Origin of the sequence: Gracilimonas sediminicola, from assembly GCF_024320785.1 — a bacterium.
GTDB lineage: Bacteria > Bacteroidota > Rhodothermia > Balneolales > Balneolaceae > Gracilimonas > Gracilimonas sediminicola.
Window position 1 is genome coordinate 1 of the sequence record NZ_JANDBC010000001.1, and the last position, 53,216, is coordinate 53,216.

Here is a 53,216-nt window from a genome sequence, read left to right on the forward strand (position 1 = left end):
TGATACAGCAAAGGGAAGCTATAAATGCTACTCCCAGTCCCGCGCCCAGCCAGTTTGTGTCAGAGTTATTGTTTTGTTGCTTGTTCATGCTGCTAATACCTCCATAATGGCATTGTTTTCAATCTGGTTAAAAAGTGGTTTCAAAAGCTCGTCATAAGGTTCTTGCAAAGAATAGAAGATGAGTTTTCCCTCCCTTCTTGAACCTAAAAGTCCGGCGTCTTTCAATTTTCGTAGGTGTTGCGATACCGCTGGTACGGTCATATCCAAAATATCGCTCAAATCACATGGGCATAAATCTTCCTCCGTACTTAACAAGAACAGAATTTTCAGGCGCACATCATTCCCGGCCAGTTTCAGTATGTCTGATAGTTTTAAGATAGATGACTCTACCGCACTGATTGAGTCAATACAGCGATTGATCTGGTTCAGATCGGCTACATCACGAATACAGGATTGTTTATTCATAGCAGATTATTTATTTAAGAAACTGCTTAAATATAGATTCAATTTAAAATTTAAGCAAATGATTAAATGAAAATCATAGCAGACGGTTCTATAACAACGGTTTCAACGCGGACTTGGCCGCATTTTGCCCTTTCAAAGCTCAATTAGATAAAGAAGTTCTGAGTTTTAATTACATTACCTGCCAATAAGGCCAAGCCGGTTAAACCGCAGACCGTTATGTTCTAAACTTAAATACAGACTTTTATCATGCTAGAATTTATTAGTGGCCTGCTTATTGACTTTAGTTTAATTGGTGGTATAATTTTATTTGGACTAAGCTTTTCCAAGAAGTACAGAAAGCATAAAGCCAAGATGCTTGTTGCTAGTTTGATATTAATTGCTGTCGGTTTCATCTTCCTAGATTATTCTGCTTTGTCAGAGGCTTATCAAAGCGGTCTTGAATCCGGAAGAAGTATTTTGACAACCCTGTTTAAAACATAACAAAGCGTTTTAAATCGGACGCGGACGGGGTGCGATCAAACTTGTTTGTCAGGTATTAATTTCGCTACTTCAAAGAAATATTAATCCCCGCGCCGTTTAAACGCTGGGTCGTTATAGCCCTTTTCAAATAAATAAGTTGCCCTCTCGTTAAAGTTGTGTTACATTGTAAAACACTAAACGTAATTCTACTTTCATGGATACAACTCTCACTATTCGAATTGACAAAGAACTAGATCAACTTCTTGAAGAATCATCGAAAAAGTCCGGTCGTTCAAAAAGTGAATTAGTCCGACAAGCTTTAAAACGGCAATTATCCATTGAGACTTTTCAGGAATTGCGTAAACAACTTTTACCCTATGGAGAAGCCCAAGGGTGGCTTACCGATGAAGATGTTTTTCGTGAAGTTTCGTGAAAATTTTTACTGACACCAACGTATTAGTAAGTGCTTTCACCGCAAGGGGATTATGTGCAGACCTTCTTGAAGTTATTCTTGCAGATCATCAGTTAATAACTGGGGAAATTGTTTTAACTGAATTGGAACGGGTACTAACTAAGAAACTCAATGTTCCACAGAACAAAGTTTCCAAAACACTTTTATTTCTTCGAAAATATCAAATAGAGCCGATTCCTGATAAACCTTCTGATGTAAAAGTAAGAGATGAAGATGATCGATGTGTGTTGGAGTCAGCATTGAGGGCAAAAGCCGACATATTAGTAACCGGAGATAAAGATTTATTGGTCATAGCAAACAATGTACCACAACTAAAGATTATTTCGCCGCGAGGGTTTTGGGAATTACTAAAAGAGTAAATCGGGCTATAACAACGGTTTCAACGCGGACTTGGCCGCTGTTTGCTGGTTCAATATTTTTTGGCTTAAAGAAATTCCGAGTTTTAATTACATTACCATTCAATAAGGCCAAGCCGGTTAAACCGCAGACCGTTATACTGCTTGTCAATTAAGAACTTTTATTCACTTTTTGGTATATTATAGACATGAAATCAAAGAAAAATATCGAGTCTATTTCTCGTGGAGCTATGAAATCACAGCGGGCATCTTTTCGTATTGAAGGGATTAATATATCCAAAAAGAAAGCTGAGCAAATCCGCCGAGAAGTAGTTCAGGAATTTCAGCAAAAGGTTACTTCTCCAACATCCTGAAAAGCTCGATCATCGGCTGGTAATTCTTTTCTGCTGCCGATTGCACAGCTTTTATGTATTCCGACATCTTCTTCTCTGTAATCTTTCCGAAACTGAATTTTTCGAAATCAAACTTTGCCGCAATTAAATCTACGAAGAGTCGAGCTGTACGTCCATTCCCTTCTCTGAATGGATGAATAAATAGTAATTCTGCGTGAATTGGGGCAACATATTGTATGAGCTCTTCATATCCTTCTACATGCTTTGGAAGATCACCAAGAAACTCAGTTTCAAATTCCTGAATAATGTCTGGCAGAAATTTAGCCGTTGGAAAAGTAAATCCACCTTTGGACATATTCACTTGTCTGAGTTCTCCTGCAAATTCGTATAAATGATGTAGAGCAGTCTTGTGAATTTCCGAGATCAAATTCCATTCGAAGGAATCCACTTTATCTAATTCGGATTCAAATTTAATTTCAGCTCTAAGAAATCCCCGATACTCTTCTTCTGCGATCTTATCAGGATCGGTTAGTCCAAGTTTGTTGGGCAGGATTTCATCTTCTGATTTTGGCGTTTGATATTTCATGTCTAAAAGATAAGCCGAAACGAAGTAAAGCGCATTATATCAAGACGTTTTAAAGCGGACGCGGACCTGCCTCAGCCGGCAGGCAGGTGGGATGCAATGAAACTTGATTGCCAGGAATTAATTTTGCGACTTCAACGAAATTATAATCCCTGCGCCGATAAATTGGGTCGTTATACCCACTATAATAATGCATCTCGCTTCCAGTTCTCTTTAGTAATAATTACATTCAGCTAAACTAATTCAATTTATTATGATTACCGATTTCAAAGAGATAGAGAATTCCGCCTTAAATCTTGACCGGAAGAATAAAGCCCGTCTGGCTGATAAATTATTGCAGAGTATCCAAGGTAAAATTGATCCAGAAATCGAACAGGCTTGGGTTGATGAAGTTCAAAAGAGAAAGGAATCGCTTAAATCTGGAGACGCCTCTCTTCATTCGGCTACTGATGTTTTAAAAGAAGCGAGAAAACGTATTGAAAAGTGACTATTAAATTTCATTCAGAAGCCAGAAAAGAATTCTTTGAAACTTCGGAATATTATGAAGAACAGGTAGTTGGCCTTGGAGATGACTTTATTGATGAGGTAGAAAAAGCTTTAGATGTTATTGAACAATAATCTTCATCTGGTACTAATATCACTAAAACAGAACTAAGATTTTTAGTTCCCCGCTTTCCATATGGACTCATTTACTCTGAGGAAAACGAACTTATTACCATATTTGCCGTCATGAATTTAAAGCGAAAGCCAGGGTACTGGAAATCTCGAACCTAAAACCGTGGGCATAACATTACGCTTTATATCGGACGCCCCAAATAATCGGAACAAGCAGGATTGGGTGCGATGGAACTTGATTGCCAAAAATTAATTTTGCTACTTCAACGAAATTATAATCCCTGCGCCGATATCGCGGGTCATTACTCCCTAATTTGAGTGCCATGCCGCGACCAATCCATGACCAAAATTCCCGGAAAATTCGAAACGGTTTAGATTTTCATGGGATCAGTCTAAGTGACCTATACTTTAGGCTCGTATGCGCTGAAGCAAGAGATGAAAAATCGTTCTCCTTCAGCCCGGGCCTCAAGCTTCATTCAACCCCACTACCCCGGATACACTACTTCATGAAGAGAAAAGTATGTGCCGCGATCATGATTTGTCTAATCGTACTTTTATGGATTGGTGCTGCCGTCAGTCCTGTAGCCGCACAGGGAGCCGAAATGGGAACACCCACCCGGCTCGCCCTCTTTCTCGACTGTGACTTCTGCGATGAGACCTTCATTCGTCAGGAGATGCCTTACCTGGATCATGTCCGTGACCGTGAAGTCGCTGATGTTCACGTTCTTGTTACCCGGGAGGACACGGGATCGGGCGGAGAAGCACTGACCATTGATGTCATCGGCCTGGGCATCTTCGATGGGCTGGATTTTTCTACCGTCTTCAATACACCTGCCAACGCCACTGAGGCCGAAGAGCGGAACGGATTCCTCCGAACCCTCGAAGCCGCGCTGGTGCCGTACCTGATACAGACTCCCATACGAGACCGACTACGTGTGAACATTGCGCCGTCCGAGGTGTACGCCGCCGGGCAGACCAAGACTATGGAAGACCCCTGGAATCATTGGACGATCGAGATCTATGCTGACGGTAGTGCCGACTTCGAATCCCAGCAGCGATCCTTCGACACCCGGTACGGGATGTACGTCAGCCGTGTGACCGAGGAGTGGAAGCTTCAGCTCCGGCCCTTCTTTAACTACAACTACGACCGATTTGAGCGTGAGCAAGAAACGATTACGAGTTCGGCCCGACGTGACGGATTCACCAGTTATGCCATACGAAGCATCTCGCCGCACTGGTCTGCCGGTGCCTATGGAGACGTTCTAACCTCGACCTATTCTAATGTAGACTGGCGCTATCGCTTCATGGGCGCAGTGGAATGGAGCCTCTACCCGTACCGCGAGGCAAATCGGCGACAACTGACGGTTGCTTATCGTCTGGGCAGCTCACACATCTCATACCGAGACACAACCATCTACAACGAAATTGAAGAAGTGCTTCCACAGCATCTACTCAACGCAGGGTATGAAGTCGTACAGCCATGGGGAGGAATCGAAATAGGCGTCAATGCCTCACAGTACCTGCACGACCTCTCGCGTCACAGTCTTCAGTTTGATGCGGAGTTCGAAATTCGAATCACCAGAGGGCTTTCCGTAGAGATTGGCGGCTTCCTCGAGCTCATCCACGATCAGATTAACCTTCCAAAGGGTAACGCAGACCTCGAAGATGTGCTTCTGAGGCGCAGACAGCTCGAAACCAACTACGAGGCGGGCCTCAGCTTCGGGTTCCGTTACCGTTTCGGCTCGCTTCTCAACAATGTCGTCAATCCGCGCTTCGGAGGCATCGGCAACCGGGACCGGTTCTGATCCGCAGACTGCAACGAAGTCGTAGGTTTCAATTATCGTTCTTTCTCTAAATATCAGAACTATTCTTTAAATATAGCTCTCATCCAGGAACCAGTAGTTCCAAAGCTCAATTCAAGCCGACCCGCTCAAAAATCACATCCACGTTACGGGTGTGGTGATTCAGGTCAAAAGCCTCATCGATTTCTTCCTGGGATAGAGCTTCTGTTATCGTTTCATCGGCTTCAACGATAGGCTTAAAGAGCGTTTGTTCTTCCCAGGATTTCATAGCCAGCGGCTGAACGGTATCGTAGGCTTTTTCCCGTGGCATGCCTTTATCTATTAACTTGTGCAGCAGGCGCTGAGAGAATACCAGTCCTTGTGTCTTCCAGATGTTGGATTCCATATTGTCTTCAAAAACCACCAGGTTTTCAATGACACCGGCAAACCGGTTCAGCATATAATCAAGTAAGGTGGTGGCGTCAGGAAGAATAATACGCTCGGCGGAAGAGTGTGAGATATCCCGCTCGTGCCAAAGGGGAATATTCTCATAAGCGGTAACCATATATCCCCGAAGTACGCGTGCGCATCCCGAGATATTTTCGGAGCTCACCGGATTTCGCTTATGCGGCATAGAGGATGATCCCTTCTGCCCTTTCCGGAAAGCTTCCTCGGCTTCTCTAAGTTCACTGCGCTGCAGGTGTCTAACTTCCACAGCCATCTTCTCCATCGTTGAGCCAATCAAAGCCAAGGTGGACAGGTAGTATGCGTGACGATCGCGCTGCAGGGTTTGGGTGGAAATAGGCGCCGGCTGAAGTCCTAATTTCTCGCAGGTATATTCCTCAACTTCCGGCGGAATGTTGGCAAAAGTTCCTACGGAACCGGATAACTTTCCAAACTCCACATCGGCTGCGGCCTTTTTAAATCGCTCCAGGTTTCGCTCCATCTCGGCATACCATAAAGCGCACTTGAGCCCAAAAGTAGTTGGTTCGGCGTGGATACCGTGGGTACGCCCCATCATTACTGTGTACTTGTGCTTTTTCGCTTTTTCAGCCAGTACATTTACAATACGCTCCAACCCTTCCAGCAGAATAACGTTGGCTTTCTTAAGGCGTACTCCCCAGGCGGTATCAACTACGTCGGTGGAGGTCAGCCCGTAGTGCACCCATTTCTTTTCATCCCCAAGGGTTTCGGAAACGGCTCGGGTAAAGGCAACCACATCATGGCGGGTTTTGGCTTCGATTTCTTTGATGCGGTCGACATCAAAAGAAGCATTTTCGTACAGCTTATCCACGTCTTCCATGGGTATTTTACCCAACCTGGCCCATGCCCAACAGGCCGCTAGTTCAACCTCCAGCCAGGCTTGAAATTGTTGTTCATCCGTCCATAAGTCAGACATTTCCTTGCGGGAATAGCGAGCGATCATGCGATAGTTTGTTTGAATTGAAAATTACCAGTCAAAGATAATGCTTTTCTTTTTCAGGTTTAAAAAAGGATTCCGGTAAAAACTCTAATACTTATTCTTACTGAACCGGAATTTTGAGGATCGTCCCCTGTTGGATAGTTTCATCCAGTTTCACCTGATTGATGATCGCCACATCCAGCGGTTGGATATCCATGGGCAGGTCGGCCGGTAAGAATTCTGCAAAAGGGGCTGTTCGGGCAGCAGGTTTTAAATCAATTCTGACGGGATCGATTCCCAAGATGGAGGCATCATTCAATTCTCTGAAGCCGGCCGGTATAGAAGCAAATTCGCCTTCATAAATGGGAAAGTCTGAAGCTGATGTGTAACTCAGAAAGTTGTAAATATTCCCCTGAAACTCAATAGCTGTAATCTGAATCCGCAGTTCGGTACTGTCTTGGGCAAGTGCGGTTGCAAAAGCCTGATAGCCGTCCAGGCCATTTTCGGTGTATTGATACTGATCGACCGTAGTAATGCCTTCTCTGTTTAGAAATGAGTTCACATAACTCTCCGCTGAATTGCTTTCCGAATCGATGGTAAACTGAGTGATGGCTGTTTGCTCCTCATTCACCATTATAACTGCAGCCGGTTGGTTATAAACTTGCAATCCCGCCGGAACCGGAAATTGAAACTTCAGGTCGGGATGGTAGAAGGTTCCTTTTCTCTCAAAACCATGACGGGGATTATTCCCAAACACCATACCCTCGATCATATTCAAAAACTCTTCATCATCCAGGATGGTTTGCTCATAGCCGCGTTCTTCCCATTTTTGGGCTAACTCGGGGATGGTTTTCTCCCGCTCACCGGGATCGGGGTGACTGGAAAGCAAGGTAGGAACACCGCCTCCCTGACTTTCTGAAATCCGTTCCAGAGAGTTAAAAAACTCAGCTCCTTCAGCTGCTTTGTAATTCTTCATCGCTGAATATTCCACACCCAGAGCATCTGATTCGCGTTCATCATCTCTACCATATTTCAAAAACATAAGCTGGGCCGTCTGGCTGCTCAATTGAAGAATACTCCCGCCGTCATAACCGAGCGATTCCCCTAAAACAGCACCCCCCATGATGGCTATTTGTCCGATTTGCTGCTCAACGGCCCGCTGAGATGCATGTCGGGCAGCAACATGGCCAATCTCATGCCCTAAAACAACGGCAAGTTGAGCTTCATTATTGAGATGCGCCAGAAGTCCCCGCGTTACATAAATGTATCCTCCCGGCAGAGCAAACGCATTTACCACAGGGCTGTCTAGTACCCGAAAGGTAAACTCGGTTTCCCGAAATTTCTTTGGAGTGTCTTCCCTTCTCAGGTGACTAACTTCCAGCAACGACTGTCCAAGGTCAGATACATAATTCGATAGCTCTTCATTTTGATAGAGGCCGTATTGGGCCACAATTTCCTTATCTGCATTGGCACCAAGTTTTTCTTCCTCTTCCCAACTGTAACCGAAGGCGCGTTTGTTACCCGAAACGGGGTTTTGCTCAAGGGTCACACATCCGCTTCCAAGTACCGCGAAGGATAACAGCAGGGTGATTATAAAAGATCTTGTTTTCATGAATTTCATAATGATTTAACTCTTTATTTCAATAGATCTAAGTGAAAGTAAGTGCACAATGTTTCCCGGAAGCTGATCAGGAAACGATATTAACTTCCGGTGCCAGAAAAACACCAAAGCGATCTTTAACTGAAACCTGAATTTTCTGTGCCAGATTCCATATCTCTTCTCCGGTGGCATTCCCGTAATTTACAATAACCAATGCCTGCATCTTATGAACGCCGGCATCACCAAAACGTTTCCCCTTCCATCCGCACTGATCGATCAGCCAAGCAGCCGGTACTTTTACCTTTTCCCCCGCAGGGTATGAAGGTATATCCGGGTATGCTGATTGCAGCTCCTCAAATTGCTTCTTGGTAATCACCGGGTTTTTAAAAAAGCTGCCGGTATTCCCAATCTCTGCCGGATCGGGCAGCTTGCTTTGGCGGATCTCAATAACCGCCTCGCTAATGTCTTTGATGGATGGATTCTTGATGCCCTTCTCTTCCAGCTTTTCGGAAAGTGCACGGTAGGAGGTATTTACCTTCGGTGATTTTTGAAGCCTCAGTTTTACACCCGTTATAACAAAGAGTCCTTTCAACTCATTTTTAAATACGCTGTCGCGATAGCCAAACCGACACTCTTTTTTGCTGAAAGATTTCAGCTCCCCGGTTTTTATTTCAACTGCTTCCAGGGATTCAAAAACTTCCTCCAGCTCAACTCCATATGCTCCTATGTTCTGTATAGGAGCCGCACCAACGGAGCCGGGAATAAGGGACAGATTCTCGATTCCGCCCCATCCTTTTTCCACGCAATGCACCACCAGTTCGTGCCAGTTTTCCCCGGCTCCCACATTCAGGATTACCTCTCCCTCATCCTCCCGATCAATGGAAACCCCTTTAATGTCCACATGGATGACCAGTCCTTTAAAATCGCTGATGAATAACACATTGCTTCCACCACCTATCATGAACCTGGGAGTATCCTGAAAACGGGAATCAGCCAACAGGCTTTGTAATTCCCCTACGGATTGAACGGAGCAGAAATAACGGGCCTTTGCCGCTATGCCCATGGTATTGTAATCGGAAAGGTTAAAATTTTCCTGAATGGAAAATGACTGGCTCATAATTACGATTCAGCAGGTGTTTGAACTTCTTTAGGGCTTTCTACTTTCACTCTCACCTTTTTGATCCGGTTATTTTTAACAGAGTGAACCGTGAGCTCAAGGTTTTTGTAGGTGAGGCGTTCTCCCACCACCGGCAGGCTTTCGGTGAGATGGTAAATCAAACCTCCCAGCGTTTCAAATTCGTCCTCATCGGTAGTAACCTCCGACTCCAGGATGTCTTCCATATCATCCAGGTCAATCTTGGCATCAAAAATATAGATACCGCTTTTGAAACGGGTGTACAAGGTTTCTTCGTCACCGGAGTCGTCGGTTATATCACCTACAATCTCCTCCAGAATATCGTCCATGGTAACGATCCCTTCGGTTCCGCCATACTCATCTACCACGATGGCAATGTGTGTTTTTTCCTGCTGAAAATCCCGGAGCAGATCGTCCAGTTTCTTGGTGGCTGGAATGAAAAGAGCTTTTCTTGAAACGGTTTTCCAGTTCAGGGACGGTTCTTTTTCATCGGCATTCAAATAGGGAAGCACATCTTTAGCGTAAAGCACTCCTACAATGTTATCCAGATCATTCTCAAACAATGGCATTCGGGAAAGTCCGTTTTCACGGATCTTGGTGAGCACATCCTGCAGCGACTCATCCAAAGCCACGGCTATAATATTTACCCTGGAGGTCATTATCTCCCGCACGGTGATATTCCCAAACCCAATCACGTTCTCAATAATCTCCCGCTCGTCTTCTTTGATTGACCCTTCCTGCTCGCTCACCTCTGCCATAGTTCGAATGTCTTCGGAAGTCATTTTACTGGCCGGCTTGGGAAGGTAACGCTCGAGGCTGATGGTACTGTCTGCAATCAATTTGGCGAAAGGCTTAAGCAGAATAAACAAGCTGTAAATAAAAGCACTGTTTCCCCGCGAAACTTTAATCGGGTTATTGATAGCAATTATTTTTGGGGTGATTTCACTCAGAATCAAAATCATGAAGGTCAGTACAATCACCTCAACAGTATATACAATCACTTCTGAAAGTCCGTATGCCGCTACGATATCCCCGGTGATAACAGCCGCTAAAACAGATGCCACAATATTGGCAAAGGTATTTCCGATGAGGATGGTAGCCAGCAGGCGCCGGGGTTTTTCCAACATCTTTATGATGCGGTCGTCGGCCGAGCCTAAAGTCTCATCTTGCTTCAGATCTTGCATCCGGTTTGACAGTGAAAATAGGGCTACTTCGGAACCGGAGAATACAGCCGAAAATGCCAATCCCAGGAATAAAAAGAGGAGCTCAATTCCTAACACCACAGGATCTAAAGCTTGCGCTGTGGTAGCGGCACTTTCACTAAGCGTGATAAGAGAATCTTGAACCAAACTGAAAGGATCTTCGATAGTATCCAATTACTGTTTATTTATGATTGATTTAATGTAAGGATGCCTTCGCTATCCCCAAAAATAAAAGATTTTAAGCTAACCTGAGCGATAAATAAAAAAACGACACGAGAATTCCTCATGTCGTTTTTAAAATTCAACAAACTGTGTTGATTTAGAATGGAAGATCGTCGTCCATATCATCAAAGTTGCTGTCCAATTCCACATTGCTGCTCATCGGCTTGCCGCCACCCTGATTTTGGTTCTGATTCTGATTTTGGTTTGGCCGCTGCTGAGGCTGGTTGCCTCCGGGCTGATTTCCACCACCGGAGTTTCCGCGACTGTCTAACATCACCATTTGCAGAGCTTTGATTTCGGTAGTGTATCGCTTTTGCCCGTCTTTGTCTTCCCACTGGCGGGTTTGGATCGGACCTTCAATATAAACCTTGGAGCCTTTGCTCAAATACTGCTGACAGATTTCAGCTGTTCTTCCCCATGCAACCACACGGTGCCATTCTGTGCGTTCCTGATATTCCCCGTTGCTGTCTTTAAAGCGCTCGCTGGTGGCAATACTTAATGTAGCCACGGCTGTATTCGACTGTGTGTACCGTACCTCAGGGTCTTGACCAAGATTTCCAATTAACATTGCTTTATTAAGTGAACTCATAACGTATCCTGTTCTTTTTTGCTGTTTTGTTTGCAATGTAAGAGTTAGTTCAGAAGAATTCCTTACAAAAAAATTTAAAAAACCTTCTCAATCATTAAGTATTCTCTTAATGATTAAAATTTATTTCAGTCTCAAAAATATCCCGATATCATTGTTAACCATTCAATTGCAGAAATCGGGAACCTTCTTCGAATTTGCCTCTATAAAAAAAGTGGCAACGATTTTGTAACACTTAACACTTCCCCATTCTCTTATAGGTACAAAAGAGACGAAAATCCGGAGCATATGATTAGTGAAGAGATCAACGAGGGCTTGAGAGAGTCCCCGATCAAAACAAAGAATAATAGCAATCAACAAGCGGCAGGTCTGGAAGCTTATACCGGAACCTGGAGTAAAACTCAGGCTGCTCATTTGGTTCGGCGCACGCATCTTGGGTTGAAGATTAACAACCTCAATTATGCACGTAGTTTTAGCAACGCGACAGATGCTGCAGAAGCCATCGTTGATAACGCTATTTCCACTCCCCTGCCAGACGACCCACAATGGTTCAGTAACAGCAATTCCGGGGATGTTCAGGATGTGTATGATATTCAGTTCCGCTGGATGGATGCCATGTATAACGGCGGACTCCGCGAACGCATGAAACTGTTCTGGAGCAACCATTTTGCCGTTTCTTACAGCAACATGAATGCCCTGCCCGATAAAGCCAGCGACAGTTACGCCAGCCATATGTATAAGTACTGGAAGCTGCTTCATGAATACAGCTTTGGCAACTTTAAGGAGTTTGTGACACGGATGAGCAAGAACTCCGCTATGGTGTATTATCTCAATAACTATAACAACCGTGAAGGCCAGCCTAACGAAGATTTTGCCCGCGAGCTTATGGAGCTCTTTACCCTCGGGCCCAAGGACAAGGATGGTAACGATAATTATTCTGAAAATGATGTGGCCGAAGTAGCCCGGGCGGTTACCGGGTGGCGGGTAAATGATGCCACTTTGAGCGGGTATTTTGATGAAAGCCGTTTCGACAGTTCCAGTAAAACCATTTTCGGGGTAGCCAGTAATTTTGATTTGGACACTGTTATCGACCTGATTTTCTCCCAGAAAGAGCAGGAAGTCGCCTACTTTATCTCGAAGAAGCTGTACGTGTTCTTTGTTTCCGCCCAACCCAATGAAACGGTTATTTCTGACCTTGCCGATTATTGCATCGCCCAGAATTTTGATATCGGTGAAGTGCTGAAGAAATTGCTGAGCAGCGCTCACTTTTATGAAGAGCGGTTTTATGGCTGCCGGATTAAGAGTCCTACAGAGGTTTTTATCAGTTACCTGAGGGAGCTGGAAATCACCCCTACTTCTCAGCTGAAAGAATACATACGGCTGCGGATGCAGGAGTTGAATGAGGAGCTTCTTCGTCCCGAAACCGTTTTTGGATGGGCCGGTTATAACCCTCCCTACTCTGACGGAACACCGGGCCATTATTCCTGGCTCAACACCAACCTGATGCCATCGCGCTGGGATAACCTCACCGATATTATTTACGGATACGACAACGCCGGAAACCGGTACAATCCCATCCGTCTGGCTGAGAAAATATCAGACCCGTCAAATCCTTTTACGCTGGCTGAAGACCTGGCCGAACATTTATTGGCGCCACCGCTTGATACCGTCGGCGTTCGAAAAATCGATGAAGATTTTGCCGGAAATCCGGCCCTTCACCCCAGTACCAATGTGGCGGGCTTTGACTCGTTCCCCGAATACAAAATAAACCTGACTAAAATACTATTGGGCACCATTCCCTGGTACGAATTCACTGCAAACAGCGACCAGGATGGAAACCTTTACTACGAAGAGACCTTTGCCGAGGCCATCCGGCAATACATTTCCTATTTGCAGCAACTACCGGCCTATCAGCTCATTTAATTTCAAATAATCGTCAAGAAGCATGTGTAAGAACGATCATCATAATCCGAAGTTATCCCACGACCGTAAAGGAGCCAGCCTTGAAGACAAGGAAGCTCACAAACATGATCATGAGAGCTGGAGCCGGCGAAGTTTCCTGAGTACGCTTGGCTTTGGCGCCATTGGTTCGTCTATGATGTTGGGAGGAATGCCGGTTAGTACCTTTGCCCGCTCCAAGTTTTTTAATCGCTTATCCCGAGCTGATAACGACCGCGTACTTGTGCTGATACAACTAAGCGGAGGAAATGACGGACTGAACACCATCATCCCGGTCGAAAATGATATTTATTACCAGAAACGTCCTACAATCGGCATTCGCAAGCAGGATTCTATTCTGCTGAGTGATGATATCGGAATGCACCCTGCCATGAGCAACCTTCAGCCGTTTTGGGGTGATGGCAATATGGCCGTAATCAATAATGTGGGTTATTCGAACACCAACCGCTCCCACGCCCGTGCAACCGATATCTGGACCACCGGAAGTGGTGGTGGCGACGTGGAGAATACCGGCTGGGCCGGACGATTCCTGGTGGAAGACAACCCCGATTTTATCATGAATCCTCCCGAATTCCCGCTGGGCGTCCGTATCGGTGGTTCGGCTACCCTTTTCCAGAGTGAATTTGGAAACCTGGGCGTTACCTTTGGCGGTGCCAGCCAGTTTACCCAATTCCTTGAGCAGGGCGGTTTTTATGATGAAAACAACGTGCCTTCAAATGATTTTGGTGATTCACTTTCCTTTGCCCGTAAAATTGCCAACTCCTCCTTCAAGTATCTCGAATCTATTCAGGAAGCGGCTGATAATGCCTCCAATATGGGTGAGTATCCGAATTCATCCCTTGCCCAGAGTCTTGCGGTGGTTGCGCGTTTAATCCGTGGCGGGTTAAATACCAAGTTGTTCCTGGTTTCCAAAGGCGGTTTTGATACGCATAATAATCAGGGCGGAACCGACGGCGGACACGCGAATTTACTGGCTGATATTGCCAACTCCGTGAACGCTTTTTATGCGGATCTTGGTAGTGATAACCTGCAAAACAAAGCTTTGACCATGACCTTTTCCGAGTTCGGCCGAACGCTGGATGAAAATTCATCCAATGGAACCGATCATGGCTCTTCAGCCCCGGTAATGGTGTTTGGACCTGTTAATGGCGGCCTTTACGGCAATCACGCCGATTTAACCAATTTGGATAACTCGGGCGACCCGGTATTCAGTACCGACTACCGTTCGGTGTACACTTCCATTCTGGACGACTGGTTTGGCCTGGCCGATGAGGAAACGGGTGCGGTAATTGACGGCTCTTTTAACAAGCTGGATTTTGTGGACTCTACGGCTACCGTTCCTACCGGAATTAAAAACGGAGGAAACGGCCCGACATCGTTTAAGCTGGAACAGAACTACCCGAATCCTTTCAACCCAACCACTACCCTTTCGTTTTCGCTGGCAAAAGCTGCTGATGTAAAACTTCGTGTTTATAACATTAAGGGAAGCCTGATTCGAACGATAATAAATGAAAGGAAATCAGCCGGAGAGTACAGCATCCAGTTCGATGCTGCCAACCTGCCCAGCGGTACCTACCTGTATAAACTTGAAACACCATCCGGTACTCAAACCAAAAAAATGACCTTAATCAAATGACCTATTCAGCAAAACAACAATTGAAGCCCAAATTACTTTCGCTGCTGCTTATTGCCTTGTTTGGCATTGTGTTGATGACCGGTTGTGACCTGGCGAATTCAGTAGTTGGAAATGATGACGATAAAGACAATCAGAAAACCATTCACCCCGTATTGTTGAACGGAGAATGGGGATTTATTTCAACCTCAGGTAACATCCTTATGGAACCCCGGTTCGATTTCGCCAGAGATATGTCTGACGGACTCGCTGCGATACGTGAAGGTACTCTTTGGGGATATGTGCAATCCGATCCTGCCCAACTGGTAATAGAGGCTCAATTCACCAGTGCCGGTGATTTTGAAGACGGTCTTGCTCCCGTTCAGCTACCGGGACAGTTATATGGTTTTATCGATGAAACCGGCAGTTTTGTAATCGAAGCTCAGTACGATTTTGCCCAGCCTATTTCTGAAGGAAAAGCGGCCGTTCGCATAGACGGACTTTGGGGATATATCAATTCCGATGGCAGCATCCTTGTGGAGCCACAGTACAGCGATGCCCGTCCTTTTTCTAACGGACTGGCGGCTGTGGAAACCTTTAACGGCTGGATTTACATCGATGAAGAAGGCAATGAAAGCATCAATCCCACCTTCCAGATTTCAACAGCGGGAGAGTTTGTAGATGGCCTTGCCCCCATCGAAACGGCGGAAGGTTGGGGATTTATCAATAAATCCGGAAGCCCTGAAATCACTCCTAAATTTGAAGAAGCCGGACGCTTTTCCCAGGGCTTAGCCTGGTTCAGAGAAGGAGATTATATCGGCTTCATTAATAAAGACGAAGAAATTGTAATCGAGCCCCAGTTCGCTGAAGTAAAACCGTTCTCCGAAAACATGGCGGCCATACGCCTGAACAATGACTGGTTTTACCTGAACAAAAGCAGCAAGCTCATTTCCATAACCGAACCTTTTGATCAGGCCGAAAGCTTCATCAATGGTATTGCCCGCGTTCAAATTGGTAACGATGACAACATCCGGTATGGATACATCGACAAGAAAGGCGAATTCATTTGGTACCCAACCCGATAAATCAAGAAAATCATGAAACGATTATTACTACTGCTCACATTAGCGATCACGATTACATCCTGTGACCTCGTAAACTCTGTAACCGGCAATGATGACGATAATGCCGTAAAGTTATATCCCGTTTTGGTTGACGGAGACTGGGGGTATATCAATCAGCATGGAGAAATTATACTGGAACCGGATTTCCAAAATGCGGGTGATTTCCATGAAGGCCTTGCTGTTGTCCGCGAATCCTGGGGCTGGAAATACATCAATGCCAAAGGGGAAATTAAAATTGAAGGGAATTTTAATAACATTCGCCGCTTTTCAGGGGGCAAAGCTGCCGTTCAGTTTGATGGCCGCTGGGGATATATCAACACTTCCGGAAATTTTGTCATCAACCCGAAATTCCGTGGTGCGTCCCGGTTTTCTGACGGTCGCGCTTTTGTACGCAGCGTTGACTACAGAGAATTCTACTACATCGATGAAAACGGAGAACGAATTGAATCGGTGGATCTCCCCGATGACATGGATTATGTGGAAGAAAATGAATTTCGCAATGGCCGCGCTATGGTTCGGGATGATGATTTGTACGGCTATATAGATAAATCCGGGAATACCATCGTGGATTTCAAATATGCGGAAGCACGGCCTTTTTCCAATCAGCTGGCTGCCGTCCGTATCAGTGACCGCTGGGGATTTATTGGCAACAACGGTGAAGTTTCCATTTCGCCTCAGTTTATAAGCGTGGGCGATTTCGGTAACGGACTTGCCCCCGCCCGATCAAGCTCTAACTCTTTCGGATATATTAATAAATCCGGGGAGTTTGTGATTGAGGAACAATTTGAACAGGCCGGTATGTTCTCCGAAGAACGCGCTCCGGTTATGATCAACAACAAATGGACGTTCATCGATAAATCAGGTAATCGGATTACCTCTCCCAAGTTTGATGAGGTGGAGCCTTTTTACAATGGACTGGCAAGAGTAACCATCTATGTTACTGTGGAAGACGAAATTGAGGAGAATTACGGGTATATCAACAAATCCGGGGATTATGTCTGGTTTCCAACCCGGTAATGAAGGTTGTTTCTAAATACAATCAATCAGCTTCTTTACCTCTATTAATTTTGAGCAAAAAAGAAATACCATTACTTCAGAACAAATTACCTGAGATTAGTTGTTTCAACATTCGATACCACCTTAAACAAAGCCCTGTTGACTGCACATAATTATTTTCGGAAAAGGATAAGAAAATTAGTTCACACCCTATCGGTGTGAAAGTCCGCTGTCATTCCACCCTATAATTCATCAGGTACATCTCTTCTTTAAACCTGTCAGGGTCATCTTCACCTATTGAAGTTTGAGCTACCAACCCAACCCCCGGACTATAATGCATATAATAATCCCAGGCTGTGAACGGATGACCATTCTCTAAAAACTCAATGGTAAATTTATATACGTAACAGGTGAAGGTGCCCGCCGGAGTTTCTATTTCCCGGTTTGTATCAACCAAGGTGACCTCAAGCGTATCCGAAACATAAAATTTCAGGCTATCCCTGGAAAAAGCTAATCGTGGGATACCCCAACTCATCCCTTCTTCAGCAGGCCAAGGTTTGTCAATAAATTGTGTGAACAAAGTATCCGTATCAGCTATGCCTCCCATTATATACAATCCCCCTTCTCCATTGCGGTATAGCCAATAAAATTCAGGGATTTCGGGTGGAAGAGGTACCAGGTTAAATCCATAAGCGGTGTATGAAGTATCCCCCCACGGCACCTGTATTTCTTTTGCTACTTCATAGCGCAAGGTGTCTTTTATTGAACCAAGATAGGTAAAGTCATATTCCCACCAGTTCCCTACGGCCAGCGGCATTAATTCATCGCTTTTCTTTTTGCTGTCGCCCCCATCCAACAGGCCACAGCTACCCCCAAAAAGGAAGACTAAAATGATCATACTTACTATAATTGAAGAAATTTTACGCTTATGTGTCATGTCTCTTAACTATGCTTCTTTTCTTTATTTACATACTAAGTAATAGATACATAAAGCCGTTAAATGGTACAAATTAAATTCAAGCTTCACAGGGTTATGCGGCAGGGCCAATTATATATCCCTTGTTATTTCATCTTATAGTTCAGGAATCGGGTAGAAAGGGTAGTCGTTATATCCATAAGTGGTATAGCAAGTATCCCCCAATGACCTGAATTTTTTCCAGCCGATCATTTCGGCTTCTTTTGTAACAAACCGGGCTTGTTAACCTCCTGTATAAAAAAAGAACAGCCATGATTTCAGAACAAATACTATCCGACTACTCTGAACAGGAAAGTGATACTTCCGAAAAGATCATGAGAGCTAAAATTGCCCTCTTATTCATTTCGGTGGCAGCTTTGGTTTTTTTCTCATTCTAAATTACCGGCAACCTTCAGGCATTTGCCTTTGAATGGAATGAGCTTTTCCTACCCGGTGTTAAACACATCAAAAAAGGAAGAGTATGAAGAACATTCCATTTTGGGCTAAAGTAATATTCGGTATTCTTGCCTGTAATGCAGTCGGGCTGGCGGCAAGCAGCGTAACCTTACCGGCTATCACCACCTGGTATGCAGATCTGAACAAGCCCTCCTTTAATCCACCCAATTGGTTATTCGGGCCGGTTTGGACTACGCTTTACACCCTGATGGGAGTGGCGGCCGCAGGTGTCTGGGAGGAAGGATTTCCAAAACCGCCCGTAAAATCTGCCCTTACAGTTTTTGGAGTACAACTGTTTCTGAACGGACTATGGTCATTTCTTTTCTTCGGTCTCCAATCTCCACTTATTGCTTTCATCGAGATAATCCTCTTACTTGTTTTCATTGTACTGACGTTTAAAAAATTCAGAGAAATAAAATGGTGGATCGGTTGGCTTTTAGTACCTTACCTACTGTGGGTGGCTTTTGCTGCTATCCTCAACCTTTTTATAGTTGTACTTAATTAACTTTTAAAAAAATCAATGACAGACCTTCCAAGTTGGGCTAAATCGGGGCAATCACAGTGGAAGTATTACGGGCAAAAACGGCCTGAATTCGCTCATAAACCCAAAGAAGGACAAGAATCGGTGTGGGATTATCCACGCCCGCCAAAAGTCGACCCTGATTCTCGGGAAGTACTGATCATTTTTGCCAATAAAATCATTGCCCGAAGTACCCGCGCCATCCGGATCTTGGAAACAGCAAGTCCGCCAACTTTCTACATCCCTCCCTCCGATCTGAACTCGAAATACCTTGTTAAAGCGAAGGGAGAATCAAAATGTGAATGGAAAGGGGAAGCGATTTACTGGGACGTTGTTGTGGAAGATGAGAAGGCAATTCGGGCAGCCTGGTCTTACCCTAAACCATTCGCTGACTTCACCAAAATCAAAAGTCATTTGGCTTTTTACCCCTCCAAAGTTCATTGTTATGTAGATGGTGAACACGTGAAGCCTCAGCCCGGAGGATTCTATGGCGGATGGATAACCCGCGAAATAGTCGGACCGGTTAAAGGGGAATCGGAAGAGACCTATTTGTAAAGTATGTTCAAATGTTTTTAGAACTGCGCGGAAGCAATTATTTTCCGCCATCACAATAACCAATTACAGCCATGATGATGAAACGAACCGCCACCCTTGTACTGCTTCTTTTTTCCTTTCTGAGCTTATCCGTTACCGCTCAGGTAGATGAATCTCATTTCGATTATATGGATTTATTTGACCTGCAGATGGTCAGTAGTCCTGCGATTTCTCCTGATGGTAATACCATTATTTACGAACGCCATCAATTTGATGTAATGACCGACCGGCGTTTTGTGAACCTGTGGAGTATTTCGTTTTCCGGAGATAACCACCACCCCCTTACTTCAGTAACAAGTTCTTACGGAAATGTGACCTGGTCGCCAAGCGGAGATCGCATTGCCTATACGTCATCGGAAGAAGGCTCAAACCAGATTTTTGTACGCTGGATGAACTCCGGCGAAACGGCCTCCATCACAAACCTGACTGAAAGTCCGGGAAATTTGAGATGGTCGCCCGATGGCAGCATGATTCTTTTTTCTAAATTTGTACCGGGCACTTCTTCTGTGGTGAAAACTGATATGCCTGCTCCACCTTCCGGAGCAAAGTGGGAACAGTCTGCACAAGTTATAGACAAAGCGGTTTACCGACGAGATGGTGGTGGTTATGTAGCTGATGGCTTTGACCATCTATTTGTGATTTCTGCTGACGGAGGCGCTCCGCGTCAGTTAACTTCAGGAGATTATGATCACGGTTCCGCATCCTGGACACCTGATGGAAATATCATTTTTACGGCAGATCGTTCAGGAAATGCAGATTTGGATCCCAACAATGAGCAAATCTACGAAATGAATATTGAGACCGGAGCCATGACAAAGATTACGGATAAGCGAGGTCCACATAGCAGTCCCAGAGTTTCTCCCGATGGAAAGCTCATTGCCTATACCGGCTATGAGGATAAATTCCTGGGATACCAGCTTACTGATTTATATGTGATGAATCGTAACGGCTCAAACCTGAGAAAAATCTCACAGAAAGTAGCTAATGATATTTCTTCTGTTACATGGGCGGATGACAGTAAATCTTTGTTTTTCAGGTACACCGAAGAGGGCGTTGCAAAAGTTGGTAACATAAAATTAAATGGAGATTACAGTGAAGTAGCAGCTGATCTTTCCAGCACAACCATTGGTCGCCCATACAGCGGAGGCTCTTATTCTGTGGCAACAAACGGCCGTATTGCCTTTACCTCCGGAACCGCAACTCAGCCCGCTGAACTTAGTGTTGGTCACTTTCCAACCCGAATGCAGAACCGTACCCTCACTAATTTGAATGCACAATTCCTGAAATCGAAAACCCTTGGACAAGTTGAAGAATTTTGGGTGAATTCCTCTGTAGATGATTTCAGAGTTCAGGGCTGGATCATAACCCCTCCTGACTTTGATCCAAACGATCAATACCCAATGATACTCGAAATTCATGGCGGACCTCACACCGCGTATGGACCTCAATTTTCTCCTGAGTTACAGTTAATGGCCAGTCGCGGTTACGTGGTTGTCTATACAAATCCTCGTGGAAGTACCAGTTATGGTGAAGAATTTGCGGCCTATATCAATCACAATTACCCCAGCGAAGACCACAACGATTTGATGGACGCAGTAGATTACGTGATCGATCAGGGCTATATCGATGTAAATAACTTATTCATAACCGGAGGAAGCGGTGGCGGAGTACTTAGCTCATGGGCCATCGGTAAAACAGATCGCTTTAAGGCTGCGGTAGTGGCAAAACCCGTTATAAACTGGTACAGCTTTGTTCTGACAGCAGACGGTTCCCCCTTCTACAGTAAATATTGGTTTACCAAAATGCCGTGGGAAGATCCCGAACAATACCTGGAGCGATCTCCAATTTCGTTGGTGGGCAATGTCACAACACCTACCATGCTGCTTACCGGCGAGCAGGACTACCGAACTCCAATGAGCGAAACTGAGCAATACTACGCTGCCCTAAAACTACAGGGTGTTGATGCCGCCATGGTTCGAATTCAGGGCTCAGGCCATGGAATCGCCTCCAAACCAAGCAACCTCTTTCGAAAAGTAGCTTACATTGTTGGCTGGTTTGATAAATATAGAGAATAGCTGACGGCATTCAGATTTCAGCTGTCGGTTTTGTGCTAAAACTGACAGCTGATACTCTGAAATTCATTTTACATTTAGTTCCATTCAATTCAACAAGCTTTAAAGTCTTTCATACATGCTCTTTGCAGTAAGTCTTCCTTTCCTAAACGAAATCGTTGCGCTCTTTCTCGTAAGTGTATTGATTGCCTACATCTGCTATCGAATAAAACTGGTGCCTATCGCCGGTTTTTTGATTGCCGGTGTGATTATAGGCCCCAATGCCCTTGGCTTGGTTCAGGACCAGGAATTGGTGGATATGCTTGCGGAAATCGGGATTATCTTACTGCTTTTTACCATCGGTATTGAGTTCAGCCTCGAAAAACTCTCCCGGATTCGGAACGCAATTTTTGTAGGTGGTGGGCTGCAGGTTTTGCTGACGGTAGCGGCGGTAGTCGGCATCCTTTTCTTTTTTGGGGTTGATTGGAAAGTAGGCATTTATACCGGCTGTCTCGTAGCGTTGAGCTCCACGGCCATCATCCTCGGGCTTTTCAGTGAACAGGGAAAAACCGATACACCTGTAGGACGGTTATCTCTGGCCGTTTTGATATTCCAGGATTTGGCCATTATCGCTATGGTGTTGCTCGTCCCTATCCTATCCGGACAGAGCGATTCTATGACCGACCTGTTCTTCGTTCTCGGAAAAGCTGTTTTATTGATTGCCGTTGTGGTTCTCTTGGCTCGAAAAGTGGTTCCGTGGATATTAGAAAAAGTAGCTCAAACACGCCGTCAAGAACTCTTTTTGCTCACCGTGATTGCCATTTGTTTTGGCACGGCTGCACTTACCAATCTTGCAGAAGTCAGTCTTGCACTGGGAGCGTTCTTAGCCGGACTGGTAGTAAGTGAGAGCCATTACAGTGATCACGCCATTAGTGAAATCCTTCCTCTTAAAACCATTTTTAATGCGGTTTTCTTTGTCTCCGTGGGGATGCTGCTGGATTTACAGTTTGTCATCGAAAATCCACTGTTATTACTTGGTGTTGCAGCCGGTGTTCTGTTGCTGAAATTTATTCTGAGCTCTGTCAGTTTACTTACCCTTGGCTACCCCGTTCGGGTAGCGGCGGCCTCCGGTATTGTGCTGGCCCAAATCGGTGAATTTTCTTTTGTTCTGGAACGGGCCGGACGTGTAACCGGTCTTACTCCCGGCGGATTTGGTGAGGTAGGCTCACAAACTTTCATAGCCGTTTCTGTTTTATTGATGCTCCTCACACCTCTATTTCTTCACATCAGCCCCAACATTGGCAACCTGCTGGCCAAAACACCTTTAAAACATATCGGACAGAAAAGGAAAGAATCTGCAAAAGAAGACGATCACACTGACCTGGAAGACCATGTTATCATTGTAGGTTACGGTCCTGCAGGCCGGAACCTTGCCCGTGTATTGCGCGAATCCGGCATCCCATATATTGTGATCGAGATGAATCCGAAATCTGTAAACGAGATGCACGATAATGATATCCCGGCTATTTACGGAGATGCATCCCGTACTCATATTCTTGAACATGCTCAGATTTCCAAAGCCAAATTGTGTGTCATAGCTATTAACGATCCTTCCATCAGTCCCCGTATTATTAAACTAGCGAATTACATCAACCCTACCATTCAGGTGATTGTGAGGACCCGATATCTTTCAGAAGCGGATTTCCTCGAGAAAGCCGGTGCCGATATTGTTGTTCCCGAAGAAATGGAAACCACCGTTCGTCTGTTCTCCAATGTATTGAAGGCATACATGATCCCTGACGAAGAAATTGAGCAGCACATCAGAGAGTTACGGGCTGAAGATTATGAAATTATGCGCGGGAGCATACAGGAGGCGCACTTAATGGTACTTCAGGGTCTTGATGAAGAAGGGTTACATACTCGTGCTGTTGTAGTCAGGGAAGGCTCTTTAGCGGCCGGAAAAACACTGGCCGACCTGAAGCTCAGAAATAAATATGAAATTACAGTATTGACGGTGAATCGTGGAGAAAAGAACGTTGGAAATCCGTCCGGAGATTTTAAACTGCAACCGGGCGACCGTCTCGTTATGGTTGGACTGGCCACCCGTTTTGCAGATGCAGCAGAAATATTCCGTGAGCAGGAAAACCCGCTGGAGTTCGAGGAGTAGGGTTGTTCAGCTATCAGCTATCAGCTATCAGCTATCAGCTATCAGCTATCAGCTATCAGCTATCAGAGGTTGTTCATTTCAATGGCTTAAACAAAATAGATTATTAATTCACTGACAGCTGAAGTCTGTAAGCTGATAGCTTAAACAGCCTTTACTTCCAGGCGCCTAATATCAAGCCCATCAGGGTAAAGACGACAATCCAGAAACTCCCGTTAATAAAAATGTAGGTCCAGGATTTTTGCTCATATAAAGCATTCACCCCTAATGCGGTGGCTACCCATCCAAAACCGGTTAAAAAGCCATAAAAAGCTCCATTGCTACCATTAATCATATCAGCCGAGGCCGGATCTCCGTAAAAAAACATAGCCAGACAAAAAGCCATAATAAATTGAAAGATCAGCGTGACGCCGAATATTTTAGCCATATTTCCATTCTCAGCATCTTCTTCGGTCATACCGACTGCTTCCATCCATTTCTTCCCAAACAAGGGTCCATACCACACAAACCCGATTGCAAAACCAACAAGTGAGGCGGCTACTACAGCCAGCCAATTAATTGCAGACATTTCCATTTATTCTACCTCATTTTATTAATGTTAATTTAACTATTACCTATCCCGGGCTCTCCATTACTTCATGAGCCTCAGTCAATTAACAAAAATTATGTTTCTGGCACAATTCTTACCTAAAAATGAAATCCCGAATATTCACCTTTACAGGATCAAGCTTTTGCTTAAGATTTCTTACCTTCTGCCTCACAGTTACTAACGACCAAAATTTACAGTATGAAGTATCCTGATTTCAACCAAACCGTTCCCATCGATCATGTAGGTGTGGAAGAACGTGTTTCCAGGTTGAATAAGCGCAGCATCAAGAAAGATTCCAAAATACAGGCGCTGAAAATGGCGCTCAGTATGATTGATTTGACTACGCTGGAGGGTAAAGATTCACCCGGCAAAGTCATTCAACTTTGTCAAAAAGCAAAGCGGCCCCACCCGGCTGTTCCAGATCTGCCGACCGTAGCTGCCATTTGTGTATATCCGAGCATGGTTTCTGTGGCTAAAAATGCCCTCAAGGGAACCGACATTAATGTAGCCAGCGTTGCTACTGCTTTCCCAAGCGGCCAGTCTCCCCTTTCCATGAGATTAGAAGACACTAAATTTGCCGTTTCGGAGGGAGCCGATGAAATTGATATGGTCATTAGCCGCGGTGCTTTTCTGAATGGAGAGTATCAGCTGGTTTTTGATGAAATAGCGGCCGTAAAAGAAGCTTGCGGAGAAGCGCATCTGAAAGTGATCCTCGAGACGGGGGAACTTCACACCTACGAAAATGTGCGCAAAGCCAGCGATATTGCTATGCATGCCGGTGCCGACTTCATTAAAACCTCAACGGGTAAAACTAGTCCGGCAGCAACACAGCCCGTAACTCTTGTAATGCTGGAAGCCATTCGCGATTTCTATTACGATACCGGCAAAATGATCGGCATGAAGCCCGCAGGTGGAATCAGAACCGCGAAACAAGCCATCCAATATTTAGTTATAGTAAAAGAAACACTGGGTGCCGACTGGTTAAACAAGGATTATTTCCGCTTCGGAGCCAGTTCGCTAACAAACGACCTATTGATGCAAATTGTGAAGCAACAAACAGGCCATTATCAATCACTGGATTATTTCAGCAACGATTAATCGGGATTGAACGGCCTTAAAAGAACTTGAATTAAGTACCAACTACTATGTCTGACACGGAAACTAAAGAAGCTCCTTACAAACCCACTTCACCAAATTCGAAACTGGATTTTGAGTCTGTTTGGGAATATGCCCCGGCACCTCAAACCTCGGACTTTGTTGAGGTAAAGGAGCGCTATGATCTCTTCATTGGCGGGAAATTTGTAAAGCCATCCAAAGGCCGATACTTCAAGAGTACCAACCCGGCTACCGAAGAGGAAATCACAGAATTTGCTGAAGCTACCCAGAAGGATGTGGACAAAGCCGTAAAAGCTGCCCGAAAAGCTTTTGAGGGTGAATGGTCGAGGATTTCAGCTAAAGAAAGAGGCAAGTATATTTACCGTATCGCCCGGATGATACAGGAGCGTGCCCGTGAATTTGCCGTTCTGGAATCAATGGATGGCGGTAAGCCCATCCGTGAGTCACGCGATGTTGACATTCCTTTAGTTGCCGCTTATTTCTTCTACTATGCCGGCTGGGCAGATAAACTCGAGTATGCCTTCCCGGGAAGAAAACCCAAACCCCTTGGCGTGTGCGGACAAATTATCCCATGGAATTTCCCCTTGCTGATGCTGGCCTGGAAGATTGCCCCTGCCCTTGCTTGTGGAAATACCGTTGTTCTTAAACCGGCCGAGACTACCTCATTGACAGCGCTGAAGTTTGCGGAACTGGTTCGCGACTGCGGACTGCCCGAGGGCGTGGTGAACATTGTTACCGGTGCAGGGCAAACCGGAGCAGAAATCGTCAATCATAAAGATATTGATAAAGTAGCATTTACCGGTTCAACCCAAGTCGGGAAAATCATTCAAAAGTCCCTGGCCGGAACCGACAAAAAGTACACGCTTGAATTAGGTGGAAAAGGCGCTTTGGTTATTTTTGAAGATGCCCCGATAGACCAGGCGGTGGAAGGTATTATTAACGCCATTTACTTTAACCAGGGGCACGTGTGCTGTGCCGGTTCCCGATTGCTGGTTCAGGAAGGTGTGGCTGATAAAGTAATCCAAAAACTGAAAGACCGGCTTGAAACATTGATTGTTGGTGATCCTCTGGACAAGAATACCGACATTGGTGCCATCAACTCTAAAGAGCAGTTTGAGACGGTAAATAAATACCTGGAACTCGGTGTAGATGAAGGTGCTGATATCTACCAAAGTAAATGTGATATCCCCGAAAACGGCTATTTCATACGCCCTACTCTTTTCACCAATGTTTCACAATCGAATCGAGTGGTTCAGGAAGAAATTTTTGGGCCGGTGCTAACGGTGCAAACATTCCGCACGGCAGATGAAGGTATCGAGAAAGCCAATAACACCCCATACGGACTTGCAAGTGGTGTTTGGACCGACAAAGGCTCCAAGATTTTCCAAATGGGAAGCAAAATGAGATCCGGTGTTATCTGGGCGAATACCTACAACAAATTCGATCCTACTTCTCCGTTTGGCGGTTACAAAGAAAGTGGAGTTGGGCGAGAAGGCGGACTCCACGGATTAGCAGCCTACACAAAAATTTAATTACTAAGCATTAGATCATGTCTGACTCAAGAATTGACGTAAAGAAAACCTATAAAATGTATCTGGGCGGAAATTTTCCCCGCTCGGAATCCGGTCGTACTTATAAAGTTTATGACGGCGACAAAAACCTGCTGGCGAATGCCTGCCAAGGTTCAAGAAAAGATTTCAGGGATGCTGTAAAGATTGCCCGTGGCGCCTTTAGCGGATGGAGTGCGCGCAGTGCTTACAACCGCGGACAGATTCTCTACCGCATTGCCGAGATGCTGGAAGACCGTCGTGATCAATTCATGAAAGAACTCGGTCCTATTGGTTTTAAAACGGCCGAAGCTGAAGCTGATATCAATGCCTCTATCGACCGCCTTATTTACTATGCCGGCTGGGCCGATAAATATCAGCAGGTTTTTGGCTCGATAAACCCGGTTGCGAGTTCACACTTTAACTTCAGTTTACTGGAGCCCACCGGTGTTGTAGCTGCTTTCGCTCCTGAAAAGAGCCCTCTTTTGGGCTTGGCTTCCGTCATTGCTCCAATCATAGTTGGAGGGAATACATGTGTAGTACTTGCCTCAGAAGAATATCCCCTTCCCGCTATTAGTTTTGCTGAAGTATTGAACTCTTCGGATGTACCAGGAGGCGTGGTAAACATACTAACCGGATTTCGAGAAGAATTATCGGAACATTTCAGTACCCATATGGATGTAAATGCCATGGTATATACTGATAAATTACCCCAGGAAATGAAGAAGAGTATTGATGAAAATGCTTCACTGAACGTGAAACGAATCATTAATAAACCTATTGATGACTGGTATTCGGAAGAAGCTCAGTCTCCATATTTTCTTACCAATTTTCAGGAAACGAAAACAACATGGCACCCGGTTGGATTTTAAACCTATGATAAAATACTTCAGCTTTCTTACACTGCTACTTTTTGTGGTTGTCTCCTGCTCTACTACCGAGCAGGCTGTCAATGATACCATTGAAAATGCAAGAGAAAATTTCAGGTCAGAGAATGAGAAGCTTGTCTCTAACCTCAATCTGGAAAGTTATCGTACCCAGCTTTCTGATGCCTATGCATACCGGGAGAATAAAATTCCGGATGGCTTTAACCAGATTAAGGTTCAGCAGGAAGTAGAAAAAGATTTATATGAAGGATACCGTGTACAGATCTATTCCGGGCAAAGCGTGGTACAGGCAGATACGACGGCGGCCAACTTTCGCGCCTGGGCCGATACCACTATAGTCGGTTATCAGCCGGATACCTATACCTTCTTCCGTACGCCCTATTACCGTGTGCATGTAGGTGATTTTCATGAACGGGACCGTGCCATTCTATTTTCCAATATTGTAAAACGGTACTTCAGAGATGCCTGGGTGGTTTACGACCGCGTAAATCCCACCCGCGTACCCGCCGATACCACCGAGATTAAAACCCAATAGCTTCTCCAATTCATTGGCTGTAAATAAATGCTGTTCAAATGCTAAACTTTTTAGTTAGTTAAGCAAGGTAGCCTCACCCCTGTTTTAAGCCCTATACACCTGCAAACGCCTTTTTTAAAACCTCTTCTTTTGTGTAAAGTGTGTTATAAATGCCAAAAAGTATGTTAAGCGTATGTTAGAAATTCAATCCATTCCGGTTTATTCTCAGAAAACGGATTAACTTTCTTTATTCGTTTGCGTATATTATCTAAAGCAGTAAACAAACAAGGTGATAAAATGAAATACTTATTATTTATATTGATAAATGTATTTATAACAACATCAACTTTTGGTCAGGTTTACATTCCCATGAAAGCGCCTTCCGACTCTATCTATACTGAGAACGGAAAGGACTTTACTGCCGGTCTTATTATTGAGTCTCGGAGAATTATCTCCATAGATGGGTTTAAAAAAGAATACAAGCGTTTTATTAATAGCCTCGATACCTCCCGGTACGCTATCACGTACAGCACCATTCATAAACCTGAGATTACAGATGCTCATATGGTTGTGATATTTAGGAAGGTTGAAAAATCATGGGTCGTCCGCTAAAAACTCCTCGGTATCAGCATCAAGAAGGGTTTTTCTCACCTCATAAGCTGTTACATCAATCATCCCGTCAAGCAGGTTGTCAGATTTCCACCGAATTATATCTAAATCATAGTTTGTACTATCTACCGTGAGCCTAATAGAATGATAGGGCCAAATATCATCTTCATAAAAAGAATATCGAAAGTCAAAAACCTTTGTGTACCGATCAAACTGAGTGGCAATCATTCCGCTTAACCGCTCCTCACTTTTGACCGTACCCCCTACGGGGCTTTGTGTAGAAACCCAATCTCCTGTCTCATCATCAACACTAGCCGATGTCCGGTAGTAAAGCCCTGTTTCTGCAGGTGGGGAAGGAAGATCAGGCTCATCACCAAAATCAAATATCTTTTCATAAGAATCGTAATTACTTATACCAGTCTCATTGATAAATCTAAAGGAGTGGTTGATGGCTGTAGACGTGTCCTCGTATTCATCTAAATCGTAAAGGAACTGAATTTTGCAATCTGTCAGCGGGTTTAAAAAACGCTCGGTTCCTTGTAGGTCAATATCTGATTCACCTAAGTTTTTTCGTTGTGTTAAGCTTCTAATCGTATTTGTTGAGCCATCAGAGCTAATTCCGTAAAGCGTTAATAATGAATCGCTTCTTAAGTTGCGTTGCATTACATACCACTCTCCCCGAGACTGGAATACGACCAGCCCAAACTTAAGGCAGACCTCTTTAAGTACGTCTAAACAATTAGGGTTATCATCATAAGATACTCGCTCCGCTAAGACCTTGATAGACCCCGGCAAATAATTAGATCCACTAACGGTAAAAAAGTAAGATCCATCATGCTCCCAATCCCAGCTTATTTCCGTATCAATACCTAAATCCAGGTTATCAAAAACAAGATAGAAAAAGGCATTCATTAGCTTTCGCCCGGTCTCAGTCCATTCGATATTTTTAAGCAACCCTAATCCGTCATAAAACGGAAGATTAATAACATTGTTCTTTTCAATAAGATTGGTTGTAAACTGCTCGGGGCGCAAAAATCCAACAAAGAAGACTATACTATTATATTCAATAGTAACTTTAAACTTGCCCTCATAAACTCCGTTAGAATCATTTAAATTAGCGAAGTAGTTATATACATCTCTATCTGGGTCGTAGATATTTATCGAGCCTCTCGTGGGCCTTATCGGTTTAATAATATCTATATTCTTGGTTGGATTAAACCCGCAGTCATATTCAATAGAAACTATATCAATATCGGACGAAGTGACCGAGGCAGCTGTGTCTTCCTCAATGGTTACTTCCCATGTTTCTCCAAATATAGTTTTGTTATATGTGTAAAGAGTTTTAAATGCCAATGTCTTCCCTCTCTTTCTTTTCTAACTCATACGAAACCCAGATATCACCTTTAGACACTTTGGTAGAAGCGCTCAGATTCCACTTAGATAATGCTTGCTCAACCGCAGCCGTCATGTCATTAATATCAATTTTTTGCGTAATATTATTAACCGATGTCTGCGCTACGTTGTTTGCTAAACTACTCACGTTTGGAACGCTCATTCGGTTGGCAGCACTTAGTAGTCTTTGAGTGTTTTCATTGGTAATTACGTTAGAGCCTCTGGGTAAGGTCACAAGCTCCGGTCCTTCCTCACCGACTAAGGCCGGACCACCTTTAAAGTTTGTCACACCACCGGCAAAGCCAAATATTTTACCCAACAAAGTAGTGCCAGCTAATGATGCCCCGCCTGTTAATAAAGCACCAAGCCCGGTAACAAAAGCCCGTGCCGCAAGTTGTTTAATGATGCCTTCAAGCACATCACCTAAGTTTTGTCCCTGCAATGCCGCCCGTTCAAATATAGCTCCAATTGTATTAGCCAGATTCATAAGTCCTTGACCGGAATCAACAGCCTGTCCTGTAATCGCAACCATTTCATCATTGAGTGCGTCGATCTCCTCTTGTAACGCCTGATATACAGCTGGATCTGTAGCAAGTAATTGGGCTTGCTGAAGCAGTATAATCTGATCGCGAAGGCTACCAACGGAACCTTCAATGTTGTTAAACTCTGTTTGTATTTCATCAGTGTTAAGAGTCAACCCTAAATCATCACCGAATAAGCCAACATCTCCGCCCAAGATCGGTGAATCATCGGGCAGGTTTATTTCCTGTTCTAAATCAGATTTAAACTCATTGTATGAATTTATAGCATTACGAAGCTGAAACCGGAAGTCGGCAAAGGAATCATTGTATTTCTTTTGTGTAGATGTAGCATCGGTGGTAGTATCCTTAAACTCTGACAGAATCTCATTAACGCGCTCCTGGCTAAATCCGCTTGCTAATAATCTCTTTTCCGTTTCGGCAACAGCGTCATTGTAATTCTGAGTAGCATTGTTAAGCTCAACGGTTGCTATCTTTGCGAATTGATTCGATCCTGTAACACTATTCAGTATTCGCTCCCTCGCTTGCTCTAAACTAATATTTTCTTTTATAGCAAGGCTTACTTCTGTTAGAAATCGGCCAAGTTCCTGCGTAGAAGATCCGTTAATATCAATTTCAGCGTTTAGCCGTTGCAGTGCGTCCGCCTCATTTAGTCGGAGGTCTGCAATACGGTTAATAAGCGAAGCTCTGCGCCTCTCGTTTTCTTCCTGCGCTTTGTTTAACCGTGCTTCAGCTTCAATTAAGGGCTGTAATTGACCTTGTATTAATAACCGATTCTGATACTCTTTATTAGCTTCAGCTAAAGCATCCGCTAAGTCTTGATTACTTACCGTTTCTAAATCCAGGTTCTTAAGTAAATCAGGGTATGCTTGGTTTAACTCAGTAAGCAGAGAAAGGCGCTCTTGCTCTCCCATGTTTGTATCCTGAATCTGAGCGACAAGTTGGTTTAGTTGCACCTGCTCTTCTTTAATCTGATCGACAGGCGATCCGTTTATAATCTTATCAAACACATCAACCAAAGATAGGCCGCTGTCAATAACCCCGTCAAAGGAATTAAGAAGCCCAACAGCCATCTCATCCCGTAGCTGTCGTATTTCAGCGCCCAATCTTCGGGCTTTATTCGCAGGGCTATCCAGTGTGCGGTCTAAATCACCAACCGCGGCCCCGGCTCGTTCTGTGATAAGCTGAAACGATGCCAGGGCTTTTTCTTGTGCGGTGAGATTCTCGGCTGATTCCTTCCGGGTGTTAAGTAAAGCCCGCTCCTGTACGTCTGTCTCTCGTACTACAATCCCTAATGACTTAAGCGCTTCCCGCTCCCCTACTAAACCGCCCTGTATAGCCTGTAAAGTTCGTTCAATCGGGATGTTGTTAAAGGAAGCTAAGTCACCGGCAAGAGCGGTAACTTCAAAGGCTAAATCTGAGGCTTCATCACCCACAAAACCCAATCCCCTTGCTACATTGGTCTGATTAGCAATAACATCTTTACCCTGACGAGCGGTGAGACCTAATGCGTTGGCATATTCATTTACAAACTCTGTGGCCTGTTGGACGTTATCACCTAAAGAAGTGCGAAATTTAGCCTCTGTTTCTTCAACGGCTGAGGCTACATCAAAGGTCTTTTGTGCAAGCTGGGTAAGCTCACGCACCCCGATAGCCCCTGCAGCAGCAAAGGCAGCACCAAGCCCGGCTCTAACCGTCTTAGATAATCCTTGTGTAGATCGGGTGTTCTTTTTCAGGCCATCATCAATGCGCCCCGTAGCCTTCACCCCGGCACGTTCTAACGAACCAAATTCACGCTCAATCGCAGCAATCGTGCGCTTGGCATCTTTGCCCTCAAGTATAAGCTGTAAGCGTACTGATTCACGTGCCACGCTGTAAGATCCTTGCTTTATAATTCTTTACAATAAATACGGGATCGCTGTTTTCAAGCTCCCGGTAATCGGCGGCGTTCTGTGCGGTTTCGCTTATTAACTGCTCCCACACGTTCATTCCGTTTTTCATTGCCTTCTTAACCCTATCTACTTTTTTCTGAAAGTCAGAGCGCTCGTCCGGCAATCCTGATAGCTTTTTTTGTAATAACCTAAGCTCTAAAGAAGCCTTTAACTTCAGGCATAGGTACACATTAAAAAATCTCGTATCAGCCGATCCGCCTCCATCGTTGAGAAGTCTTCTTTTAGATCCACATCATCCATCACACAAAGCGGAAGCATTTTTTGATAGTATTCCAGCCGGTTATACTCCGCCTCCGGAACCTCCCATCCGTATTCATCACAAGTTTCTTTTCGTACTTTCTCAGGTAGCGTTTTAGCTCGTACCCGAACTTCATCAACCTTTACCTGTAAGGCATACGTTGGATTACCTACACGTTGCACCAAGCCGTCATCGCCCCGGTTAGGGAATAGCTCGTACTTCTCATTCACATCAGGCTTTTCTTTTTCTTTAGCTCCGAATATCTCTCGTAGCGTTTCGGTGTCAATTTGATTATCCATACTTCTTATACCACTCTAAGTCTGATTTTGTAAGTAAATCCTGTGTAACAAATGTGATAACGTCTGCATCTACACGGGCATCATATTCAGTCTCATACCACACCTTACCGCCTAAGTCGATGTTTACCACATTATAGTTTTCTGACTGTGAGGCATCAGGATAAAAGGCAACAGTGGTGCTGTCGTCTTCTATTTCCAACTGAAGGCTTTTGAAATCCTCATCTGTTCCTGATGTCTGCTCTGCATCCTGCGCTTGTATAACACCTTGCAAATGATAGCCTGCGATTGCGGTTTTATAGGAATAATCCCCAAGCTGACGGGAATATCCTTGCGGAATAGCTTTTAGCTGCACTTTATCTACATAGTATTCCCTGGCACTGCCTCCAACAGTAAACTTTACCTTCTCTATCTGTGTTACACCGCTTAAGCCCATTAGTAGTCAACGTATGTGGTTGAACCGTTTAGGCGAATAGCGGGATCGCTAAAAGAGCTTGTCTCCCCTGATCCGCTACTGTTGCATAACACAAAGCGGATGAAATATACGTTTGAAGGGGTATCGCCTGAATTACTGTTTCTCTGCGACACTGTTTTGCTTTTTAAAATAGTCGATAAACTACTTGATGAGTAGTTTAAGAAGAATACCACTTGGTTGTCTTGCGTAGCTGCCACAGTGTTTGCATAAAGGCTTTGCGTAATTGTAATTCCCTCAACAGGAAACGCTATATCATTACTCTTAAACTCATCAGCACCCGCGCCCGTTGTTACTTGTTGAACCCCAGCGGTGAATGAAGGAGATGTCCCGTTTTGAAGAGCAAACGTGTCCGCGACATTATCACTGTCAGAATCCTGCCAAGCGCTTGCAAACCCCTGTGTCTTAGCATACGCATACAACAGGTTTGTTCCTCTCGCAATAGAAGGGTTAGCCCCCACAAACTTCATACGCACCGTATATGGGTAGGCATCCTCACTTTCCGGGTCCACTTCGGCTTTCTCCTCGGTTACAACAACGCGCACCGTCTCATACCAAAGGATAAACCCATCCATTTCAGCCGCAGCCATTCGCCAGCTCCGGTTCTCAAAGTCGCTATCGCCGGTTAAGTTGGTATGAAAGGTTCCATCGTTATGCCGGAACTCAAAGGTTACCGTTCTGTTTTTAGTTCGCTCTCCGCCCCGCGCCTGATTCAAAAAGTTACCCTGATTGAGATAACCCGGTGAGTCAGGGGCGATATTAGCCCCGTCTATTTGGTAGGTCGTACCATCGGAGGGCTTATACAGCGAAACCGCTAATAATCCTGGATTCATGGCTCTATGGTTTTAAAGGTTATGCAGAAACAACTCGTGCGCGGTAAATTTGCCCGCCCATGTCCTCGCTTTCAGGGTCAACCATAGCGCGTTCTTCCACGCATACCAGGTTTACATTACTGAAGGTCTCATCTGCCGATGTGGATCCCAACTGCCAAATTTCAAAATCGTTAAGGTTGCCATCGTCTGTTTCAACATCTGAAAGCACTGAAGTACCTACATGCTGAAAAGTGATTTCGTGAATCTTATTTCCTGTCGTTCTTTCTGATCCCTTTGCCGTTCCAATGATAATGCGCTGAATAACAGCCGCGTCGTCTGAATTGGGAAAAATAATGTCCTCACCGTTAAAGGTGATGTCTGCGGCATCCGCCTTATAGACGAACTTCTCAATACCGATTTTACTTGCTACTAAAGCCATGATTTAATCCTCTGTCGTTGTTTGTTGTAATTCTAACTGCTCTTTAATTTCCTCTGCGAAGTCGGTGTGCATAAGCGGGTATGTATTCGAATCAGGATTACCCGGATAGTTGGTTGAACCGGAAAGCTTGTAAGTCTTTCCCCACTCAAAGACAGTCCTCTCACCATCCACACTCACACTCATTCCTTTAGGCGGCTTACCCTGCCCGCTTGTCTTTGCCCACTTGGGTTCTAATAATTTTACGTAGTCGCCTGATTTCATTTTATACTCCATTTACTAGTTCAAGGATCTTACTAAATACCTTAAACCCTTCTTTAATCTCGTCTATCGTAACCCACCCCATGAGCACCGGAACAGTAATTAGTAAGGCTACCACGTTACGTACCGTCAAAAGCTTGCCTACTTCGGCTTTAGCCTCATTCCAATCACCGGAAAGAACCGCTTTTAACAGCTTACCAAGTGGCTGATTAGGAACCGGAAGCCAGTCTAAAACTCCATGAATTGCTTCACCGGCTGTATTATCGCCCCCAGCTGTTTTGCCTACGGCTCGAAGTGCCTTTTTAACGCCTCTGCTTATTCGCTTGTGTAATGGAAGTCCCATGTTTTCTCCTATGTTAAAAATGTGCTAATTACCCACGCCAATGCGGTTATAATCGTGCTGGCCCCAATGCCAACCCCTATCACTCTTGCATAAGCGCTTTTCCATTTATCCTCATTGTCTTTGGCTTTCTTTTCGACATCTTCAAGCCGTTTTAACGCACCGTTTTGACGGTAGTCTTCATTACCAAGCAAAGCGGTCTTTATCTCAGATACATCTTTCTGCAATACTGCAAAATCTTCTTTCGTTACCTCACTCATAGTAATCCCAAATTACCTGTTGGTCTTTTTCGTTATCATCATCCACATGGATGAAATCTTCTCCTATTCCAATTCGGGTAAACCCAACCTGTATAAGAGCATATATAATCCTATACCGTACCCGGCTTCGGGTACACTTCAAATCAACAGCAATTCCTTTGGTATGAGAGCTTGTTCCCGGCCTTCCATTCTCTTTCTCATGCTCCACTGTGCGGTAGGCGGAATTAACGATAAAAGGAACCGTAGCTATTTCACGAGCCAAATCAAGCTTTTCCATAAACTCAGCATCCATATCATCCATGCTGCAAGCAGGAAAGGCCGTTTTAAAATCATTCTCTGTGAAGTAGTTATACTCAGCCATTACATCGATCCTCATCGGTTATCGTAGTGGTCTATGCGGTTAAAGGTCTGCGTGTATATCCATCGGGATTTTGTTTGATCGTACTGCTGAAAATTCCACCCGGCCTGTGATAAAAACGTAGTGTCAATTTTAAACCCGCTTAAATCACCCTTTACGGTTTCAATATCTTCTAACACACCCTGATGCTCTCGCCTGTTTTTATAGACGTAGGTCAATATTATCTGCTGGTCGTTATCCTGAAGCGTTCCGCGCCCGTTTTTATTTGACACCTTGCTTTCACTCACCACCGCTACTAAAATCGTTTTCGCCTTTCGGTGTTTTAAGCTGGTAGGGTCATCAGGAAATGGCGCTACCTGTGCATCAGTAATAGATGCCTTTACTTGGATTACGATAGTATCTTCAATCGCTTTCAGAGTCATAACGCCCCCACTAAGTTCTTCTCGAAGGTGTCTGCGAAATCAAAATCACCGCCCAAGCCGGTCAAGACGTAATAGTCATCCTTCTTATCCAATTCTTCGGCATAATCACGATCACTAAACAGCGTAGCCGATATAGTAGCCCTTCGCTTCTGTGGCTTACTAAAAGCTAAACTATTCACAAGCGCGCCTGATCTATCGCTCCATCCTCCTGGGTGTGTAGGGCGCGTGCCTGGTGCCTTCTTGTAGTACAAGCTGTTAGATCTGCTTGGGCCTTGCCCTTGTCCTACCTTAACAACTGCATAAGTCGTACCACCGTCAAAGCCCCGCGCAAAGCTAATGGCATCCGCAGAAGTCTTTTCTAAAGCTCTCACGGCCTCGATAAAGATTTCCGCCTCTACATCCCGTAATACTTCTTTGTGGTTTGACTCTATCATATGATATAATTAGTAATCTCAGATTGAGCGCGGTCTATATCGCCAATCTCAATTTCACCGGTTTCAATTTTCTTTAGTACCGCCTCGTATCGCTCGTATAAACTTGCCACCGCTTCATCTATGCGCTCCCGGTAGGCTTCATCGTGCATGTAGTACCGGGCTATAACAAGGGTGATATACTTTAGGATAGGATGAGCTTCGGTATCAAAGCCATCTTTACGGATAGGCCAGCCATACAAATTCTCAACATGAACGCGAATAAAGGCTTCTGCCCTGTTTAGTACGCGGTTGAGTTCGGCTTCTACGTCTGTTACAAGCGTAGTGTCTTCGCTGAATAAAGCAGAATCGTAATCGGATTTAGTGTCGCCCGTATCATCAGAAATAATTTCTTTCTGCGTTAAAAGGCGGCCTATTTCCTTCGATCCCCACTCATCAACTAAGTTATTTGCTGTGGCTAGTAATGGCATCTATTACATCCTGCTTGGTTCGTAGTGCTTCAGGTTCCTCGATGCCTTTGAGGGTAGCGTATGCGTTTAATTCATCACGAGTCCAGGTCATAGCCGGCTCTTTATCTTCTTCACTGGGTATCACGTCGTGCTTATAATCTATAAACTCAACGGGGATCCCTGCTTTCCGATAGTGATAATCTACTGTTTGATGCCGTCCGTAAATCAGAACTTTATCAACTTGCTCAACACCGTCAAAGTATCGCGGATTCCGGTAACTGATTCGGTCAGGGTAGTCCTCAACGAACTCCCTAACCTCATCAAGTTCCTTATTGCTTACATACAGTAGGATCATCGTGTCTCTACGTAGAATCCTGCTGTATTCTTAGTATCAGTAGCAACCTGAGACCAGTTTCCAGCGGTGCCTAATGCTCCATCATTTGGATTTACTGGGTCTTCGTCATACTGGAAGCCTTTGATGGTTACAAGGAAGTTTCCTTCACCCTGAATACGGAGTGAAAGTGGTCCATCACCTGTAATCACATCGTCAACAACGCGATCTTGTCCAACCTCACTTATAACAATGCCGTTCTCAACAAGCCCAAGCATCTTATAGGACGCTACATCTGGCGAAGTAGAAGCCCCATCAGTGTCTTTAAGATTTGCAGAGTCTGTCATGATCATTGCTTTACCAAGAGAAGGAATGGTCCCGGCATTAATACCTGTACCAGCAACATTTTCAACCTGAACATCAAAAGACGCTTTCTGAAGGTCGTGCCATTGCTTAGAATGACCAACATAAGCCACAATTCGACTTGCCCGATCTCCAAACTTAGCATTACCATCAACCAGCTTGTCATAGTCCATAGTGGCACCGGTTGAGGTTACATAGTTGTTTGAGGAAAGCCCCAGACAAGTAACCGCTGCGATAATACCGCGCTCTAGCATGTACTGCATTTTACCAGCAGCAACCTGCTCACCAAGCAAGAAGGAAAACTCCTGCTCATTAGAGGCAATTCGTAAGAATGAATCAATAGTATTCTTAACTTGGAATTTCCAAGAGATTTTCGGACTTACAACGTCATCCTGAGTCAACTTGTCATCATTGGATGATCCAAGAGTTGCCGGATCGTTGCGTTTGATAAGGTTTTGAATCTCTTTAAAGAAAGACTCTTCTCGAAAGTGTCCGCGCGACTCCAAAGGAACCAACCGGATTGCGTTTGAAGATGCACCATTAAATACATCTACATTTTGCTGAATAAACTCATTCATTCCCGCATGTACTTGATCGGGATAAATTTTAAAATCTGCGTATGTGCCTGACATGGTTTAACTATTTTATTTTAAAGGGATTTTGTTAAATGCTTCACGACCATGTTCATTGATGTATCTCGCTTTTTCGCGACTTGTCATCTCGGCTCTTGTCTTAGGTGTTTTATCACCACCGGGACGCTTATTTCCACCAAATCCACTGCCGTTTTGAGTGGTATCTTTAAACCATGACGGATTTGTCTTTTTAAGCCCTTCAAATAATTCCTTTGGCCCGGCATACGGTCTGTCATCCGTTGGATTGGATGCAAACTGAAAGTCATCTTCCCCTTTAGGAATACTCCAGTTACCGTTGGGGTCTCGCTTTAAGTTGCTCTCCGTTAGTTGAACAATCATAGGCTGACCGCCTTCTGTAACCGGCTTAAGTAGTTCCTCTGAGATACCGGCTTCAACGGCTGCTTTGTAAATCGCATCCCGCTTGTTTGCCTGGTATAAAGAGTTAAGTTCGTTTTTGAGTGGCTTTACCTCTTTTTCAAACAACTCATTTTTCACTTCATCTATATTGATGTCGCTTTTGAGCTTCGGTTTGCCGTTTTCGAACTTGATACCTTTCTGCTCGGCCAAATTTTTAAAGAACTCTTCGTCTTGCTCCAATTCTTTACGAGTTTTTTTGGTGCGGCTTTCTAATCGCCTGCTTATCTCGCTTTCCATGAAGCTTTTCTTGACGTATTCATCGCTTGCCTCCACTTCATCAGTCGTGAGGTAGCCTTCGGGTTTCGCTTTCAACTGTTCGGCTGAAAATGTTACTTCTTGCCCGTCTTCCGTCTGGAATATGAAATCACTCATGTATGTATCTCGCTTTTTGTGTTAAACCTTTGCGGTAAGGCGTTACTCGCATATCGCTGCGGGTGCGGGAAATAAAAAAAGCCAACCCTTGTTCAGAGTTGGCTTCTTCCGTTCCAATATCTTATATGTAAATTGCCCGGTCTTTCGGGCTTCAGGTTTAATTTATCTTATAGAGAGGCGTGGTTAAACACCAAAATCCTTTGCGTTTTTATAGAGAAAGGATGGCTTCGTGATTATCGAAGTATTGATCTAATTCATTGAAGGGCGTGGTCTGCATAGCGGGTGCGATAGATTCAAAGCGGTGCAAATCTTCTCCGCCCTTTAACTCCAAATGGCAGATACCCAAGTCAAGCGGGTTAGTTGTGATACAGTGCCTTCGCTGGTAGGGTAAGGTGAGCGTTTCGGTGTTTTTGTCTGATCCCCGGCCCCGCCCCGGTATCCACATCTTATAGTTAAGCTTTTCCAACAGCTCCCGGCTCCAGGCTTTCCCGCTTCCTACCATCACGTTTCCATAGTACAGCATTTCACCTGTCTTTACGTTACGCAGCACCGAACCGCCCAAGCGTACCGAATCAAGCCCGGCCTTCACCGCACCGGCTACACGGTAGAAGTATTCTTCATTGAGCAGGTTATCAGAGCCAATGATGCAGAGCGCTTCCACATCTTTATCTTTAAACCACTCCGATGCACAGTTCCATTTATCGCTAAACGGGTCGTTAGGGTGTTCGGTGTAATTCCATCCGGCTTGTTCGGCTATGGATTGCGACACTTCGCCCTCACTACCTACACAATGCAGGACCAGCTCTATGCCATCGAGTTGCATCTGGCTGTAATGGTTTAGCACAAAGGAGGCTATTTTGTGCCGTTTCCACAGGAGGGTTAGCAGGCCGATTTTCATTTACTTACCGTTATTCACCTTTGAATACGCATTAATTAAGTTATCCGCCCATCTCTTAACATTAATAGCAGCCACTTCAAATGATTGTTTTGCCCTAAATCTTATAAAGCCAAGTGAAGACTCAATTATTTTCTTATCCCTTTCTGGAAGCTCGCTCCATTCAGGATCTACATCTTGCTTAAAAACTTCATTGTAATATCGTTGTAAATCATCAGCCATCACTCAAGCGCCTCACCGCTTTTTAGTTCATGTAGTTCATCTACTTTAGAAAACCAAGCACTCCAATCTAAAGCCCACGCGTTATCGTGTGTTACTGTTCTTACAACCATGCCGTTATGCTTTGCTTCTAAGTCATAAAAACCCTCGCCAAACCTGTCAAGAGTTTCTTTAGATTGAAAAACCTTGTATTCGTTCCCTAAATCTGTTTTAAATGTGCCTGTTTGCATAGTTTAGTTAATTCTTATACCTGATTCTATAAAAATAAATGATGATAATTGTAGTTCATCGCCGTTTAAATAAGTCCATTTTGATTTATAAGTTACAAGCCTATTATGATAATGTATATTATCTATACCCAATAACCCTATTTTAACAAAATACAAGCCGTTTTCGGGATGCTCAATTCTTTTCCCGTATCTAAATAGCATCCAGTTTAATTTTATTCTTTTCCACATAGTTTTTTAACCGCTTTTTTATACCTGTTTTCAGCATCAGGGTTAGAAGCTAATACATTACTTCCATTCCCCGCTATGTTATTCACATCTATCACATAAATGCCGGTTTCATCCCGCATTATATCGAGTTCGGTAAACTGAATATCCATCACCTTACAAAACTCGTCTATCTGATTGATTTCCTTACTTGAAAATACATCATTTGGCTCAAAAAAGGTAATTTCAACCGCTTCCCATCCCCATTGGTTTGCCTTCTCTTTCACCTTCTCAATTACAAAATCCACACCCCAATGATAAAACACTCGGTACTCGATAAATTCGTACTCATTAAGGCTTGAATCTATGAAGCGTTGGTACACCTTGCCCTCAACCTTTTCAGCCGGACAGTCCACAGTTCTGCCGTCATGTGTGTACTGTTCGTTACTCTTTTCAACCGCCATCCCGTTATGGATGGTCGGGTCTATCTCGAAGGGCCGCCTTGTAACGTGTTCCCAAATACTCATGACTCGATGCTTACTTACATCCCATGTTCCCCGATTAGCAGAGCAGTACCGAGTTAGCTTAATCTCTGAAATGGTATCGTGATTCCAGTACACCCCGTGCGGGTCGGTCTCGTTGCCGTCTATGTACTGATAGATTTTACTGGATGGTTTTACTTTGTCCGGCCAGGTTTTCAATATCATCGTAAATCCTTTTTATCCAATGGACGGTACTTCACGCCACTATCTAACATGTTGTATCCCGCGTTTACCTGATTCCTGAAATTAGTGGCTATATCAAACCACAACATAAATAATAGAAATAGAAACCATACCGGAACGCCAAGTATTAGCACGACAAAGAAAAACAGGTTTCGTAACTTCATTTTGATTTGTTTAAATGTGGAAATTCCTGATCCGGCACCTCAACGCCTAAAAACTCGCATAGCTCATTCCATCCATCGCCCTTCTCAAAGCACAACTCCAACACATCGGGCATCTTCCGCAGTGCATTGTTATGAGCTAAATACCTATCCTTCCAGTTTGGCCGCGGCTGCCGGCTTCCATACAGCTTAATCCGCATCTGCTTTATTAGTCCGCTGTTTTTAAAGCCATCCTGCTGCCTGTTATATCTTCGCACGCTTTTATACCACGTGTGTACGTCTTTGCGTACGGTTAGCAGGTAATGGGTGCCTTCCGGGTACTTGTCCGTTCTGTGGACAAAATCACCGACAAAGTTTGTAACTCCTAAGATGTCTAATGCCTTAGATAACGATGTTGTGCCTGTCTTTGGAAGCCCGAGATTAACAACGATCACTTTTCAAAAGCCCAATATTGAATTTTAACCTCTGCGGTGTCTGCTTTCACCGTCATCGTTCCGTTTGCCCGGAAAGCCACGATCTCACCTTTCGGAATCTGTATAGAATAAGAACTCGTTAGCCCTACCTCTACATAGTTCGCGTCATCGGTGTTTTTAATGATGATATACGGGTTATCCCCTACATCAGCGCTAAGATCAAGTGTTTCCTCACTCGTTCCTACGTCTTGCGTACCAAAGTCGGTATTAGTGCCGGTCATATCAGAGTTAAACTGAAGCTGATCCACACCTTCATCGTTCTCGTCGGTTACGACCATTCCCACTCTCTTACTACTACTATCTGGGGTGTACGTTATTTTAAACTGTGCTTTAAGATTGTCTGGCATTTCTATTGAGGTTTGGAGTGAATGTTTTACCTGAATTAATCTCTTTTACATTAACCGAATTACGGGCATCCAGCACAAGCACCTGGTCATACTCTCCGTTCATCTGCTGTTCCAATAATTCCCGTACCCGATGGTTTTGAGTCGGGGTTAGTCGTAGTTTCTTCTTACTGCTCATTTATTAGATATTCGATTGGATAATCCTGTTTAATACTTCCGTCCTTTAATCTCACGTTTACGAAATCCCCATCTGCTGCACAATCCAATGAAACAAGCTCCACATCACCATATATTTTACCATACTCAAGACCGTGTCTTTGCATGAGCTTGATTTCTCGTTCTCGCATTTTATCGCAATATTCATTCCAATACTTGTCGCAAAGGTCTTCAAAGCATGAACCCCCAACAAATAACCCTTTAATTAATTCAGGGAGTTTACTAAGCGTAAAGTAGCAATTATAGTATTTTTTCAGATATCTCATTCTTTAAGCAGCCTCCTGTTTGGCATAATATCTAAACGCTCGTTGGTTATCGGTGTTGGTTTGATTTAAAGTCGTTTCAATGTAGCGGTCTGTGATCGTCCGACTACCACTGTGCTTATTTTCTTGCAGGATTTCGTTAATTTCGTTTGCTGTTGCCTCTCGCGGACGGCTCGGAGCGTCTTTCGGTTTATCCCATTCGCTCACCTCTCTTGTAACGTACAACCTTGTGCAACCACAATTAGGATGAGGCTTAACCGGGATCGTTTCCGGATAGTATACGCCCGGACCTAATCCATATAAATCTGCCTGTTCGTGAATATCGCAGATGTCGGGAGAGCTATACAGTCCGTCATGCCGTCCGCTTGTCTGCCACTTTAATGCTTTAATAATCGGGCTTCGCACTGAGGCTATCCTATCCCCTTCGTGGTAGGCTACATCAATTTCAGTGACCGCTATCCTTCGCGCATCACTTAGCAGCTTGTTAATGGTTTTGGTCGTTTCAGAACCGCCTATCTTAAGATCCGAAAGGCTGAAGGTGCCTCTGCCTCGTACCGAATCAAGTAAACCCTGAATGTCTCTGTTGCCAAAGGATAGATTACGTGCTATGTCCGCCTGTATTTTACTCATAGCCCGACCTTGTTCAATGCCTTCCTGTAAGACGCGCTCAATGCCTTTAATCGCTCGCTCTCCGTGCGCGTTCCAGTTGTTAAGAGTTTTGAACGTATCCACAGCACCAAGCCGCCTGCGCTCAAACATAGCTTCAAAGGCATCACTTCTGAAACCTTGCAGGCTGAAAGCCATTTCTGTTCCAAAGGCTTCCCCGATTTGCTTGGTAACTCTCGAATGTATATTCCCCACTCCGTCAATAGTTTCTACGGAGTATCGCTTAGTGATGTCGCCTATACTTGACTGCCAGTTTTGAAGGGCAGTTCGTATCTCTCGTATAATCCGGTCTGCGTTATCCTGTGATAGTTGCCCTGAGCGAAGCAGGCGTAATACCCGGTCAATCTGAGAAGCATAGGCACGCACCATCGCCTTTTGAAGATCGCTTTGGTTGCGCTCTATCAGAAGCCGTCTTGCTTCGTAAATCTTCTCTATGTAGGGGTTGATGTCAGGCATTAAAACCAAAATTGCTTTTCGTTATATCGTGTGAGTCGGCTATGCGTTGTTCTATCATATAAGGGTTTAAGCATCTGCAATTCACATGATCTGTTTCTCGTATCGCGTAATCAAACCTTTTTGTTCTGTATTCTTCTATATTATCAGTTATACCATTAGGCTTGTAGGCTTTGTCTATGTCGGATTTAGTTCTCATAACCTTTCTATATTACTTGTAAGCCAATCACATATTTCAGGTATTTTAAGTGATTTACAAAGCTCTAACATGAAATTATCGAACGCTTCGTTTAGTTCTTTTGATAATTGGTAAAATGTCTTATCACTCATCCTAAATCCTGTCTATTGTTCATCCTTAAATTTATCAATCGTATTATGTGATTTCTCAACAGCCCAACCAAGCAGATAACACTCGGCTTCATCGTTGAACCGGTCTAATTCAACCCCACAAGTAACAAAAACATGGTTTACAAAATGCTTGCATTCGTGAGCAATAACGCCGGGCTCCGGGTTATGCTCAAGCATGATATAATACTTGTTACCGCGCTGAAAACAGCCTCCGTCATAATCTTCAAGCGGACCATAGGCTTCAAATTCAAGGCCTAATTCACTTTGTGCTTCCTTAAGAGACTCACAAAGCACAACATATAACCGCCCAGAATATAGCGGTATTTTATAGGATCGCTTGAATACTTTATCCATTAATTTTTTAGTCTTTTCTCGGTCAGTTGCTTAAGGAAAGCCGATTTTATGCCACCGGCTCATTTAAAACTCGTTCTAATTCCGCGTCTGTATCACGCCCTTGTGATTCTCTCGCCGCCGCCTGGTTGATAACCTCGGTCAGTGCCTCTTCATCGTATTTAATCCCTAAGTGGTCAAATAGTTGTTTCGCTGCATCCAATCGGGCAGTCTCATCCGTTGGAATAGGGTCAAAGCCAAATACATTCTCTTTTATTTCTTTCATTAGCGCTGAATCATCAACAGGTAAGAAGTCAGAGCTTCGTTCTACAAAGAATTGACCCCACAGGTCTGCGTTGCCTGAAATAACCTGCTCTGTTACCAATTCTCCTTCTTCGGTTATCTTCCGCACCTGCTTAGGAAAGAAACATTGCTCAACCAACCAACCCGCTCTGTTTTCGGCCTCGTCAACAGCAGAGCGCAATAGCTCTAAGTATGATCCCACACCCTCTGCATCGTCAATCCTGCGCTCGGTTGCCGTCTTCTCTCTCGATGAGTCGCTGTATTCTTTGAAGGCCACATACAGGAAGTGTTCTATCTTCTGTTGCAGACTTTCTCGGTTAATTTCTGCTGGTCCGGTGTCGGGTGCTATGTATTGAGTCGGGTGTTTCGCTTCAACAGATCCTTGTAAAAAGTTACCCCCCTCTGACAGTGCTTCTTTCTGTTTCCCGAATAAATCATTGTCAGAGTAGCTAATTAGTTTCGGAAAGTTAGCCGCCCATTCCAGCCAGTCTTTTGCTGATTCCTTGTTAAAGATCGCATTATTCTTTCGGGCTAAGATATAGCCTGAGTTTCTTCGGAGTGGTAGCTCCACGTAAAAGATAGGAAGGCATTGCTTACCATCTTTATCTTCAAAGTAATAGGCCCCGCGTTCCACTTCATAGACTTTTGCAATCTCGTCAGGCTCGCCCATCTTGCCTTTATCAGGGTTTTCTTCCATACGTTTAACGAATCGCTTCCATCCGTCTAGCTCATAAACTAATCGCTGCTCTTCTTCCTCAGCAAGCTCAAAGATACCATCCCGTGTAAATGAAGTGTCATCTACTTTCACCTGTACTAGTCGCTCTCCTTCTTCCACCCAATCATATACATCTAGTGGGTTTATAATCTTAACGGCGGGTTGGTTGCGAGAGCTTGTTTTCGGGTCTACAATAAACCACAGCCTTCGGTACACAGAGAAATCCATTGCGGACTGCTTAAACAGCGTATTCCAGTTTGTACCCTTACCGTCTGCATTATGCGTCATCTGATAGGCGGGTGTTCCTGGTTCTTTCGGATCGCCCAACCCCTGCGACATTTCCTCATCCTGCCAAGTTCGGGTAGTTTTATCGTCTACGGCAAATAACCGTCCGGCCATACTCTCTACGATGTAAGCAAAGAAAGGCGTATAATCAGCAAGGTCTTTGCGCTCCTGGAAAGCCGCATCTGTTTCCCCTTGTGAGCGCTTTACAAGGTAGTTTGTGAGCGTAGTGTCGTCATCAAGTACCCGCGCCTCGTAGTGGTCTCTGGCATACTCCCATTTTGGAGACTCTAAATCATATTCGGGGTGTGTTGCATCAAATATATCTGCTATCATAATGTTACCTGCGCTCCTCCTTTAGTCTGTTGTGATACCTGCCCAATTTTGTCTAAGTGTGCTGCGACATACCGCATGTCATCACAGCCATGATCGTATTCTTTGATAGGCTCTTCTTTATCGTTTTTACCATCTGCAGATTTGGGCCAGGAGTATGAAGTCATCTCCTCTGCTGTGCATGTTGGCTTCTTAGACTCTTCAAGCTCTCTGTCAAGCTCAACCAATGAATCTCTTAGTATGAATATCCTCGGCTTACCATCAGGTTGCACTTTTAGCCGTTCCTGAATGTTCTGAATCCCTAAACTAACTGCCTTGTATGCTGGCTTTGTTCTAATCCCCGCCTTCTCTAGTTGTGCCCGATCTTCAGCGTCATGATCGCAGATAGTTATTTCAATGCGCTCACCCTCAGATAGTTTATTAATATGTTTAGCGTGCTCATTAACCACGCGCTTTGTCTTATATATCTCCCTGTATAAGTACATACGACCATCAGGGTCAATAGCCCACCACTGACACACAAATGGATTAGTAAACCCAAAATCAATACCTCTTACCCTTCTCCAATCAGCAGGAATATCAAATCTGTCAATTAAATGAATGCGCTCATCGTAGTTACTAAACACTAACCCTTCACTACCAACCCATTTACCGTCTTTCAAGCGCTCTCGCCTTGCACCCGTAAGATTACCAAGCCTGCTTATGTAAATTTTACCTTTATCAGTGTACTCTTTTAGATCAGGATTATATAAAACGGGATTGTCTTTGTGAGAAGCGTAAATCATTCGGCACCGCCCTTCATTACATCTCTTCTTAAGCCAGTGTGTAGGAACCCCGGGGTTTGTGTCTGAAATAATTTGCTGATATGGAACGATGTTATTTCTTAGCCGTGTGGTGAGGTTCTCCCAATCCTCTTCTGTTAACTCAATAGCTTCCTGTACGTAGATAACGTCATATTCTGTTGACATTATCCGAGTAGCTTTATCCATACCACCAATAACAATTACAGAACCATTTGGGTAATCGTACTTTTGTCGGTTGGGTCGGTCCGCCCCTTCATTGATTAAACTGTTAGCAGGAAGGACTTTCTCTTCATAGGTGACTAGCCCGGACTCGTTTAAAGAGGTTCGGGTCTTTCTTACGATAAGCTGGCGAGAACCAGGATATTGATTCGCTATAAAATCAAGCTTCTCTAAACATGCTCTCGATTTCCCTGTTCCAGCCGGACCCGATAGACATACCTCTTCCTCCTGAGCAAGCATTAATTCGAGATTACTACCATATGGCATGTAATCAGAAGAAAGCTGTCGCTCTATTTCATCCTTTTCGCTTACGCTGCACAAGCTCAAAAATTCTTTCAGCTCTTGCTTCGTCTGAAATTCGCTCGTTAAGGGATTCACCATCAGTAGTATGATCGATATTAACTTTATCACGCCATTTATTGGGTTGTCTGTTCTTAAGCCAATTCAACTGAGCGCCCGGATCTCCTGGCAACTCTTTTTCCATGACAACCTCTTTAACAAGCTTGCCATCCTTCTTTTCTTCCCGCGTTTCTTTATACCTGTAACCTTTTGCTCTTTTGTAGAATGAATTAGCCACTTCGGCATCTGCAATATCCTTCCCGCGTGTGACTGACTGTAAAAATTCTTTGTGTTCTTCCTTCCAATTATTAATTGTCTTTTCTTCAACTTCAAAGAAATCAGCTAAATCTGCATCAGTAGCACCAAGTAAGGTGAGCTTATACGCTTGGTCGTTATATTCTTCTTTGTATTTCGTTGGTCTACCTGCGGGCATAAGAATAGAATTTACCTGCAATATCTATAAATCAGGACGGGCTTTAAACGCTAAAATCCTTTGCGTTTTTTCGATAGTCGTATGCGTACCGCTTTAATGTTTCATGCGTGTAGCCGTACTCCTCGTGAAGTATATCTAGGCGCTCTTCTTTTGGCACCCCTTCAGCCTTTAGCTCGTAATACTTTTGGGAGATACGCACCCTTTGGGTTTTTGTATCAATCTGATCAATGATAGGCCCTGCCTTATCGCCTAGTATCTCTCGTATGATTTGTTTAGCCTGTTGGATTTTGCTCATATCTCGATCAGTTTGTTAAATTTGGCTGTTTTTATTGATATAATTAAGCGCTTTTTGTCCTGCTATCCTGCTTTTGTCGTTGAACTGCACATAAGCCATTTCAGTCTCTCCATGCCCACAACAGGCATTCATTACATTATCGAGAGTACCTATACACCCATCATGGCCTTCAGGTGTTCTATCTAACCCGCAATGGTCGCAGTGGTCTTTACCGTATCCATCTAAATAATTACCCATTCCTCCTCCAAATTTCCCTTCTGACGGCCTCTACTGCTTTACTTGTATTCATAATGGTTTGGTTTTAATTAGTGTTCTTATCTGGATCGGTATAAGTATATGTTGCGCCGGATCGCTTCGCTTCCTCGGCGCAACGTGGCGGGGATTGCATCGAGTTGGTCGCAAAGCGACCGCGCAACAATGGATTCAACCGGAAGCTTAATTGCCAGTAACACATCCCAAGCTCCGGTTAATCCCCGCCACGTTAGTAGCGCTCCATTAACTATTTGGTGGTTCGGGAAATGGCATCCAATTTGAAACCTTTATGTAAAACCCAACCTTGTATCTACTACTGCTTACGGATGGCATATAGAATTTTTTATGTTCAGGGTCATAAACAGAGCTAAATACACGTCCATCGTGTGAACAAATACATTCTACTTCCGTTTCAGGTAGTCTATCCTCAACACTAATCCATTCCGCGCTACTAACAATAGTATCAACTGCGGACGCGGACGTGCCGTTGTTCAACACCGCTCTTATTGCTCCATTAGCCATGTCAGCATCAATGTCGCCTTGCTCAAATGATTTCATTATGTCGAATAATTCTTGTCCTTTACTCATGTTTGTTCCTTTTATTAGTTAGTAATTTCCGCGCCCGTTATACTTTATCCGTTAGTAACCATGCTCAATTAATACTCTGTTGGTTTTCTGTGCCTGTTTTTGGAATTTATAGTCGTATAAAGCCCTGTCGGTACAATCAGCACACAACCCATCAAACATATATCTATCAACAGTTGCCTTTTCTTCATCACAACCACTACACACCGCATGGTTACTAACAATGGCTTCAACGTCGGACGCTGTCGCGTCCTTGGTGCTTTTCTGACTGTCTTTCATAATTCTATCCTTTTTATAGTTCAAAATTTCAGCGCGCAGTTAAGCCTCACCCGTTATGTTGCCCTCGTATTCCAAGTTTTAATTGAAAATACGTGCCCTTTAATCTCACATTTCTTATTAGAGCAAGTAGCAACCCTCCCTATTTCTAATCCAGCGTCGGTTGAATCTCTTGAACCGTATATTTTCTTAACAATTCCATCAGCTCCGCAAAACGGGCAACATAACAATTGCGTCAACTGCGGACTGGCGTCCGCTTCGGGTTCTTGGCGTTGTTCAGTTAATTTATCTTTGGTATCCATAATCCTTGTTTTGTTTGTTCAACTTCAATCCACGTAATCCCATTTACTGTTCTAATCCACATATTTCTATCCAATTATTAGTTACTGTTTACCGCGCCCGTTATACTTTCACCGTTAACCGCCCTTTTGCAGTAATTCAGGGTTTTCGTAAACATTACCAATCACTTCTAATTGGTCAGTATTAGCATAAAGCACAAATTGCATGGCTTTATAAACATCATCTTCAATGTTTTCCATAAACCATCCGAACGCTAAATCATCCAAAAGGCTATCATCATATTCCCCAAACTTAACCACATAGGTCATTTCAGAGTCTGCAACTATATCGCCGGCAAAAATTTTGATGCCATGCTTGTCCTTTAATCCACAAAATTGCATTGTAGGCATTTCATCAATAGAAACTCCATGCTCTATATGATACCCTTGGTCGGTATCATGTAATTTGAAATGCAATAATTCTTTCCTTCTATCATCCCAAACCCTAAAATCCATCGGGCGGTTAACAATTGTTTCAAGCGGGACTTGCTCGCTGTTCGGTTGTTCTTCTTTATCACTCATAATTAATTCTTTTTTAGGTTCAAATTATTGGTCTTAAATCCGCAAGCCCCTTAAACTGCACCGTTATGTAACCTACTAAATCTCAATTCCAAACCTTTTTTCTATATCTCCTCTTTTCACTCTTTCTTCATTCCCAAGCCTTATAAATGTTGGTTTTGGATTGAAACTAAAATGCTCCTGTAAATTACCTCTGTTTACTTCCACAACTTCTTCTGTGATTATCCGAATAGAAGACATTGCCCCCTCCACCATGCCACCGGATCGTTTACCTTGCCCTGACTTCGGCAATTCACTTCCAGTATACATGTGGAAATAATTCTCATTACGCTTTGATGGTGGCGGTAAATGTTTTTCTTCTTCCTTTTTTATTTCAGTAAATCGGAATTGGCAAACATCAGAGCAGTATTTAATTCTTCTACTTTCAATAGGTTTGTTACAGTAAACACATTTTCTTTGCGCCATTTTATTTAGGTTACATAACAAGCAAATCAAGCTGACCGGCTACAAACCTGTCAAATATCATTGCTTGTAATTATTGTTTTAGTTTAATTCAAATTCATAATCCGCCGGACAGCTTATCTGCCACCCGTTAAAGCGAACCCTGCGCTTTCTTCCTTTTCTCGGCCTTCAACTCCGTGCCAAGGTTCTTATTCATTTCCCGGAGCCGGTCAAGTTCCGGCTTCACTACCTTCATACAAGCACGAGCAGCATCACGTATAGAGCCCTGCTCGCTTTTCGTCTGCTGAAGGCCAATAACCATTCCATCTTCTAAGTCCTGGTCTATCTCTGTGTGGGATGTCTTTCGTTCGGTTACGGGCATTAGTTACCTCCTGTTAATTCCACTCGAAACATGCGATTCTCTAAAAGCCTTTCGCATTCTAACCAACTCATTAGGTACTTATCATGCTCAGAAGCGTTAAGGTCTTCATCTCCCGCCTTATCGTACCACATATCATATCTTTTTTCTACTTCACTTTTTACAGCGCTCTCGGGTACACTGTCAACTTTTATTACAGAGTGAAAGCTGAACGTGTGAAAGGGAGCAATAGCCTTCTGATCTTCCAAATATGTTACCTCACAGTAGAATTTCAGGTTTTTACCATCTGATAAAGCAACGATATCACCAAATTTTAGCTTCTCTCCATTTCTGTCATAAAAAGAAAGAGTGAGCCTGCCTTCATCCTTTGCTTCATTGAATACTAAATGTGCTTGATTATTCATTTTGGCCCCTAAAACAAGCTTATCTGATCTTCCTGCTTCGGGTCCATATCGTACAGACTGGATGCCGTGGCCTGAATGGTGTCGTGTAGGCGTTTCGCCTCTTCATGGCCTTCAATGCTCTTTTCCTCCATGATCTGTTTGGCAAGCTTTTCCATCTCCGGGGAGTCCAGGAATTCTTTATCTGATTTAATTACCGCTTCGTTGATGTTAAGCGGGTCTCGCTTTTCAATTTTTCCTTTCGTGGGGTGTAGTGCTAAATCTGGCATAATTGTATTTGATTATTGATTGTGCTGAGTTTTCTCAGCGGTTAAAATGGTAATTCGGGTTCAAATAAATCTACTTGCCGGGGTTCTATGTATTTCTGCCCATCTATCTCGTAATCAATACTTGTGTACCAATCGTATATCTCGGGAGAAACCTGTTGACAAATGTTATGAAACCAGTTTTTTGCCTGATTATTTTCGGAATGCCATAACCCCCAAAAGTGATCGTTGCAGGAAATGCCGGTGAATCGTTCTAAAAGTCGAAGTTGCCGACCCCATTCTTCCTCATACTCTTCACTCATTAAATGAGCCTCACATGCGAGACATAGGTGCTCATATCCCTCAAAATCGGAAAGAGGAAGGTCATAGGAATTATCACAATTAGCGCATTCTTTGCTCATCACAATCCCCGCTTTTCAATTTCATCTTTAACCCGCTGGTAGTAGGTATTAATGCCCTCGGGTTTGTCCTCTCCGTAAATCATATCCATGTCATCACGCTGTTGGAGTAGTACCGAGTCCGGCCATCCCTTGTCGATGTCGCCCTTACACAACCGGTCCGCTTCGGACTCAGGTAGCTTCGGCGTAGTGTCTTTCGGCTTGTTGTGCTGTTGCCACTTCTTAACCAACACCGGGATCGCTGATTTATACGCTTCGGCAAAGGCCGCTACGTTATTTCCCTTTCGCTCAAAATTGCCTGAAATCAATCCATTACTGAACTCAGCCATTAAGAACCCAATCGGTATATTTACTGGGCTTCGGTCATTCTCTACAAAAATGAACCGAATCCAATTAGCCAGGTATTCCCTTTGGTCGGCTACCTCCTGATCTTCAT

At 44.1% G+C, this 53,216-nt stretch carries 72 protein-coding genes (1 of these 72 running past the window's edge); 21 read left to right on the forward strand and 51 right to left on the reverse strand.

Annotation, left to right across the window (positions count from 1 at the left end; translation table 11 throughout):
- Positions 1-84 precede the first annotated feature (84 nt).
- Positions 85-465, reverse strand: a complete 381-nt coding sequence (locus NM125_RS00005; protein ID WP_255131561.1) for an ArsR/SmtB family transcription factor — start codon at positions 463-465, stop codon at positions 85-87.
- Positions 466-711: 246 nt separating this feature from the next.
- Here NM125_RS00005 and NM125_RS00010 point away from each other — a divergent pair, with 246 nt between their 5' ends.
- From NM125_RS00010 to NM125_RS00025, 4 genes are all read left to right on the forward strand, one after another.
- Complete coding sequence (locus NM125_RS00010) at positions 712-945, forward strand: hypothetical protein (RefSeq protein ID WP_255131563.1); 234 nt, start codon at positions 712-714, stop codon at positions 943-945.
- A gap of 193 nt (positions 946-1,138) precedes the next feature.
- Positions 1,139-1,357 carry a ribbon-helix-helix protein, CopG family gene (locus NM125_RS00015; RefSeq protein WP_255131565.1) on the forward strand — a complete coding sequence of 73 codons (219 nt, stop codon included), beginning with the start codon at positions 1,139-1,141 and terminating at the stop codon, positions 1,355-1,357.
- The gene (locus NM125_RS00020; protein WP_255131567.1) at positions 1,354-1,755 is read left to right on the forward strand and encodes a putative toxin-antitoxin system toxin component, PIN family; all 402 of its coding nucleotides are present in this window, start codon (positions 1,354-1,356) and stop codon (positions 1,753-1,755) included. Before NM125_RS00015 ends, NM125_RS00020 begins: the two co-directional genes overlap by 4 nt.
- Before the next feature lie 185 nt (positions 1,756-1,940).
- On the forward strand, positions 1,941-2,105 hold the full coding sequence (locus NM125_RS00025; RefSeq protein ID WP_232802958.1) for a hypothetical protein: 165 nt from the start codon (positions 1,941-1,943) through the stop codon (positions 2,103-2,105).
- Here the strand turns inward: NM125_RS00025 and NM125_RS00030 are convergent.
- A complete protein-coding gene (locus NM125_RS00030; protein WP_255131572.1) occupies positions 2,086-2,670 on the reverse strand; it encodes a Fic/DOC family protein in 585 nt (194 codons plus the stop codon). The two genes, NM125_RS00025 and NM125_RS00030, sit on opposite strands and share 20 nt — an antisense overlap.
- A gap of 250 nt (positions 2,671-2,920) precedes the next feature.
- On the opposite strand from NM125_RS00030, the gene NM125_RS00035 reads away from it, so the two are divergent.
- The 3 genes from NM125_RS00035 (at position 2,921) to NM125_RS00045 (ending at position 5,087) form a co-directional block, all read left to right on the forward strand.
- Positions 2,921-3,154 (forward strand): addiction module protein, encoded by a 234-nt coding sequence (locus NM125_RS00035; RefSeq protein ID WP_255131574.1) that lies wholly within the window; start codon positions 2,921-2,923, stop codon positions 3,152-3,154.
- Entirely contained in the window at positions 3,151-3,285 is a 135-nt protein-coding gene (locus tag NM125_RS00040; RefSeq protein ID WP_255131576.1) for a hypothetical protein, read from the forward strand. The genes NM125_RS00035 and NM125_RS00040 overlap by 4 nt, the downstream gene beginning before the upstream one ends.
- 503 nt (positions 3,286-3,788) lie before the next feature.
- Positions 3,789-5,087, forward strand: coding sequence for a hypothetical protein (locus NM125_RS00045; protein WP_255131578.1), 1,299 nt, complete (start codon positions 3,789-3,791; stop codon positions 5,085-5,087).
- A 106-nt stretch (positions 5,088-5,193) separates the two neighbouring features.
- Here NM125_RS00045 and purB read toward each other — a convergent pair whose 3' ends face one another.
- The 5 genes from purB to NM125_RS00070 all read right to left on the reverse strand — a co-directional run bounded on the left by purB (position 5,194) and on the right by NM125_RS00070 (position 11,213).
- Positions 5,194-6,489: an adenylosuccinate lyase gene (gene purB, locus NM125_RS00050; RefSeq protein WP_255131580.1), complete on the reverse strand. Its 1,296-nt coding sequence runs from the start codon at positions 6,487-6,489 to the stop codon at positions 5,194-5,196.
- A 97-nt stretch (positions 6,490-6,586) separates the two neighbouring features.
- Entirely contained in the window at positions 6,587-8,086 is a 1,500-nt protein-coding gene (locus NM125_RS00055; RefSeq protein WP_255131582.1) for a M48 family metalloprotease, read from the reverse strand.
- Between the two features lie 67 nt (positions 8,087-8,153).
- Positions 8,154-9,182 carry a UDP-N-acetylmuramate dehydrogenase gene (gene murB / locus NM125_RS00060; RefSeq protein ID WP_255131584.1) on the reverse strand — a complete coding sequence of 343 codons (1,029 nt, stop codon included), beginning with the start codon at positions 9,180-9,182 and terminating at the stop codon, positions 8,154-8,156.
- Positions 9,183-9,184: 2 nt separating this feature from the next.
- Complete coding sequence (locus tag NM125_RS00065) at positions 9,185-10,576, reverse strand: hemolysin family protein (protein WP_255131586.1); 1,392 nt, start codon at positions 10,574-10,576, stop codon at positions 9,185-9,187.
- A gap of 145 nt (positions 10,577-10,721) precedes the next feature.
- A complete protein-coding gene (locus NM125_RS00070; RefSeq protein WP_255131588.1) occupies positions 10,722-11,213 on the reverse strand; it encodes a single-stranded DNA-binding protein in 492 nt (163 codons plus the stop codon).
- 285 nt (positions 11,214-11,498) lie between these two features.
- Here NM125_RS00070 and NM125_RS00075 point away from each other — a divergent pair, with 285 nt between their 5' ends.
- Genes NM125_RS00075 through NM125_RS00090 form a run of 4 tightly spaced genes read left to right on the forward strand, consistent with a single transcriptional unit; the run spans position 11,499 to position 16,922 of the window.
- Positions 11,499-13,133: a DUF1800 domain-containing protein gene (locus tag NM125_RS00075; protein WP_255131590.1), complete on the forward strand. Its 1,635-nt coding sequence runs from the start codon at positions 11,499-11,501 to the stop codon at positions 13,131-13,133.
- 22 nt (positions 13,134-13,155) lie between these two features.
- On the forward strand, positions 13,156-14,805 hold the full coding sequence (locus NM125_RS00080) for a DUF1501 domain-containing protein (RefSeq protein ID WP_255131592.1): 1,650 nt from the start codon (positions 13,156-13,158) through the stop codon (positions 14,803-14,805).
- Entirely contained in the window at positions 14,802-15,866 is a 1,065-nt protein-coding gene (locus tag NM125_RS00085; RefSeq protein WP_255131594.1) for a WG repeat-containing protein, read from the forward strand. The genes NM125_RS00080 and NM125_RS00085 overlap by 4 nt, the downstream gene beginning before the upstream one ends.
- A 12-nt stretch (positions 15,867-15,878) precedes the next feature.
- A complete protein-coding gene (locus NM125_RS00090; protein WP_255131596.1) occupies positions 15,879-16,922 on the forward strand; it encodes a WG repeat-containing protein in 1,044 nt (347 codons plus the stop codon).
- A gap of 211 nt (positions 16,923-17,133) precedes the next feature.
- Here NM125_RS00090 and NM125_RS00095 read toward each other — a convergent pair whose 3' ends face one another.
- Positions 17,134-17,799, reverse strand: coding sequence for a hypothetical protein (locus NM125_RS00095; RefSeq protein ID WP_255131599.1), 666 nt, complete (start codon positions 17,797-17,799; stop codon positions 17,134-17,136).
- Positions 17,800-18,128: 329 nt separating this feature from the next.
- On the opposite strand from NM125_RS00095, the gene NM125_RS00100 reads away from it, so the two are divergent.
- The 5 genes from NM125_RS00100 (at position 18,129) to NM125_RS00120 (ending at position 23,644) form a co-directional block, all read left to right on the forward strand.
- Entirely contained in the window at positions 18,129-18,254 is a 126-nt protein-coding gene (locus tag NM125_RS00100; RefSeq protein WP_255131601.1) for a hypothetical protein, read from the forward strand.
- A gap of 83 nt (positions 18,255-18,337) precedes the next feature.
- Positions 18,338-18,817 (forward strand): TspO/MBR family protein, encoded by a 480-nt coding sequence (locus NM125_RS00105; RefSeq protein WP_255131603.1) that lies wholly within the window; start codon positions 18,338-18,340, stop codon positions 18,815-18,817.
- A 15-nt stretch (positions 18,818-18,832) separates the two neighbouring features.
- Complete coding sequence (locus tag NM125_RS00110) at positions 18,833-19,387, forward strand: DUF427 domain-containing protein (protein WP_255131605.1); 555 nt, start codon at positions 18,833-18,835, stop codon at positions 19,385-19,387.
- Between the two features lie 71 nt (positions 19,388-19,458).
- On the forward strand, positions 19,459-21,501 hold the full coding sequence (locus NM125_RS00115; protein ID WP_255131607.1) for a S9 family peptidase: 2,043 nt from the start codon (positions 19,459-19,461) through the stop codon (positions 21,499-21,501).
- Positions 21,502-21,616: 115 nt separating this feature from the next.
- Complete coding sequence (locus NM125_RS00120) at positions 21,617-23,644, forward strand: monovalent cation:proton antiporter family protein (RefSeq protein WP_255131609.1); 2,028 nt, start codon at positions 21,617-21,619, stop codon at positions 23,642-23,644.
- A gap of 151 nt (positions 23,645-23,795) precedes the next feature.
- Here the strand turns inward: NM125_RS00120 and NM125_RS00125 are convergent, their stop codons facing one another.
- Positions 23,796-24,209: a DUF1761 domain-containing protein gene (locus NM125_RS00125; RefSeq protein WP_255131611.1), complete on the reverse strand. Its 414-nt coding sequence runs from the start codon at positions 24,207-24,209 to the stop codon at positions 23,796-23,798.
- Positions 24,210-24,428: 219 nt separating this feature from the next.
- On the opposite strand from NM125_RS00125, the gene deoC reads away from it, so the two are divergent.
- The 5 genes from deoC (at position 24,429) to NM125_RS00150 (ending at position 28,906) form a co-directional block, all read left to right on the forward strand.
- Positions 24,429-25,328: a deoxyribose-phosphate aldolase gene (deoC, locus tag NM125_RS00130; protein ID WP_255131619.1), complete on the forward strand. Its 900-nt coding sequence runs from the start codon at positions 24,429-24,431 to the stop codon at positions 25,326-25,328.
- 47 nt (positions 25,329-25,375) lie between these two features.
- Complete coding sequence (locus NM125_RS00135) at positions 25,376-26,878, forward strand: aldehyde dehydrogenase family protein (protein ID WP_255131620.1); 1,503 nt, start codon at positions 25,376-25,378, stop codon at positions 26,876-26,878.
- A 17-nt stretch (positions 26,879-26,895) separates the two neighbouring features.
- A complete protein-coding gene (locus tag NM125_RS00140; protein ID WP_255131622.1) occupies positions 26,896-27,765 on the forward strand; it encodes an aldehyde dehydrogenase family protein in 870 nt (289 codons plus the stop codon).
- Between the two features lie 4 nt (positions 27,766-27,769).
- A complete protein-coding gene (locus tag NM125_RS00145; protein WP_255131624.1) occupies positions 27,770-28,315 on the forward strand; it encodes an SPOR domain-containing protein in 546 nt (181 codons plus the stop codon).
- A 276-nt stretch (positions 28,316-28,591) separates the two neighbouring features.
- Entirely contained in the window at positions 28,592-28,906 is a 315-nt protein-coding gene (locus NM125_RS00150; protein ID WP_255131625.1) for a hypothetical protein, read from the forward strand.
- On the opposite strand, the gene NM125_RS00155 is transcribed toward NM125_RS00150, so the two are convergent.
- The 42 genes from NM125_RS00155 to NM125_RS00360 all read right to left on the reverse strand — a co-directional run.
- The gene (locus tag NM125_RS00155; protein ID WP_255131627.1) at positions 28,889-30,256 is read right to left on the reverse strand and encodes a hypothetical protein; all 1,368 of its coding nucleotides are present in this window, start codon (positions 30,254-30,256) and stop codon (positions 28,889-28,891) included. The genes NM125_RS00150 and NM125_RS00155 overlap by 18 nt on opposite strands.
- Positions 30,246-32,705 (reverse strand): hypothetical protein, encoded by a 2,460-nt coding sequence (locus NM125_RS00160; protein WP_255131629.1) that lies wholly within the window; start codon positions 32,703-32,705, stop codon positions 30,246-30,248. Before NM125_RS00160 ends, NM125_RS00155 begins: the two co-directional genes overlap by 11 nt.
- Positions 32,695-32,835 carry a hypothetical protein gene (locus NM125_RS00165; RefSeq protein ID WP_255131631.1) on the reverse strand — a complete coding sequence of 47 codons (141 nt, stop codon included), beginning with the start codon at positions 32,833-32,835 and terminating at the stop codon, positions 32,695-32,697. The genes NM125_RS00160 and NM125_RS00165 overlap by 11 nt, the downstream gene beginning before the upstream one ends.
- Positions 32,836-32,939: 104 nt before the next feature.
- On the reverse strand, positions 32,940-33,323 hold the full coding sequence (locus NM125_RS00170; protein ID WP_255131633.1) for a hypothetical protein: 384 nt from the start codon (positions 33,321-33,323) through the stop codon (positions 32,940-32,942).
- On the reverse strand, positions 33,316-33,756 hold the full coding sequence (locus NM125_RS00175) for a hypothetical protein (protein WP_255131635.1): 441 nt from the start codon (positions 33,754-33,756) through the stop codon (positions 33,316-33,318). Before NM125_RS00175 ends, NM125_RS00170 begins: the two co-directional genes overlap by 8 nt.
- Positions 33,756-34,625, reverse strand: coding sequence for a hypothetical protein (locus NM125_RS00180; protein ID WP_255131637.1), 870 nt, complete (start codon positions 34,623-34,625; stop codon positions 33,756-33,758). Before NM125_RS00180 ends, NM125_RS00175 begins: the two co-directional genes overlap by 1 nt.
- A gap of 19 nt (positions 34,626-34,644) precedes the next feature.
- Positions 34,645-35,043 (reverse strand): hypothetical protein, encoded by a 399-nt coding sequence (locus tag NM125_RS00185; RefSeq protein WP_255131640.1) that lies wholly within the window; start codon positions 35,041-35,043, stop codon positions 34,645-34,647.
- A gap of 3 nt (positions 35,044-35,046) precedes the next feature.
- The gene (locus NM125_RS00190) at positions 35,047-35,304 is read right to left on the reverse strand and encodes a hypothetical protein (protein WP_255131642.1); all 258 of its coding nucleotides are present in this window, start codon (positions 35,302-35,304) and stop codon (positions 35,047-35,049) included.
- Between the two features lies 1 nt (position 35,305).
- Positions 35,306-35,644: a hypothetical protein gene (locus NM125_RS00195; protein ID WP_255131643.1), complete on the reverse strand. Its 339-nt coding sequence runs from the start codon at positions 35,642-35,644 to the stop codon at positions 35,306-35,308.
- Positions 35,645-35,652: 8 nt separating this feature from the next.
- On the reverse strand, positions 35,653-35,901 hold the full coding sequence (locus tag NM125_RS00200) for a hypothetical protein (RefSeq protein WP_255131645.1): 249 nt from the start codon (positions 35,899-35,901) through the stop codon (positions 35,653-35,655).
- Positions 35,894-36,262 carry a D-Ala-D-Ala carboxypeptidase family metallohydrolase gene (locus tag NM125_RS00205; protein WP_255131647.1) on the reverse strand — a complete coding sequence of 123 codons (369 nt, stop codon included), beginning with the start codon at positions 36,260-36,262 and terminating at the stop codon, positions 35,894-35,896. The genes NM125_RS00200 and NM125_RS00205 overlap by 8 nt, the downstream gene beginning before the upstream one ends.
- An 11-nt stretch (positions 36,263-36,273) precedes the next feature.
- Positions 36,274-36,681, reverse strand: coding sequence for a Gp37 family protein (locus NM125_RS00210; protein ID WP_255131649.1), 408 nt, complete (start codon positions 36,679-36,681; stop codon positions 36,274-36,276).
- Positions 36,678-36,860: a hypothetical protein gene (locus tag NM125_RS00215; protein ID WP_255131651.1), complete on the reverse strand. Its 183-nt coding sequence runs from the start codon at positions 36,858-36,860 to the stop codon at positions 36,678-36,680. Before NM125_RS00215 ends, NM125_RS00210 begins: the two co-directional genes overlap by 4 nt.
- A gap of 251 nt (positions 36,861-37,111) precedes the next feature.
- Positions 37,112-37,582: a phage protein Gp36 family protein gene (locus NM125_RS00220; protein ID WP_255131653.1), complete on the reverse strand. Its 471-nt coding sequence runs from the start codon at positions 37,580-37,582 to the stop codon at positions 37,112-37,114.
- The gene (locus tag NM125_RS00225; protein ID WP_255131655.1) at positions 37,557-37,916 is read right to left on the reverse strand and encodes a hypothetical protein; all 360 of its coding nucleotides are present in this window, start codon (positions 37,914-37,916) and stop codon (positions 37,557-37,559) included. Before NM125_RS00225 ends, NM125_RS00220 begins: the two co-directional genes overlap by 26 nt.
- Positions 37,913-38,887 (reverse strand): major capsid protein, encoded by a 975-nt coding sequence (locus NM125_RS00230; protein WP_255131657.1) that lies wholly within the window; start codon positions 38,885-38,887, stop codon positions 37,913-37,915. The genes NM125_RS00225 and NM125_RS00230 overlap by 4 nt, the downstream gene beginning before the upstream one ends.
- A gap of 12 nt (positions 38,888-38,899) precedes the next feature.
- Complete coding sequence (locus NM125_RS00235) at positions 38,900-39,676, reverse strand: hypothetical protein (RefSeq protein WP_255131659.1); 777 nt, start codon at positions 39,674-39,676, stop codon at positions 38,900-38,902.
- Between the two features lie 208 nt (positions 39,677-39,884).
- Positions 39,885-40,574, reverse strand: a complete 690-nt coding sequence (locus NM125_RS00240; protein ID WP_255131661.1) for a hypothetical protein — start codon at positions 40,572-40,574, stop codon at positions 39,885-39,887.
- Positions 40,575-40,793 (reverse strand): hypothetical protein, encoded by a 219-nt coding sequence (locus tag NM125_RS00245; RefSeq protein WP_255131663.1) that lies wholly within the window; start codon positions 40,791-40,793, stop codon positions 40,575-40,577.
- The gene (locus NM125_RS00250; RefSeq protein ID WP_255131665.1) at positions 40,793-41,020 is read right to left on the reverse strand and encodes a hypothetical protein; all 228 of its coding nucleotides are present in this window, start codon (positions 41,018-41,020) and stop codon (positions 40,793-40,795) included. Before NM125_RS00250 ends, NM125_RS00245 begins: the two co-directional genes overlap by 1 nt.
- Before the next feature lie 212 nt (positions 41,021-41,232).
- Positions 41,233-41,931 (reverse strand): hypothetical protein, encoded by a 699-nt coding sequence (locus NM125_RS00255; RefSeq protein ID WP_255131667.1) that lies wholly within the window; start codon positions 41,929-41,931, stop codon positions 41,233-41,235.
- A gap of 178 nt (positions 41,932-42,109) precedes the next feature.
- Positions 42,110-42,544: a sulfotransferase gene (locus tag NM125_RS00260; RefSeq protein ID WP_255131676.1), complete on the reverse strand. Its 435-nt coding sequence runs from the start codon at positions 42,542-42,544 to the stop codon at positions 42,110-42,112.
- A complete protein-coding gene (locus tag NM125_RS00265) occupies positions 42,541-42,930 on the reverse strand; it encodes a hypothetical protein (RefSeq protein ID WP_255131678.1) in 390 nt (129 codons plus the stop codon). The genes NM125_RS00260 and NM125_RS00265 overlap by 4 nt, the downstream gene beginning before the upstream one ends.
- Positions 42,914-43,105, reverse strand: a complete 192-nt coding sequence (locus tag NM125_RS00270; RefSeq protein ID WP_255131679.1) for a hypothetical protein — start codon at positions 43,103-43,105, stop codon at positions 42,914-42,916. The genes NM125_RS00265 and NM125_RS00270 overlap by 17 nt, the downstream gene beginning before the upstream one ends.
- Positions 43,095-43,409, reverse strand: a complete 315-nt coding sequence (locus NM125_RS00275; protein ID WP_255131681.1) for a hypothetical protein — start codon at positions 43,407-43,409, stop codon at positions 43,095-43,097. The genes NM125_RS00270 and NM125_RS00275 overlap by 11 nt, the downstream gene beginning before the upstream one ends.
- Positions 43,410-43,412: 3 nt before the next feature.
- Positions 43,413-44,528 (reverse strand): hypothetical protein, encoded by a 1,116-nt coding sequence (locus tag NM125_RS00280; RefSeq protein WP_255131682.1) that lies wholly within the window; start codon positions 44,526-44,528, stop codon positions 43,413-43,415.
- Between the two features lie 339 nt (positions 44,529-44,867).
- The gene (locus tag NM125_RS00285) at positions 44,868-45,227 is read right to left on the reverse strand and encodes a hypothetical protein (protein WP_255131684.1); all 360 of its coding nucleotides are present in this window, start codon (positions 45,225-45,227) and stop codon (positions 44,868-44,870) included.
- A 46-nt stretch (positions 45,228-45,273) separates the two neighbouring features.
- Complete coding sequence (locus NM125_RS00290) at positions 45,274-46,839, reverse strand: hypothetical protein (RefSeq protein WP_255131686.1); 1,566 nt, start codon at positions 46,837-46,839, stop codon at positions 45,274-45,276.
- A complete protein-coding gene (locus tag NM125_RS00295; RefSeq protein WP_255131688.1) occupies positions 46,836-48,125 on the reverse strand; it encodes a phage terminase large subunit in 1,290 nt (429 codons plus the stop codon). Before NM125_RS00295 ends, NM125_RS00290 begins: the two co-directional genes overlap by 4 nt.
- 28 nt (positions 48,126-48,153) lie before the next feature.
- Positions 48,154-48,651, reverse strand: a complete 498-nt coding sequence (locus tag NM125_RS00300; RefSeq protein ID WP_255131689.1) for a DUF5343 domain-containing protein — start codon at positions 48,649-48,651, stop codon at positions 48,154-48,156.
- A 22-nt stretch (positions 48,652-48,673) separates the two neighbouring features.
- The gene (locus tag NM125_RS00305; protein ID WP_255131691.1) at positions 48,674-48,925 is read right to left on the reverse strand and encodes a hypothetical protein; all 252 of its coding nucleotides are present in this window, start codon (positions 48,923-48,925) and stop codon (positions 48,674-48,676) included.
- A gap of 15 nt (positions 48,926-48,940) precedes the next feature.
- Positions 48,941-49,162 carry a hypothetical protein gene (locus NM125_RS00310; protein ID WP_255131692.1) on the reverse strand — a complete coding sequence of 74 codons (222 nt, stop codon included), beginning with the start codon at positions 49,160-49,162 and terminating at the stop codon, positions 48,941-48,943.
- Between the two features lie 258 nt (positions 49,163-49,420).
- Positions 49,421-49,765: a DUF551 domain-containing protein gene (locus NM125_RS00315; RefSeq protein ID WP_255131694.1), complete on the reverse strand. Its 345-nt coding sequence runs from the start codon at positions 49,763-49,765 to the stop codon at positions 49,421-49,423.
- A 51-nt stretch (positions 49,766-49,816) separates the two neighbouring features.
- The gene (locus tag NM125_RS00320) at positions 49,817-50,041 is read right to left on the reverse strand and encodes a hypothetical protein (protein ID WP_255131695.1); all 225 of its coding nucleotides are present in this window, start codon (positions 50,039-50,041) and stop codon (positions 49,817-49,819) included.
- Positions 50,042-50,094: 53 nt separating this feature from the next.
- Positions 50,095-50,340, reverse strand: coding sequence for a hypothetical protein (locus NM125_RS00325; RefSeq protein WP_255131697.1), 246 nt, complete (start codon positions 50,338-50,340; stop codon positions 50,095-50,097).
- A 114-nt stretch (positions 50,341-50,454) separates the two neighbouring features.
- The gene (locus tag NM125_RS00330) at positions 50,455-50,898 is read right to left on the reverse strand and encodes a YopX family protein (RefSeq protein WP_255131698.1); all 444 of its coding nucleotides are present in this window, start codon (positions 50,896-50,898) and stop codon (positions 50,455-50,457) included.
- Between the two features lie 75 nt (positions 50,899-50,973).
- A complete protein-coding gene (locus NM125_RS00335) occupies positions 50,974-51,360 on the reverse strand; it encodes a hypothetical protein (RefSeq protein ID WP_255131700.1) in 387 nt (128 codons plus the stop codon).
- A gap of 127 nt (positions 51,361-51,487) precedes the next feature.
- Positions 51,488-51,718, reverse strand: a complete 231-nt coding sequence (locus NM125_RS00340; protein ID WP_255131702.1) for a hypothetical protein — start codon at positions 51,716-51,718, stop codon at positions 51,488-51,490.
- On the reverse strand, positions 51,718-52,119 hold the full coding sequence (locus NM125_RS00345; protein ID WP_255131703.1) for a hypothetical protein: 402 nt from the start codon (positions 52,117-52,119) through the stop codon (positions 51,718-51,720). The genes NM125_RS00340 and NM125_RS00345 overlap by 1 nt, the downstream gene beginning before the upstream one ends.
- A gap of 8 nt (positions 52,120-52,127) precedes the next feature.
- A complete protein-coding gene (locus NM125_RS00350; protein ID WP_255131705.1) occupies positions 52,128-52,385 on the reverse strand; it encodes a hypothetical protein in 258 nt (85 codons plus the stop codon).
- A 41-nt stretch (positions 52,386-52,426) separates the two neighbouring features.
- Entirely contained in the window at positions 52,427-52,783 is a 357-nt protein-coding gene (locus NM125_RS00355) for a hypothetical protein (RefSeq protein ID WP_255131706.1), read from the reverse strand.
- Positions 52,783-53,216: the 3' portion of a hypothetical protein gene (locus NM125_RS00360; RefSeq protein WP_255131708.1), read on the reverse strand. 214 nt of this gene lie beyond the right edge of the window; the window shows 434 of its 648 coding nt (coding positions 215-648); its start codon lies off the right edge, out of view; it ends in the stop codon at positions 52,783-52,785. The genes NM125_RS00355 and NM125_RS00360 overlap by 1 nt, the downstream gene beginning before the upstream one ends.

What these genes read in the sequence shown, in the direction of transcription:
- NM125_RS00005 (WP_255131561.1), bottom strand. Translation starts at nt 465, where the DNA reads ATGAATAAACAATCCTGTATTCGTGATGTAGCCGATCTGAACCAGATC.
- NM125_RS00010 (WP_255131563.1), top strand. Translation starts at nt 712, where the DNA reads ATGCTAGAATTTATTAGTGGCCTGCTTATTGACTTTAGTTTAATTGGT.
- NM125_RS00015 (WP_255131565.1), top strand. Translation starts at nt 1,139, where the DNA reads ATGGATACAACTCTCACTATTCGAATTGACAAAGAACTAGATCAACTT.
- NM125_RS00025 (WP_232802958.1), top strand. Translation starts at nt 1,941, where the DNA reads ATGAAATCAAAGAAAAATATCGAGTCTATTTCTCGTGGAGCTATGAAA.
- NM125_RS00030 (WP_255131572.1), bottom strand. Translation starts at nt 2,670, where the DNA reads ATGAAATATCAAACGCCAAAATCAGAAGATGAAATCCTGCCCAACAAA.
- NM125_RS00035 (WP_255131574.1), top strand. Translation starts at nt 2,921, where the DNA reads ATGATTACCGATTTCAAAGAGATAGAGAATTCCGCCTTAAATCTTGAC.
- NM125_RS00045 (WP_255131578.1), top strand. Translation starts at nt 3,789, where the DNA reads ATGAAGAGAAAAGTATGTGCCGCGATCATGATTTGTCTAATCGTACTT.
- purB (WP_255131580.1), bottom strand. Translation starts at nt 6,489, where the DNA reads ATGATCGCTCGCTATTCCCGCAAGGAAATGTCTGACTTATGGACGGAT.
- NM125_RS00055 (WP_255131582.1), bottom strand. Translation starts at nt 8,086, where the DNA reads ATGAAATTCATGAAAACAAGATCTTTTATAATCACCCTGCTGTTATCC.
- murB (WP_255131584.1), bottom strand. Translation starts at nt 9,182, where the DNA reads ATGAGCCAGTCATTTTCCATTCAGGAAAATTTTAACCTTTCCGATTAC.
- NM125_RS00070 (WP_255131588.1), bottom strand. Translation starts at nt 11,213, where the DNA reads ATGAGTTCACTTAATAAAGCAATGTTAATTGGAAATCTTGGTCAAGAC.
- NM125_RS00075 (WP_255131590.1), top strand. Translation starts at nt 11,499, where the DNA reads ATGATTAGTGAAGAGATCAACGAGGGCTTGAGAGAGTCCCCGATCAAA.
- NM125_RS00080 (WP_255131592.1), top strand. Translation starts at nt 13,156, where the DNA reads ATGTGTAAGAACGATCATCATAATCCGAAGTTATCCCACGACCGTAAA.
- NM125_RS00085 (WP_255131594.1), top strand. Translation starts at nt 14,802, where the DNA reads ATGACCTATTCAGCAAAACAACAATTGAAGCCCAAATTACTTTCGCTG.
- NM125_RS00090 (WP_255131596.1), top strand. Translation starts at nt 15,879, where the DNA reads ATGAAACGATTATTACTACTGCTCACATTAGCGATCACGATTACATCC.
- NM125_RS00095 (WP_255131599.1), bottom strand. Translation starts at nt 17,799, where the DNA reads ATGATCATTTTAGTCTTCCTTTTTGGGGGTAGCTGTGGCCTGTTGGAT.
- NM125_RS00100 (WP_255131601.1), top strand. Translation starts at nt 18,129, where the DNA reads ATGATTTCAGAACAAATACTATCCGACTACTCTGAACAGGAAAGTGAT.
- NM125_RS00105 (WP_255131603.1), top strand. Translation starts at nt 18,338, where the DNA reads ATGAAGAACATTCCATTTTGGGCTAAAGTAATATTCGGTATTCTTGCC.
- NM125_RS00110 (WP_255131605.1), top strand. Translation starts at nt 18,833, where the DNA reads ATGACAGACCTTCCAAGTTGGGCTAAATCGGGGCAATCACAGTGGAAG.
- NM125_RS00115 (WP_255131607.1), top strand. Translation starts at nt 19,459, where the DNA reads ATGATGATGAAACGAACCGCCACCCTTGTACTGCTTCTTTTTTCCTTT.
- NM125_RS00120 (WP_255131609.1), top strand. Translation starts at nt 21,617, where the DNA reads ATGCTCTTTGCAGTAAGTCTTCCTTTCCTAAACGAAATCGTTGCGCTC.
- NM125_RS00125 (WP_255131611.1), bottom strand. Translation starts at nt 24,209, where the DNA reads ATGTCTGCAATTAATTGGCTGGCTGTAGTAGCCGCCTCACTTGTTGGT.
- deoC (WP_255131619.1), top strand. Translation starts at nt 24,429, where the DNA reads ATGAAGTATCCTGATTTCAACCAAACCGTTCCCATCGATCATGTAGGT.
- NM125_RS00135 (WP_255131620.1), top strand. Translation starts at nt 25,376, where the DNA reads ATGTCTGACACGGAAACTAAAGAAGCTCCTTACAAACCCACTTCACCA.
- NM125_RS00140 (WP_255131622.1), top strand. Translation starts at nt 26,896, where the DNA reads ATGTCTGACTCAAGAATTGACGTAAAGAAAACCTATAAAATGTATCTG.
- NM125_RS00145 (WP_255131624.1), top strand. Translation starts at nt 27,770, where the DNA reads ATGATAAAATACTTCAGCTTTCTTACACTGCTACTTTTTGTGGTTGTC.
- NM125_RS00150 (WP_255131625.1), top strand. Translation starts at nt 28,592, where the DNA reads ATGAAATACTTATTATTTATATTGATAAATGTATTTATAACAACATCA.
- NM125_RS00165 (WP_255131631.1), bottom strand. Translation starts at nt 32,835, where the DNA reads ATGAAAAACGGAATGAACGTGTGGGAGCAGTTAATAAGCGAAACCGCA.
- NM125_RS00170 (WP_255131633.1), bottom strand. Translation starts at nt 33,323, where the DNA reads ATGGATAATCAAATTGACACCGAAACGCTACGAGAGATATTCGGAGCT.
- NM125_RS00175 (WP_255131635.1), bottom strand. Translation starts at nt 33,756, where the DNA reads ATGGGCTTAAGCGGTGTAACACAGATAGAGAAGGTAAAGTTTACTGTT.
- NM125_RS00180 (WP_255131637.1), bottom strand. Translation starts at nt 34,625, where the DNA reads ATGAATCCAGGATTATTAGCGGTTTCGCTGTATAAGCCCTCCGATGGT.
- NM125_RS00185 (WP_255131640.1), bottom strand. Translation starts at nt 35,043, where the DNA reads ATGGCTTTAGTAGCAAGTAAAATCGGTATTGAGAAGTTCGTCTATAAG.
- NM125_RS00190 (WP_255131642.1), bottom strand. Translation starts at nt 35,304, where the DNA reads ATGAAATCAGGCGACTACGTAAAATTATTAGAACCCAAGTGGGCAAAG.
- NM125_RS00195 (WP_255131643.1), bottom strand. Translation starts at nt 35,644, where the DNA reads ATGGGACTTCCATTACACAAGCGAATAAGCAGAGGCGTTAAAAAGGCA.
- NM125_RS00200 (WP_255131645.1), bottom strand. Translation starts at nt 35,901, where the DNA reads ATGAGTGAGGTAACGAAAGAAGATTTTGCAGTATTGCAGAAAGATGTA.
- NM125_RS00205 (WP_255131647.1), bottom strand. Translation starts at nt 36,262, where the DNA reads ATGGCTGAGTATAACTACTTCACAGAGAATGATTTTAAAACGGCCTTT.
- NM125_RS00210 (WP_255131649.1), bottom strand. Translation starts at nt 36,681, where the DNA reads ATGACTCTGAAAGCGATTGAAGATACTATCGTAATCCAAGTAAAGGCA.
- NM125_RS00220 (WP_255131653.1), bottom strand. Translation starts at nt 37,582, where the DNA reads ATGCCATTACTAGCCACAGCAAATAACTTAGTTGATGAGTGGGGATCG.
- NM125_RS00225 (WP_255131655.1), bottom strand. Translation starts at nt 37,916, where the DNA reads ATGATCCTACTGTATGTAAGCAATAAGGAACTTGATGAGGTTAGGGAG.
- NM125_RS00230 (WP_255131657.1), bottom strand. Translation starts at nt 38,887, where the DNA reads ATGTCAGGCACATACGCAGATTTTAAAATTTATCCCGATCAAGTACAT.
- NM125_RS00235 (WP_255131659.1), bottom strand. Translation starts at nt 39,676, where the DNA reads ATGAGTGATTTCATATTCCAGACGGAAGACGGGCAAGAAGTAACATTT.
- NM125_RS00240 (WP_255131661.1), bottom strand. Translation starts at nt 40,574, where the DNA reads ATGAAAATCGGCCTGCTAACCCTCCTGTGGAAACGGCACAAAATAGCC.
- NM125_RS00245 (WP_255131663.1), bottom strand. Translation starts at nt 40,793, where the DNA reads ATGGCTGATGATTTACAACGATATTACAATGAAGTTTTTAAGCAAGAT.
- NM125_RS00250 (WP_255131665.1), bottom strand. Translation starts at nt 41,020, where the DNA reads ATGCAAACAGGCACATTTAAAACAGATTTAGGGAACGAATACAAGGTT.
- NM125_RS00255 (WP_255131667.1), bottom strand. Translation starts at nt 41,931, where the DNA reads ATGATATTGAAAACCTGGCCGGACAAAGTAAAACCATCCAGTAAAATC.
- NM125_RS00265 (WP_255131678.1), bottom strand. Translation starts at nt 42,930, where the DNA reads ATGCCAGACAATCTTAAAGCACAGTTTAAAATAACGTACACCCCAGAT.
- NM125_RS00270 (WP_255131679.1), bottom strand. Translation starts at nt 43,105, where the DNA reads ATGAGCAGTAAGAAGAAACTACGACTAACCCCGACTCAAAACCATCGG.
- NM125_RS00275 (WP_255131681.1), bottom strand. Translation starts at nt 43,409, where the DNA reads ATGAGATATCTGAAAAAATACTATAATTGCTACTTTACGCTTAGTAAA.
- NM125_RS00280 (WP_255131682.1), bottom strand. Translation starts at nt 44,528, where the DNA reads ATGCCTGACATCAACCCCTACATAGAGAAGATTTACGAAGCAAGACGG.
- NM125_RS00285 (WP_255131684.1), bottom strand. Translation starts at nt 45,227, where the DNA reads ATGGATAAAGTATTCAAGCGATCCTATAAAATACCGCTATATTCTGGG.
- NM125_RS00290 (WP_255131686.1), bottom strand. Translation starts at nt 46,839, where the DNA reads ATGATAGCAGATATATTTGATGCAACACACCCCGAATATGATTTAGAG.
- NM125_RS00295 (WP_255131688.1), bottom strand. Translation starts at nt 48,125, where the DNA reads ATGCCATATGGTAGTAATCTCGAATTAATGCTTGCTCAGGAGGAAGAG.
- NM125_RS00305 (WP_255131691.1), bottom strand. Translation starts at nt 48,925, where the DNA reads ATGAGCAAAATCCAACAGGCTAAACAAATCATACGAGAGATACTAGGC.
- NM125_RS00310 (WP_255131692.1), bottom strand. Translation starts at nt 49,162, where the DNA reads ATGGGTAATTATTTAGATGGATACGGTAAAGACCACTGCGACCATTGC.
- NM125_RS00315 (WP_255131694.1), bottom strand. Translation starts at nt 49,765, where the DNA reads ATGAGTAAAGGACAAGAATTATTCGACATAATGAAATCATTTGAGCAA.
- NM125_RS00320 (WP_255131695.1), bottom strand. Translation starts at nt 50,041, where the DNA reads ATGAAAGACAGTCAGAAAAGCACCAAGGACGCGACAGCGTCCGACGTT.
- NM125_RS00325 (WP_255131697.1), bottom strand. Translation starts at nt 50,340, where the DNA reads ATGGATACCAAAGATAAATTAACTGAACAACGCCAAGAACCCGAAGCG.
- NM125_RS00330 (WP_255131698.1), bottom strand. Translation starts at nt 50,898, where the DNA reads ATGAGTGATAAAGAAGAACAACCGAACAGCGAGCAAGTCCCGCTTGAA.
- NM125_RS00335 (WP_255131700.1), bottom strand. Translation starts at nt 51,360, where the DNA reads ATGGCGCAAAGAAAATGTGTTTACTGTAACAAACCTATTGAAAGTAGA.
- NM125_RS00340 (WP_255131702.1), bottom strand. Translation starts at nt 51,718, where the DNA reads ATGCCCGTAACCGAACGAAAGACATCCCACACAGAGATAGACCAGGAC.
- NM125_RS00345 (WP_255131703.1), bottom strand. Translation starts at nt 52,119, where the DNA reads ATGAATAATCAAGCACATTTAGTATTCAATGAAGCAAAGGATGAAGGC.
- NM125_RS00350 (WP_255131705.1), bottom strand. Translation starts at nt 52,385, where the DNA reads ATGCCAGATTTAGCACTACACCCCACGAAAGGAAAAATTGAAAAGCGA.
- NM125_RS00355 (WP_255131706.1), bottom strand. Translation starts at nt 52,783, where the DNA reads ATGAGCAAAGAATGCGCTAATTGTGATAATTCCTATGACCTTCCTCTT.